The organism is Paenibacillus sp. MDV22-iso6 (genome assembly GCF_058408365.1).
Map to the genome: position 1 here is coordinate 1047067 of NZ_JBZVDZ010000001.1, position 43477 is coordinate 1090543.

36 protein-coding genes and 4 pseudogenes (1 of these 40 cut by a window edge) are annotated in these 43477 nt (G+C 41.9%); 14 read left to right on the forward strand and 26 right to left on the reverse strand.

Translation table 11 applies throughout. The features are described 5' to 3' along the window. Positions 1 to 1012 carry the beginning of a beta-glucosidase family protein gene (locus tag AC4PM4_RS04435; RefSeq protein WP_079697504.1) on the reverse strand. It extends 1271 nt beyond the left edge of the window, so the window shows 1012 of its 2283 coding nt (coding positions 1-1012); its start codon is at positions 1010 to 1012; its stop codon lies off the left edge, out of view. A gap of 287 nt (positions 1013 to 1299) precedes the next feature. On the opposite strand from AC4PM4_RS04435, the gene AC4PM4_RS04440 reads away from it, so the two are divergent. Then, complete coding sequence (locus AC4PM4_RS04440; RefSeq protein ID WP_079697505.1) at positions 1300 to 2901, forward strand: response regulator transcription factor; 1602 nt, start codon at positions 1300 to 1302, stop codon at positions 2899 to 2901. Between the two features lie 91 nt (positions 2902 to 2992). Here AC4PM4_RS04440 and AC4PM4_RS04445 read toward each other — a convergent pair whose 3' ends face one another. From AC4PM4_RS04445 to AC4PM4_RS04455, 3 genes are all read right to left on the reverse strand, one after another. Continuing rightward, entirely contained in the window at positions 2993 to 4501 is a 1509-nt protein-coding gene (locus tag AC4PM4_RS04445) for a family 43 glycosylhydrolase (RefSeq protein ID WP_491612851.1), read from the reverse strand. Positions 4502 to 4860: 359 nt separating this feature from the next. Next, on the reverse strand, positions 4861 to 5193 hold the full coding sequence (csaA, locus tag AC4PM4_RS04450; protein ID WP_079697507.1) for a chaperone CsaA: 333 nt from the start codon (positions 5191 to 5193) through the stop codon (positions 4861 to 4863). 56 nt (positions 5194 to 5249) lie between these two features. Next, a complete protein-coding gene (locus AC4PM4_RS04455) occupies positions 5250 to 6158 on the reverse strand; it encodes a DMT family transporter (protein ID WP_079697508.1) in 909 nt (302 codons plus the stop codon). A gap of 157 nt (positions 6159 to 6315) precedes the next feature. Here AC4PM4_RS04455 and AC4PM4_RS04460 point away from each other — a divergent pair, with 157 nt between their 5' ends. Next, positions 6316 to 7209: an AraC family transcriptional regulator gene (locus AC4PM4_RS04460; protein WP_079697509.1), complete on the forward strand. Its 894-nt coding sequence runs from the start codon at positions 6316 to 6318 to the stop codon at positions 7207 to 7209. Between the two features lie 210 nt (positions 7210 to 7419). Here the strand turns inward: AC4PM4_RS04460 and AC4PM4_RS04465 are convergent. Next, a pseudogene (locus AC4PM4_RS04465) lies at positions 7420 to 7569 on the reverse strand (SMODS domain-containing nucleotidyltransferase); the annotation flags it as partial. A 323-nt stretch (positions 7570 to 7892) separates the two neighbouring features. Between AC4PM4_RS04465 and AC4PM4_RS04470 the strand changes: the two are divergent. Further along, on the forward strand, positions 7893 to 8978 hold the full coding sequence (locus AC4PM4_RS04470; protein WP_491612852.1) for a hypothetical protein: 1086 nt from the start codon (positions 7893 to 7895) through the stop codon (positions 8976 to 8978). A 1045-nt stretch (positions 8979 to 10023) separates the two neighbouring features. Here the strand turns inward: AC4PM4_RS04470 and AC4PM4_RS04475 are convergent. After that, positions 10024 to 11169 carry an ATP-binding protein gene (locus AC4PM4_RS04475; protein WP_179132308.1) on the reverse strand — a complete coding sequence of 382 codons (1146 nt, stop codon included), beginning with the start codon at positions 11167 to 11169 and terminating at the stop codon, positions 10024 to 10026. Between the two features lie 533 nt (positions 11170 to 11702). Here AC4PM4_RS04475 and AC4PM4_RS04480 point away from each other — a divergent pair. Together AC4PM4_RS04480 and AC4PM4_RS04485 are read left to right on the forward strand one after the other, a co-directional pair. Then, the gene (locus AC4PM4_RS04480) at positions 11703 to 13109 is read left to right on the forward strand and encodes a PepSY-associated TM helix domain-containing protein (protein ID WP_491612853.1); all 1407 of its coding nucleotides are present in this window, start codon (positions 11703 to 11705) and stop codon (positions 13107 to 13109) included. An 18-nt stretch (positions 13110 to 13127) separates the two neighbouring features. Next, the gene (locus AC4PM4_RS04485; RefSeq protein WP_491612854.1) at positions 13128 to 13613 is read left to right on the forward strand and encodes a FixH family protein; all 486 of its coding nucleotides are present in this window, start codon (positions 13128 to 13130) and stop codon (positions 13611 to 13613) included. 168 nt (positions 13614 to 13781) lie between these two features. Here AC4PM4_RS04485 and AC4PM4_RS04490 read toward each other — a convergent pair whose 3' ends face one another. Continuing rightward, complete coding sequence (locus AC4PM4_RS04490) at positions 13782 to 16313, reverse strand: heavy metal translocating P-type ATPase (protein ID WP_491612855.1); 2532 nt, start codon at positions 16311 to 16313, stop codon at positions 13782 to 13784. Between the two features lie 278 nt (positions 16314 to 16591). Here AC4PM4_RS04490 and AC4PM4_RS04495 point away from each other — a divergent pair, with 278 nt between their 5' ends. From AC4PM4_RS04495 to ureC, 5 genes are all read left to right on the forward strand, one after another. Next, positions 16592 to 17284, forward strand: coding sequence for a metal ABC transporter ATP-binding protein (locus AC4PM4_RS04495; RefSeq protein ID WP_491612856.1), 693 nt, complete (start codon positions 16592 to 16594; stop codon positions 17282 to 17284). Continuing rightward, complete coding sequence (locus AC4PM4_RS04500; RefSeq protein ID WP_491612857.1) at positions 17281 to 18084, forward strand: metal ABC transporter permease; 804 nt, start codon at positions 17281 to 17283, stop codon at positions 18082 to 18084. The genes AC4PM4_RS04495 and AC4PM4_RS04500 overlap by 4 nt, the downstream gene beginning before the upstream one ends. Before the next feature lie 23 nt (positions 18085 to 18107). After that, positions 18108 to 18938, forward strand: coding sequence for a substrate-binding domain-containing protein (locus tag AC4PM4_RS04505; protein ID WP_491612858.1), 831 nt, complete (start codon positions 18108 to 18110; stop codon positions 18936 to 18938). Between the two features lie 296 nt (positions 18939 to 19234). Beyond that, positions 19235 to 19858: an urease subunit gamma gene (locus AC4PM4_RS04510; RefSeq protein WP_491612859.1), complete on the forward strand. Its 624-nt coding sequence runs from the start codon at positions 19235 to 19237 to the stop codon at positions 19856 to 19858. After that, positions 19858 to 21570, forward strand: coding sequence for an urease subunit alpha (ureC, locus tag AC4PM4_RS04515; protein ID WP_491612860.1), 1713 nt, complete (start codon positions 19858 to 19860; stop codon positions 21568 to 21570). The genes AC4PM4_RS04510 and ureC overlap by 1 nt, the downstream gene beginning before the upstream one ends. A gap of 46 nt (positions 21571 to 21616) precedes the next feature. Here the strand turns inward: ureC and AC4PM4_RS04520 are convergent, their stop codons facing one another. The 9 genes from AC4PM4_RS04520 to AC4PM4_RS04560 all read right to left on the reverse strand — a co-directional run bounded on the left by AC4PM4_RS04520 (position 21617) and on the right by AC4PM4_RS04560 (position 29665). Further along, positions 21617 to 22408: an ABC transporter ATP-binding protein gene (locus tag AC4PM4_RS04520; RefSeq protein WP_491612861.1), complete on the reverse strand. Its 792-nt coding sequence runs from the start codon at positions 22406 to 22408 to the stop codon at positions 21617 to 21619. Further along, positions 22405 to 23217 (reverse strand): ABC transporter ATP-binding protein, encoded by an 813-nt coding sequence (locus AC4PM4_RS04525; RefSeq protein WP_491612862.1) that lies wholly within the window; start codon positions 23215 to 23217, stop codon positions 22405 to 22407. Before AC4PM4_RS04525 ends, AC4PM4_RS04520 begins: the two co-directional genes overlap by 4 nt. A 7-nt stretch (positions 23218 to 23224) precedes the next feature. After that, positions 23225 to 24067: a nickel transporter permease gene (gene nikC, locus AC4PM4_RS04530; protein ID WP_079697521.1), complete on the reverse strand. Its 843-nt coding sequence runs from the start codon at positions 24065 to 24067 to the stop codon at positions 23225 to 23227. A 2-nt stretch (positions 24068 to 24069) separates the two neighbouring features. Then, the gene (gene nikB / locus AC4PM4_RS04535) at positions 24070 to 25005 is read right to left on the reverse strand and encodes a nickel ABC transporter permease (RefSeq protein ID WP_079697522.1); all 936 of its coding nucleotides are present in this window, start codon (positions 25003 to 25005) and stop codon (positions 24070 to 24072) included. A 2-nt stretch (positions 25006 to 25007) separates the two neighbouring features. After that, positions 25008 to 26525 (reverse strand): nickel ABC transporter substrate-binding protein, encoded by a 1518-nt coding sequence (nikA, locus tag AC4PM4_RS04540; protein ID WP_079697523.1) that lies wholly within the window; start codon positions 26523 to 26525, stop codon positions 25008 to 25010. A gap of 215 nt (positions 26526 to 26740) precedes the next feature. Further along, positions 26741 to 27406, reverse strand: a complete 666-nt coding sequence (locus AC4PM4_RS04545; RefSeq protein WP_491612863.1) for a response regulator — start codon at positions 27404 to 27406, stop codon at positions 26741 to 26743. Then, entirely contained in the window at positions 27403 to 28239 is an 837-nt protein-coding gene (locus tag AC4PM4_RS04550) for a sensor histidine kinase (protein WP_079697525.1), read from the reverse strand. Before AC4PM4_RS04550 ends, AC4PM4_RS04545 begins: the two co-directional genes overlap by 4 nt. 31 nt (positions 28240 to 28270) lie before the next feature. Next, positions 28271 to 28999: a response regulator transcription factor gene (locus tag AC4PM4_RS04555; protein ID WP_079697526.1), complete on the reverse strand. Its 729-nt coding sequence runs from the start codon at positions 28997 to 28999 to the stop codon at positions 28271 to 28273. Positions 29000 to 29473: 474 nt separating this feature from the next. Further along, positions 29474 to 29665 (reverse strand): hypothetical protein, encoded by a 192-nt coding sequence (locus AC4PM4_RS04560; RefSeq protein WP_491612864.1) that lies wholly within the window; start codon positions 29663 to 29665, stop codon positions 29474 to 29476. A 380-nt stretch (positions 29666 to 30045) separates the two neighbouring features. On the opposite strand from AC4PM4_RS04560, the gene AC4PM4_RS04565 reads away from it, so the two are divergent. After that, positions 30046 to 30207, forward strand: a complete 162-nt coding sequence (locus AC4PM4_RS04565; protein ID WP_179132309.1) for a hypothetical protein — start codon at positions 30046 to 30048, stop codon at positions 30205 to 30207. Positions 30208 to 30582: 375 nt separating this feature from the next. On the opposite strand, the gene AC4PM4_RS04570 is transcribed toward AC4PM4_RS04565, so the two are convergent. Beyond that, complete coding sequence (locus AC4PM4_RS04570) at positions 30583 to 31404, reverse strand: AraC family transcriptional regulator (RefSeq protein WP_491612865.1); 822 nt, start codon at positions 31402 to 31404, stop codon at positions 30583 to 30585. A gap of 173 nt (positions 31405 to 31577) precedes the next feature. Between AC4PM4_RS04570 and AC4PM4_RS04575 the strand changes: the two genes are divergently transcribed. Next, positions 31578 to 33275, forward strand: a complete 1698-nt coding sequence (locus tag AC4PM4_RS04575) for a glycoside hydrolase family 2 protein (protein WP_079697529.1) — start codon at positions 31578 to 31580, stop codon at positions 33273 to 33275. Positions 33276 to 33400: 125 nt separating this feature from the next. On the opposite strand, the gene AC4PM4_RS04580 is transcribed toward AC4PM4_RS04575, so the two are convergent. Both AC4PM4_RS04580 and AC4PM4_RS04585 read right to left on the reverse strand, forming a co-directional pair. Then, the gene (locus AC4PM4_RS04580; protein WP_491612866.1) at positions 33401 to 34738 is read right to left on the reverse strand and encodes an IS3 family transposase; all 1338 of its coding nucleotides are present in this window, start codon (positions 34736 to 34738) and stop codon (positions 33401 to 33403) included. 141 nt (positions 34739 to 34879) lie between these two features. Next, positions 34880 to 35401, reverse strand: a complete 522-nt coding sequence (locus AC4PM4_RS04585; RefSeq protein ID WP_079693609.1) for an oxidoreductase — start codon at positions 35399 to 35401, stop codon at positions 34880 to 34882. A 169-nt stretch (positions 35402 to 35570) separates the two neighbouring features. Here AC4PM4_RS04585 and AC4PM4_RS04590 point away from each other — a divergent pair. Next, a pseudogene (locus tag AC4PM4_RS04590) lies at positions 35571 to 35879 on the forward strand (transposase); the annotation flags it as partial. A gap of 641 nt (positions 35880 to 36520) precedes the next feature. Here the strand turns inward: AC4PM4_RS04590 and AC4PM4_RS04595 are convergent. The 6 genes and pseudogenes from AC4PM4_RS04595 to AC4PM4_RS04620 form a co-directional block, all read right to left on the reverse strand. Next, positions 36521 to 36874, reverse strand: a complete 354-nt coding sequence (locus AC4PM4_RS04595; protein ID WP_063563786.1) for a hypothetical protein — start codon at positions 36872 to 36874, stop codon at positions 36521 to 36523. Between the two features lie 557 nt (positions 36875 to 37431). Beyond that, a complete protein-coding gene (locus AC4PM4_RS04600; protein WP_079693610.1) occupies positions 37432 to 37680 on the reverse strand; it encodes a hypothetical protein in 249 nt (82 codons plus the stop codon). Between the two features lie 507 nt (positions 37681 to 38187). Next, on the reverse strand, positions 38188 to 38589 hold the full coding sequence (locus AC4PM4_RS04605) for a DUF3888 domain-containing protein (RefSeq protein WP_256863529.1): 402 nt from the start codon (positions 38587 to 38589) through the stop codon (positions 38188 to 38190). A 502-nt stretch (positions 38590 to 39091) separates the two neighbouring features. After that, a pseudogene (locus tag AC4PM4_RS04610) lies at positions 39092 to 39514 on the reverse strand (IS30 family transposase); the annotation flags it as partial. A 218-nt stretch (positions 39515 to 39732) separates the two neighbouring features. After that, on the reverse strand, positions 39733 to 40377 hold the full coding sequence (locus AC4PM4_RS04615; RefSeq protein WP_079693611.1) for an SDR family oxidoreductase: 645 nt from the start codon (positions 40375 to 40377) through the stop codon (positions 39733 to 39735). A gap of 149 nt (positions 40378 to 40526) precedes the next feature. Continuing rightward, positions 40527 to 41660, reverse strand: coding sequence for an NADH-dependent flavin oxidoreductase (locus AC4PM4_RS04620; protein WP_079693612.1), 1134 nt, complete (start codon positions 41658 to 41660; stop codon positions 40527 to 40529). A 224-nt stretch (positions 41661 to 41884) separates the two neighbouring features. On the opposite strand from AC4PM4_RS04620, the gene AC4PM4_RS04625 reads away from it, so the two are divergent. Beyond that, positions 41885 to 42367 carry a MerR family transcriptional regulator gene (locus AC4PM4_RS04625; RefSeq protein ID WP_072732985.1) on the forward strand — a complete coding sequence of 161 codons (483 nt, stop codon included), beginning with the start codon at positions 41885 to 41887 and terminating at the stop codon, positions 42365 to 42367. Positions 42368 to 42846: 479 nt separating this feature from the next. On the opposite strand, the pseudogene AC4PM4_RS04630 reads toward AC4PM4_RS04625, so the two are convergent. Beyond that, positions 42847 to 43477, reverse strand: a pseudogene (locus AC4PM4_RS04630) (collagen-like protein); the annotation flags it as partial.

Consider the following 43477-nt stretch of genomic DNA (forward strand, 5'->3'; position numbering starts at 1 on the left):
CGATGACAGCAATGTTGCCTTGTTTTTTTAGCGGGAGAATTTGATGTTCATTTTTTAATAGAACCATCGTTTCACTTGCTGCTTTTCTGGCAATCTGATGATGTTGTTCCTGGTCGTAAGTGGTATCGGGACGGCTGTTATCAACCGTTTTGAAAATGACAGCTAAAAGTCTCTCCACCGCACGGTCCAATTGCTCTTCAGTCAGCTCCCCGCGGTTTACCGCTTCTACAATCTGTTTTGGTCCTTCTCCGTTGGATGATGGCATCTCAAGCCCCAGACCTGCTGCAATACTTGGTGCAATTTCACTCACCGCAGACCAATCGGTGACAACAAAACCTTCATGACCCCATTCTTCCTTCAGGATAGTAGTGAGTAAGTACTCATGCTGGGAAGCATACGTTCCATTGACCTTATTATATGAAGACATAACCGTCCATGGCTGTGATTGTTTGACTGCTTTCTCGAATCCGGTCAAATAGATTTCTCTTAATGTCCGTTCATCCAAAATGGCATCTGTCGTCATGCGGCGATGCTCCTGGTTGTTTACTGCAAAGTGCTTCAGAGACGTTCCGACTCCCTGACTCTGAACACCTGTGATATGAGCAGCGGCCAGTTCTCCAGTCAGATAGGGGTCTTCGGAGAAATATTCGAAGTTGCGTCCGCAAAGTGGGGAACGCTTGATATTTGCCCCTGGGCCGAGCAGAATGGCTACATTTTCTGCCTGTGCTTCTTTTCCGATCGTCGCTCCTACAAGTTGAACAAGGTCACGGTTCCATGAACTGGCCAGGCCAACGGCTGAAGGAAAACAGGTTGAAGGAACACTATCGTTCAAACCCAGATGATCTGACTCGCCTGCTTGCTTACGCAATCCATGAGGACCATCTGTCATCATGATCGAAGGAATTCCTAACCTTTCTACAGCTTGTGTAGTCCAGAACGTACTTCCTGAGCATAGCTCGGCTTTTTCAGTCAAGGTTAATTGCTTTACCAGTTGTTTGATGTCACGATTCATCTTCTATACACTCCTTCATCTCCCGGCAGGGTCTCCTCATGAACAGCAGATCCTTGTATGTCCCACCGCGCGTTTAAGCTTTCATGTCTATACTACGGGAAAGAAAAAATGATTGAAATATCTCTTTCTTAATGTTGCATAACGCAATCTGAATGATAAGGATATCTAAAGATGAGTATCGTTATCTTAAGATCGGAGGTGATTGGAGTGCTCATCCATTGAAATGAGTCCACCTCCACTCTACAATAAGTGGTACAGTCAACTTTGTTGTGAGAGGGGGAAAAACTATGTACGATTTATTAATTGTGGATGACGAGAAATCAGTAGTTGATAGCCTGGCATTGACCATCCCCTGGGAAGAACACAGCATCCAGGAAGTACACAGAGCATATTCTGCCGCTGAAGCTTTGGACATTGCGTCCAAACACGCGATTGATATTATGATTACCGATATTCGTATGCCTGAGATGGATGGTCTTGAACTGATTTTGGAGATTAGAAAGTTTTCTCATAAAATACGTTGTATTATTTTATCGGGTCACGATGAATTTGAATATGCCCAAAAAGCAGTCCAGTATCAGGCAGCGAACTATCTTCTCAAGCCGATTGATACCGATGAATTGATTCATTCCGTAACGGCTGCGATACAAGATATCGAGCAAGAATGGGAAGAAATCAGCTCTTTTCAACAAATACAGCATGCCCTTCACGCCAATTTGCCATTGCTTCGGAACCAGCTTCTCAATGATCTTCTTCAGAACAAAGCCATGAGCGATCACATTCTTGCAGAGCGGCTGGGTATGCTGAATCTCCCGTTTAGATCGGCCGATCCATTCAAGATGATGGTCATTCGAATGGAGGAAGAATTCTCCGGCTATGATCTCCGATCTTTATCGCTGTTAGAGTACGCCGTCTCCAATATAACGGAAGAGGTATTTCAGAATCCTTTTAAATTATGGCACTGCATTACGGATCAGGGTTACCTTGTGTTCCTAATAAAAAATAATGACCGTAACGTACTCGACTCGGTAGATTCCTATGCGATCAGACTGCAAAATAATGTACAAAAGTTCCTGAAGGGCGCTGTATCGATATGTTTGAGTAAAGAGCATGCCTTTCCTGAATCCTTATCAGAGCTGTACATGGCTTCCGTGTCTGCCATCAACCGCAATGTTGGCGAAAACAAAAGTTATTTCATTACTTTAGACAAAAAAGACACCGAATCTCATGAACAACAAAATTTGATTAATCTGCACGAGCCCCCTTTGTTGCCCAATCTGCTGGAATCGGGGAACTTTGACGAGGCGGTCAGCAAAATTGCCAGAATATTATTTTTGAATGATGCCAGAAGAGAGCTTTCGCATGATCAATTATTTATGGTTCTGCTCTATCTGTCTTCTACGTTTTCCATATCCTTTAAGTCACAGGAAGCAACGGTTGAGGAGCTTCTTGGCGAAGAGTTTGATGTTCTAATCAGAAAGAAAAGCCAATTATCCAGCCAACGAATATATATATGGGCAGAGAAAATGATTGATCTGCGTAGGAAAAAGACCTCTCATCAATTGAAGAATGCCCATGAGCAAATTACTTCAAATGTCAGGACGTATATTCAGGAGTATCTTGCTGAGGGAATCTCACTGCAGATGATCGCAGAACATGTTGGCCTTCATCCAGTGTATCTTTCCAAGGTATATAAAACAGTTACCGGAGAAACCATAGGAGATTATTTGTATCATTTACGTATGAAGCGCGCTTCATATCTCCTGTTAAACACCGACTTGAAAATTGCAGATGTCAGCAAGGAGCTCGGATTTTTGGCTCCTCCGCATTTCATTAAAATCTTTAAAAAGCACTATGGTTGTACTCCACAGGAATTCCGCACCAGATAAACGTAATGACAGAGTACCCATCAGTATTGACGGTATCCTTAAATTACATAGAGAAGAGCCAGCTTATTGGCTGGCTCTAACAAGAGTCACATTACCCCTCTGACTTTTCAAACGAAAAACTTAGAAACTCAATGCTTTTATTCCCAGAATATGTTAAATACAAAGCATGCGTCCCCTTTAGTTCTATAAGCACACTACTTAATGTCCAAGTATCCGATGCATCGACTTTGATTGCAGCACGTTTTTTTCCCGGCTCATCCGAGATAATCAGTGTTCCACTTCCCTGGCCTCTTGTCTTTACAGTGAGTCTTGTTGTACCTTGAAAATTAAAATATTTATAACCGATAAGCGTTCTATTGCTAATATTAGTAATGAAGCGTTCATCAACCCGATGTGTAATGTGTGGTTTTATCTTTTTACTGCTTCCATTAGTCAAGTGAGGCATTCGTCCATCTGTCAAGTTACAGGCAATAACAGCTGGATACTCCCCTGATGCTTCCAATGGTCCTCCGTTCAGGGCACACGAAGTCATTTCAACCTGTGGAATGGAACCATCGTTCAGAATGTTGATTCGTTCTGCACATACCTGTCTGGAATTAGAACTCATATGTGTATGTCTGTGATAAAAAATATACCAGTTACCATCGATACATTCGATGCTTCCATGGTTATTTCCCGTGATTGCAAGTCGATCTCTAGGATTTCTGCCATTCATCCCAATGTCTCCATTGGAAATAATGACTCCACCATATTGAAAGTCCCTGTCGGGATAAATACTTGTAGCATAGCAGAGTTCATGATTTACAAAAGAAGAATAGATAAAGTAATATGTTGATCCAATCCTTCGTATAGAACTTGCCTCAAAAAAAGCATGTCCTTCAAAATCCGTATTTTTGGCTTCCATCTCACAAGGTATAATTCGTTTGGGCTCACTTTTAACAGTTAGCATATCTGCCTCAAGTTCTACCACATTGGCCCCCATGATGCCCTGCGCCTCTGATTTAATTTCATCCATGGTTCTATGGAGCATTCCTTGCATAACTTTATTATAAATGCCTTTTACCAGTTTGCTATTCGTCGGCTCTACTGGAAGCGCCCACCCGTAGTAAAGATAGATTTTTCCTTCGTCATTGATGACCGCCGGGTCAAATGGAATAAAGCGAAGCATGAGACTGCCATCCGGGTATTTAACATCTCCATAGTATTCATATTTTCCAGCAGGAGTATCGCAGACGGCGACAGAAATCGGCCCATTGAATCCTCCTTTACCCGAGTGCGCTGCTAAACAGTAGTACAAATAGTATCTTCCATCGTTTCCTTGCACCACATCTGGTGCGTATAAGTACTTTCGTTCTCCTCCACCCTTTACAACCTCTGTTGAATGCGGGTCCTGCGAGGCACTATAAATCGTTCCTTCGTATGTCCAATCCGTCAGGTCTTTCACATCGGCAGAATACACTACATAATCCAGTTCACAAAACGTAGTTCCTCCTTCTCTGTCATGGGAACCATACACATAGACCCTGTCATTAAAAACGTGGGGCTCTACATCCGGGATATATTCATTTAACGGTAAAAAAGGATTCATAACCCTCTCCATATGCTATCTCCTCCACAGGATCTCTATTTACAACGAAGCTTCTGATCCTTTTATTTAAACGTTGCTAAGAGCCTCTAACAATACTTGGCGAAAATTTTTCATATGTCGCCGATATCAGGCATCTTTTGTATGTATCTATTTTAAAGGAATAATCGTTATCCTTAAATAACTATAAAGAAAGACAAAATAACTATATCTAAACTTACTCTTGGATACCTTTAAGAAATGGCATGGCTGCGAACTAATTAATAAGTTAACGAAATTAGAATAAAACAGCGTCAGCCAGGAGGATATTTTATCTTCCATGGCTGACCTCTGAAGAAATATATATTTAAACTGACCAAACAGCAAACTATTTATTATCCGATTGATGTTCCATTAGGGACCTCAATATCTGGGGTTAATAGCACGACATCCCCCTTCTCAGGAATTCCACCTAGCACCAGTACCTCGGAGTTAAATCCGGCTATACGACGCGGAGGAAAGTTCACTACCCCGACGACTTGTTTCCCTACGATATCTTCGGCCACATATCTTTTAGTAATTTGTGCACTAGATTTTTTGATTCCGATCTCTGGTCCGAAATATATCTCAAGTTTAATTGCAGGTACTTTTGCCTCTGTAAAAAATGTAGCGTGTGTAATTGTTCCAACACGAATATCCAGTTTCAATAAATCATCAATAGTTGCCATGTAAACATTCTCCTCTTTTACTTTTAGATTTGACTGCCCAGTTCATTACTAACCAATTACTTTTGATCATTAGCAACGGTATAGCTCCATGATTTTGCCCGAAAATACCCCCCCATACCTAGTATAGTCATCATTCCACCTATGAACTGAAAGCCAGAAATGGATTCTCCCAAGAATGCATAGGCAAGAATTATAGCAAGAATAGGCTCTCCGATGATACCTACAGAGACCGTAGTCGCGCCCAAAGATTTCAACAGCAGATTAATAAGATATTGTCCAAAAATAGTAGGAATCAACGCAAGTAAAAAGAAGTAGATCCAATCTGAAGAGTTATATTCCATTAAAGAGGTATGGTTTAACAAATTGTAAACCAGCATCACGCAGCCCCCAAGGAAAAAAACAATAACACTGTAGATGTTTGCATCTATTTTATGACTCACCTTTTGTCCTGCCAGCATATATGCCGAAACCAGAAGCGTTCCTAATAAAGATAATCCATCTCCTATTAACGCTTCCCTTGATACTCCAATGTCTCCACACGCTATAATGATTGTTCCTGATAAAGCAGCGATCAAACAAAGAATTGTTACTACGGTAACCCTCTCTTTGAATAAGAAGTATGAACCAATCATGACAAATAAAGGCTGCAACGATAAAATGACCATGGAGCTTGCAACAGATGTATACACTAATGACTCCATCCAGGACAAGAAATATAACCCTAGAAACAAACCGGCCAAAAGAACGCTAGTCCAATCCTTCTTACCCATCTCCATGAGACGCAGTTTTTTCCAAGGAACAAAAGGAAGCATAAGGATCACCGATATAAACAATCTGTACATCCCGGCTACAGAAGTTGGCGTATCAGAGGACTTTATCATGATTGACGAGATCGATATGGACAATATACTGATGAAAAGTAAAATATACGGATGTGATAGTGATAGTGATTTATTTTTTTTCACATTGAATCCTCCAAGATGTTGTACCCCAGTCTGTGCACAGGATTGTGGTGATAAAACAAAGATTGGATATAATAATATCATCATTTTTATTTGTTTTGTGTAATAATATTGCTATATTATATATAAAAATCATCCATATCAGAAAGGACGACGTTGAATGTCAAAGCAGCTTCACGAGACCATCTTCTTCCCGGATGCTTCATTTCCATACATTATGTATACAGCTACTTCTTCAACAATGGTTCCTGAGGGACGAGGATTTAACGACTTACATTGGCACGAAGAACTTCAGATTACTCTGGTTACCCATGGAAAACTGATTATCAGAGTGAATGGTATGGACTATGAATTAGAAACAGGACAAGCGATTTTAATTAACAAAGGTGCCCTTCATGTTACGACACACCTGACACATAACGGTCAGTATGTGAGTTTTAATTTTCCAGAGAGGCTATTGGCGTTCTATGCAGACAGTGCGATGGAGAAAAATTATGTATTACCTTATACAAACTCTTCACTAGTATCGTTAACCTTCAAGGAAGATGTTGAATGGCAGAAGGATGTATTAGACATGCTTTGGGATTTAAAAAAAAGATTTGATGTGGAGAAAAAATGGGGTTGGGAGTATGAGGTTTCGATCCAAACGGTACAATTATGGCTAATCATCATATCACATATTTCACTGGCTTCTGAGGAAGCACCGAAATACGTAAAGCTGCAACAAGAACGGCTTCAATTAATGCTTAGTTTCATTCATCAGCATTACTCCGCTAATATAACGCTGCAAGAAATTGCAGATGTGGTCCACTTGAGTGTTTCGGAGTGCAATCGGAGCTTCAAGAAAACCATTCATTTGACACCTTATGACTACTTAATTAAATACCGGATCAAGAAAGGCATGGAGTTATTAATTTCTACAGATTATACAGTTACCGAGATAGCTGAGAGAGTCGGTTTTAACCATGTAAACAACTTCATCCAGTCTTTTAAAAAACTTTATAACCGGACACCTAAAGATTATCGTAAATTCAGAAATGAGACTACTTTATAAGGAAAACGGACCGCTAAATTAGCTGCTGTATTGGGACTACGCAAAGTTTTCGCCATAATTATTATAAGTTTTCGTCGTAATCACGATGAACAAATTATAGTATGTGTTTATTCGTGATAGGTGTTTACTCCATCGTAACCCAAAAAATTGTAACAAGCCCAATAAAGTTAGCATATGATTAGTAACCACGATAATATCTGCATCATAACGTTAAAAAACACCATTCACTTTTCTTAGGCGAATTGCAGTATTTCGTTTATAGGAACCTGATAGAAATGTATCTAAGTGATAATCTTTGAATGTACTGTGTTCGCAAAGATGTTTTCTAACTTTTGTATGCGCATCACTAGCATTAGTTTTGGTGGTGGAACTGGTTCAATTTCGCTTAAAAAAATCAACAAATTGCTTCTGAGTAATCATATTCTCATCGTCTCCTCAACAGTTTAATTATCTCTTCGGGAAAGCAATGGTTTGGTTACCAAACTAATACTATGTACGACCTTTTTCAACCTTATTGTTCCAACAACAACTATATCATACGTTAGGATGCACTAGGGGCAATTCCTTTGATATAATAAACTTACAAATTTAACGTGAGATAGAGCCTGAGAGAATATTATTTCATTTTCTTGAATATATTGTCGAAGTTATTTAACTCTGAGTTCTTAAAGAGAGGGTGCTTCATGAACCAGTGTATCTACTACAAGTACTATAGTGAGAAACTTAAGTATTCGAATCAAGAACATGTCATTCCAGCAGGTTTGGGAGGGATTAAGAAATTACCGTGTGGATTTGTTTCAAATGAAGCAAATAATCACTTTTCTTCATTTGAATTACGTGCACTCAGAAATTCTTTACTCTCAATAAATAGAAATAATTTCGGACCAGGAAAACGAGGATCATTAAATGTATTGAAAGTGAGAAATCCAGTTGTACATATTTTTACCGCTATCTCTCCTGAGAAAGAACTAGATACTCTTTTAGTTCCATATAGGTTAGGATTTATGTTCAGTGGAGTTGTTCGGATTTTACCACAAATATTTATAAAATTTGATGAAGCATGGAATATGAAGCGCCCTTTGTATATTTCTGATAACCTCTCAAAACAACCTGAAGGTACATTAAGAAAGTTCCATTCTTCTTTAAATACTTTTATAAGAAGCTCAGATCGAAAGTATATTTTTATAAATCCTCCATCTTCAACTTCATGTAATTTTGTAAGTATTGCTTATCACGAAAATAGATTTTATGTATGCTCCTCAATAAAGAATTTTAATATGGATAACTTTTGTAAGCTAATAACTCTGAGAGCTTTACCAAATATAAATCCATTTCTCCTTAGTTCAGTTTCAAAATATCAATACAACTATATGATTGATGACGTCAAAGACGTATCTTTTCCCTTGATTTATATAAAATCAGCGTTCAACGCCCTTAGCCTTTTTAAAGGCCAAGCTTTCATACTTGAAGACATTTTTGATCCGATTCGAAGCAGTATTTGCAACGCGGGAGATTTAGCTTCATATTGGGTTAATTGCAAAATGCCATTATGGCTTGTGAATTGGGTTAAAAGTAATGTTCCACCTAAAGCACATTTCATAGTCATTGACGGTTATGATGGAGTAATTGATGCATATGTCAGCTTCTTTAGAGAACCACTTAACTCAACTATTCGTATAACATCAAATTACTCAGGTGAGGCCTTTAGAATCGGACTAATATGTGATTGGGAGTCTAGAAAAGAAGAAATTATTATAAACATTGATTGAAAATTTTACTCAAATTACTTAGCCTATGCTGCGTTTATCTTGAGTTATAAGTAGTTCTAGGATGAAGAGGCTGCTGTACGACATGAACCTTAAGCCTACCTAGACTTGCCGGCGGTGTAACCATGTTCTTGTCCAATTCGGTTGTGTCGCTCCAAACCAGTACAATCTACTGATAACGCAGGTGAAATATAAAAACGTATGGTATTGTAGATTATGCTAACAAGAGTTATGCAAAATTAAAAAAGAATCGCCATGGTACTTAAACTGTACCTCTCACGGATCACGGTGTGCAGCAGCCAATCGCATACGATCTGCTGCTTTTTATGTTGGAATGAGCTAACGTTTACCGGTAGCTCATTCCCATTCCTTCCAAAAGACCCATGCTCCATTTTTAAGCGAAAAGAGTGATTTACACTGCTTACATCTCAGAATTGAACCAGAAGGATATTTTGGATTATCGATATACAGTTTGGGAACACATTTCTCGTACCCACATTTTGGGCATATCTGTCTCATACTTTTCTTTGTTTTCAATTTCTTACCTCAATTTATTATTATATTTTCTTTATTTTAACATCCTCCTTTAAACTAAAGTGCTCTTTTCAAGCAACATGATTCCTATCATAAACCTGTTTAGATAACATTCTAATCTGGAATGACCCGATGTTCTTGTCCCGCAACATTACACCAAGTTTTCTTTGTGCCAGTTGTTTCATACTAATTTTAATTTTATTACAATGGTTTTACGTGGCATATGCACAAAATTAGGACATCCATATAAATCGGTAATCGCACTATGTTCTTGTCTATCCCGGCAATCGATATAAGTTCATGTCCTTGGCTCGGAGTATAGATTGTTATAGATAAAATAAAAAGCCGTTAAATTAGCGGCTTCAATGGGAATATGTTCTTGCCCCTGGAATTTTTTTCTCTTGGCGGGTATTTGGAACTAAGTGGTGTTAAACAAGAAGACCTTAAGCGTTTCTTTCTCATAATGACCTTACTTCAATAGCTAGTACGATGCTCTACCAGAAGATACCACACATTATTTATTGCTCTTTAAAGTAATCTCCAATATGTTCCGATACTCTATAAGCATTTGATTAAGTGCTTTCCCCGTATTCAGATGTTTTACTACTTGATTTTTGAGATACTGAGAACTTAACTCAAGCGCTGGATAATCTTCGCTTAGAGAGCAAAGCTTATTTTTAAAGTCACTTTCATTCCGCTGCACATGAACAATAAACTGATCCCTTTCGTGCTCATTTTTAAATAAAAGAATGACTTTAAAAAAACTTTTACGTGAAATCCCTTCTTTATCGTTATTCTCAATGTAAAAAAAATCGCTCAGTTTATGAGTCGTACTACCTTCAATGAAATATCCAAAGTCATAATCCTCTAAAAACTGAGCCCTACTCTTTTCAGGAATAACCGTTGGGTATCGACCACTATCAAGAACAACGATTTGTCCCCTAAATTGTTGAATACCTTGATATTGAATATCAAACTCTCGATACAAGGTTTCTGGGTCGTTCATCGCATAGGCGTAAAAATCAGGGTATTGCTCAAGTCCAGCATTCTCGTCCTCATAAAGTACAATTTTAAATTCAGGCTTATAGATGTTGGAGTAAATATAACCCTCTGAACATTCATCTAATACCCATTCTTCTTTGTGTTCAAGCCGCTTAATAATTTGTTCTAAAGGAGAGTTCATCAACATAAACCTTTTCTTCCAAAGATACTCAATATAGTTTATGTCTGCGACTTTATCTATATCAGTATTTGTATCCCCTATCCTTGTATAAATGTGACCCGAACGAACCTTTCTTCCGTAGCTTGTAAAATCCTCAATCAGGAAGTAAGGGGTAGTTGTGCTATTTTTTATAATAATAACATCTATTTCTTCTTGCATAATCATTAAAGATTGCATTTTAATACTAGGACGAATTCCAGCGGAGAATTTTTTGTGTTTTAAGAAATCTATCATTTGTTGCTGATTTCTTCGATTTTCATCATCTTTAACTCCCACAATTTCGAACGTTTGGTCTCTAATTCCAAAGATAATATAAGAATCTCGGTCAACTAAGTTATTAGCCATACAAATTATATCGTGTAATAGGTTAGCTGCATTAATGTGATACTTCTCTTTGAAATCCCAATATTCTCCTTCACGTTTAGTTTGAATTAACATTAGAATTTCTTCCCTTAAGTCAAGACTATTCATTTGATTTTCCTTTCAACTTTTCTATATGAGTGCAATGTTAAAAATAATTCAGTATTTTAAATTCGAAATAACTTTTGAGCAAGACTAACAAATTGAAAGAAAAACATAGCATACAACTGCAATTGATTATTTTAAACATAAGCTTGAACATCTTAGTGCTCCAGTTTCCATAATAAATATTCACATTTCTCATTTAGTGGATTCGACATATCTTTCTTTCACCCTCTTTATTTTTATCGGTTATTAACCACTTTTCTAGTATGGACATGGTCCTGAACAACAATGTAGGTAATTTGAGGTTAAGTTTGGAGTTTTTCTATGGAATCCATTGCTACTAATGGATAATACCGAATTGAAAACTGTAAAGTGACAAAATGATGAACAAAAAAGATTTTATGTATCACGAGATAGCTCTGTTGAGCCATCTTCTAATTCGAACGGCTCCCGTATACTTAAAAAGTATTTTATTCAGTTAAGAATGGAGTTAGATGATGAGGACGATGCCAGCAGAACATTCAAGCTCTTCTACACCTGAAGTGAAAAGAAAAACATCATCAGGAGTTCGTCAGTCCGTGTATCAATCCGTATGGAGGTGGCATTTTTACGCTGGTATTATTTTTGCGCCTTTTTTAATAATTTTAGCTTTTAGCGGCGCGGTCTATTTATTCAAACCTCAGATTGAAGGCCAACTTTACAAAGATATGTTGACAGTGCGCGAAGTTGGGACAACCCCGATGGCACCAGAGAATATTGTTGGAAAAGTAATCAAGGGTTATCTAGGTACGGTGGTATCTTCAATCACACTGGAAAGCAATAGAGAGACAACCTATAAGCTTTCCGTCACTAGCACCGGGATTTCCAAGACGATGTATGTGGACCCTTACACGGGTCATGTGCGCGGAGCGATGGATAGCAGCAAGACGTTCTCTGCCTTTTTCAAAAAGATGCACAGTGAACTTGTAATCGGAGGGACTTTCGCGAACCGACTTGTAGAACTTGCTGCATGCTGGGCCATCATTCTGATTTTAACGGGACTATTCCTGTGGTGGCCAAGAAATAAAGCAGGCATTTGGGGAACGATTTTGCCACGGCTCAGCAAACCGGGAAGTCGGCTTTTTTGGCGTGATTTGCATGCTGTTCCTGCCTTCTGGTTATCTCTGTTGATTCTGGTCATTATCTTAAGTGGACTTCCCTGGTCAGGTGTCCTCGGGGGGCAGATTGACAAATTAGCCAATTCAACGAATACAAATACCCCTCCATTCGCCTACAGTTTTGGAGAAAAACCGGAATCCGTTACAGTAGCGAAAGATATTGCCGAGGATCTGCCTTGGGCAGCTGAAAATGTTGCCGTTCCTGTTTCAATGGCTGGAGGATATGTTCCACTCGGTCTTAACGACATAGCCCGTATCGCGGATGATCAGCAAGTTATCAAGCCCTATACAATTACCAATCCTTCCGGAGCAACGGGTGTGTTCACCGTATCTACTGCTCACTCCAAGCCAGGTCATAACGCTACACTGCATATTGACCAATACAGTGGCGCGGTCCTGACCGATGTTCGCTTTGCAGATTATGGAATTATGGCCAAGCTGATTTCGTATGGCATCGCCTTTCATGAAGGCAAATTATTCGGTCTTGCCAATCAACTACTGGGTCTGATCGCTTGTCTCGGCTTAATACTCATATCCATTAGCTCTTATGTCATGTGGCGAAAGCGAAAGCCCACGGGTAAGCTCGGAGCGCCGTCCAAACCCAAAAAAACCAAAATAACAATAGGTGTATTGATAATCATGCTGATATGCGGTGCTGTCATGCCCCTTGTAGGCTTGTCCATTCTAATCGTTCTTGTTCTTGATCTATTCATTCTCCGCAGAATCAAATCGCTCAAGCACTGGTTCTCGATTTAATAGCTAAAGGAGTTATATATGAACATAAAAATGCATCGAATGTACACATGGACATGGCCTATACTGCTTATTGTGTTGCTGTGTGGATGTACTGCCAAGGTTACAGAAACCGATGAGAGCGGCCTCCCGCCTCATATAAGTGTGAATCTTCAATTGCCGGAGACACTCGCAGTAGGAAGCTCTAACGTTTTTTCGGTAAAAGTGTCCAAAAGTAATGTGCCGCTGGAGCATGCGGAGACAGCTGAATTTGTAATATGGCCAGAGAACAATGAGGATTCTGCGGTAACGATCAAGGCTGATGAATCCTCCCCCGGCTCGTATTCCGTCTCTTATGTCATTGAAAAAGAAGGGTTATATGTTGTGCGATCAAGAATCCAATTCGCCGATGCTCAGGTTATGCCAACCAAACGTTTTGCTATTGGAGATCAGGCCATAGAGCGTCTTGCACAGCTTGAGAGCGATCAGCACACGAATGTGCCTGCTCCAGCAGCCGGACATCATTAAACAGACAATCCCTCCTATACACCCCTATTTCAACTTTTAAATAATCCTGGGCACCCTTACGACAAATCTATTCCATATAAAAAAAAGAAGTCGCTATATTAGCGACTTCTTAACCTGCTCAAGCTTCACTCTGCTCATCTAATCTCGTTATCTAAAAAAAGAATCTTGCTAAAGCTTCATCCTTTGTAGACGCAGAGAATTCAATACAACTGATACGGAGCTGAAGGCCATTGCTGCACCAGCAAGCCAAGGCGCCAAGAAACCCAGGGCTGCAATCGGAATGCCAATGACATTATACGCAAGCGCCCAGAAAAGGTTTTGCTTGATATTGCGCATCGTTCTTTGGCTAAGCTCAATGGCATCCGCGACACCGCTCAGATCACCACGCATTAGCGTGACATCTGCCGTTTCCACCGCCACATCCGTTCCGGTGCCAATGGCCATGCCGATATCGGCTACAGCCAGAGCCGGGGCATCATTAATCCCATCCCCCACCATCGCAACCTTCCGACCACCTTCCTGAAGACGCTGTATTTCCGTTGCTTTGCCCTCTGGAAGCACTTCAGCCAGTACGGTCACGATACCAGCCTGTGCAGCCACCGATCGTGCTGTACGCTCATTGTCTCCTGTTATCATGATGACATCGATACCCATGGCTTGAAGCTTTTGAATGGCTTGTTTTGACGTGTCTTTGATCGTATCTGCAACCGCAATCATGCCAGCACACTGTCCATCTACAGCTACGAGCATCGTGGTCTTGCCCTGTTTTTCCAGCTCAGACATTTGAGTGAGCGCTTCTGGCGGAACGGCCACATGTTGATCGGAGAGAAGACGTCGTGTACCAATGAGAACGTCCTGGCCCATTACAGTAGCTTGCACTCCGTAACCTGGCATGTTCTTAAAGTGCTCTGACTTCGGAAAGAGATTTATTCCCGCTGCTTTGATCCCTTCCATAATCGCTTCAGCCAGTGGATGTTCAGAGCTTTGCTCCACCGCACCTACCCGGTTCAGAAGCGCTGTTCTTGTCCAGTTCGCAGCAGTTTTAACGTCTGTCAGAATCGGCTTGCCGTTTGTCACCGTTCCTGTTTTGTCCAGTACGACCGTTTGAATGTGCTGTGCAGATTCCAAATATTCTCCGCCTTTGAACAAAATGCCGTACTCGGCTGCACGCCCGGAACCCGCCATAATGGAGGTTGGAGTGGCTAGCCCGAGAGCGCAAGGACAGGCGATGACCAACACCGCAATCGCCTTCTCCAGAGCACCACCGAAGTCATAAGGACTGATCAACAGGTACCAGAACAAAAACGTGATGGCTGCAAGGCTGACTACAATGGGGACAAAAATTCCTGAAATTACATCGGCAATCCGCTGTATGGGGGCCTTGGAGCCTTGCGCCTGTTCCACAATTTTAATAATTTGCGACAGTGCGCTGTCTGCGCCCACACGTGTTGCCCGCAAACGAAGCATACCGTTTTTGTTCAGTGTAGCTCCTGTGACGGAGTCACCCGGTTTCTTGTCCACGGGAAGGCTTTCGCCACTCAACATGGATTCATCAACGGATGAGAATCCTTCTTCCACTACACCGTCTACTGGTATGTTTTCGCCAGGCTTCACGATAACAAGATCGTTCATCAAGACGTATTCAGGCACGAGACTGATTTCCTGACCATCCCGAATCACTCTTGCACTACGCGGAGCCATCTCCATTAGGCTTTTGATTGACTGAGTGGAGCGTCCCTTGGCTAAAGCTTCCAACCATTTGCCGAGCAGAATCAGAGTGATCAGTACAGCACTGGTTTCAAAATAAAAATCAACCGGAGCTTGTGAAGCAGCATTCGCAGTATTCGTTACAATTGCACTACCTCCATGATTGTGACCGGATAATCCGCCCGTGCTGGTTAATGAAGTCAAGTAGAGACTATAGAAATAAGCCATACTCGTTCCCAGAGCAACCAGTACATCCATGTTGGCACTTCGGTTTTTCAATGCCTTATATGCACCGATGTAAAACTGGCGACCCAGGAAGAATTGCACAGGAGTAGCGAGTATCCATTGAAACAATGGATTCATAAATACATCAGGTACCCAGATCCAGGAAGTAAATGAAAAGTGACCTACCATCGCCCATAATAACGGGAGAGAAAGAATAGCCGACAGAATCCAGTTCCATTTTTTTTGCTGTAATTCCTGTTCTCGTAGGGAGACGGTCTCTTCTTCCGTTTCTTTTAACTGGGCAGTGAAACCCAATTGTCTGATCTTGTGGATGAGATCCGAGCCCTTCAACGTTCCTGAAATGTATTCGACATGACCCGTTTCCAGTGCCAGATTCACATTGGCACGAGACACACCAGGCAACTTGGAGAGGCCTTTCTCAATTCGCGCTGAACATGCTGCGCATGTCATACCTGTAATATTCAAGTCAACAGATTCCGTGACGGTCTGGAAGCCAAGAGCCTCCACTTTGTTCTTAAAATCATGTATACCGATATTGGCGGGATGATAGGATATTGTCGCCTTCTCCATTGCGAGATTGACGTTAGCCTGTTGTACGCCCTCCATACGAGATAATCCCTTTTCAATACGATCTGAACAGGCTGCACAGGTCATCCCTTTAATATGAAGGGTTGTTTGCCACAGTGCAGGATGATCATCTGTATTGGTTGATGGCTGTGTTGAATTTGAGGTGGATAGCTTGTCCATATTTCCGGTCTCCTTTTTTGAATATGTTTGCTCCATCCGTTCGTCTAGAACCATCATACTTGAATAAGAACACACACAGGATGACTCATAAGAGCTATCTCCAGGCAGTTATAGTTTACAAATGAAAATAATATATGAACTTTTTCACCAAACCATAGCAGTTTGGTTCCAAATTCATGTCTTTGTAACAATATCCATCCTAATATAGCTAGAACGAGCCATGTTCGCTTTCTCCTCCAATGTTCATACTGGATAGGAAAGAAGGTGAACGATGAATCATGCCTCCAACTCTGGAAATTCAGCATGGTACGGCCGGTTATGGCACTTCCCCCGTTCTTCACAAGCTAGACTTTCAAGGCTATCACGGGGAGATGGTTGCGATTACAGGTGCGAATGGCGCGGGAAAAACAACGCTGTTTAAAGTCATCCTCGGTCTGATCCCCATGAGGGAAGGCTCCATGAACATTGGCGGACGACGGATGGAACACAAAAAAGATTTTAAATGGGCGCAGAAAAAAATCGGATTTGTGCCTCAGGGCGTACAGAAAGGAAATCTGCCCATCACGGTTTTTGAGTATGTAATGCTTGGCAACTGGGGAACGTCATTTGCTTATTGGAAGCGTCCTTCCATAACAGATAAACAAAAAGCGACTGAATGGCTTGAGCATGTCGGATTAACGGAACTGGCCAATCAAGACTGCAAGGATTTATCTGGAGGACAGCAACAACGGATGAATATAGCACGTGCTTTAATACGCGAGCCTGACATCTTGCTTTTGGACGAGCCAAGCACTCATTTGGATACGTTCTCAAGAGATTTGCTGTATAGACTTATCGATGAATACAGGCAACGGGCACCTCAACTGCTCACACTCATGATCACTCATCAACTGGAAGAAACGGAACATTTGCATGACCGCATTTGTCTTATGAAGGACGGGACGCTAACGGATGTTGGTGGTACTGCATGACGTTAATCGACTACATACATATTCCATTGTTCCAGCGGGCATTGATCGCCTGTATGATCGGGGGTAGCTGTTTGTCCCTCGTGGGTATTGTCGTGATTCAGTTCCAACTGACGGTTGTCCGTTTTGCTCTGATGCATTTGGCTCTTCTCGGAGGCGCATTCGGATTGCTCATCGGCATGAAGCCTATGCCTGGAGCCATGCTGGCTATTCTTGCCGGCTCGTTGTTATTCGGTCCGTTATCTGCCAAGGTTAAGCTTGAACCCGCCATAACCGGAGCATTCCTCATGACAGGTTCGCTTGCTGCGGCTTTAATGCTGTTCCATATGGGGGGAATCCCTGCGATGGATGTATTTGGTCTGTTTGCAGGCAGTATTTTGACGCTCACTTCTTTGGATATCTGGTTGCTAGGTGGAATCAGCTTGATTATCGTGTCTCTGTTCGTGGTCTGCCACAGAGAAATTCAATTAGTGCTTCATCATGCAGAACATGCGGAATGGTTAGGTATTCCCGCCGCCAGAATCCGCAATGTGCTGCTGTTTCTGACTGGAATCTCGATTGGAATTGCGATGAAGCTTGTGGGAGCTTTGCTGATTGACGCACTATTGCTACTACCTGCCATGGCAGCTACAAGAGTAAGCAGAACGTATAAGCAATTACTCTTGTTGTCATCTCTTTTTGGCACATTGACTGCTGTTGGAGGTTATATCACTTCACTCATCTTTAACTTGCCAACGGGCGCTTCCATAACCATGGTGGGTGTCATCATCTTAAGTCTTTGTTATACGGTTACTCGAAAATAATGATATGTGGAGGTCTAATTCTGATGAAAAATAACAAAACCATACTAAAAAAATTCTCCCCCCTGCTGGTGCTTGTCATGGGTACCATTCTCTTCACCGGGTGTACAGGAAATGCATCCAGTACAGTAACCGAAAATGCTCAGGACACAGAACCAAAGCAAGCTGAAACGGTCACTCCAAAGATTGTTGCATCCACAAGCTGGACAGCATTACTGGCTAAAACAGCTGGTGCAGACAGCATCTCGACCCTTGCTCCCGTGGACATGAAACATCCCAATGAGTATGATTTTAAACCCACCGATATTGAAAAAATAAATGATGCGTCAACGGTTATTTACTCTGAATATGAACCGTTTATGAAACAAATATTGGAGGCAGCTGACGTGCCTGAGGAAGCTAGGCTTATCGTGATGACAGAGAATACACCGGACATGCTTCGCGAACAGATTACTACCATTGCGGAGAGTTTGGGAACAACGGATACTGCACAGCAGGCTTTGAAGGAAATTGACAGCACATTTGAAGCAGTCAATGCTGAAACGTCCAAGCTGGACACCGAATCCAAACGAGTGGTTGCTCAGGCTTACATGGTACCTGTAGCCAAAGCTCTCGGATACGAGGTCGTAGGCGAGTTCGGTCCGACTGAAGTGACACCGACACAAGCAGCAGAGCTTGCCGCTATGAAGCCTGCTCTGATTATCGATAATTTCCACTTTCCTCAAGGAGCGGAAATTGCAAATATCGCGGATCGTCCAGTTGTAGAGCTTCGCAACTATCCCGAAACCGCCGAACAAACACTAGTTCAGCTTATTCAGGATAATGCCAAAAAGCTGGGATTAACACTTGCTGATTAAAACTTAGAATATGATAAATATAAAGAGTCCGCCCTTGAATTTGAAAAGGTGCGGATTTTTTTTGTATCCATGTTCAATGTGTTATTTTTATTAACATGAATTTGCATTATAATGTCTAATATTTACATTATATAGATAATAAATGAATATAGAGTTATATAATATGACATAAAATGGTTGACTGACCCCGGATATCGTGCTACATTTTCACAAATACGTGTTACTAAATTACGTAACCAACATCATTTTCAATCTCATCCGAAGTTCATTACTAAGTTTAAAGGGAGTTGTCGACTATGCATTTGACTGTTCAGGAACGCGAAAAATTAATGATGTATCTTGCCGCAGACATGGCTGAAAAAAGATTATTACGCGGCGTTAAACTGAATTATCCCGAAGCTATTGCTTATATTACCGGGTTTGTCATTGAAGGCGCTCGTGATGGCAAAAGCGTTAGTGAACTTATGGAGGAAGCTCGTCATCTCCTGACCACTGAACAAGTAATGGAAGGTGTAGCTGAACTCCTTAGTGAAGTACAGGTGGAAGCCACGTTTACAGACGGTACAAAACTGGTCAGTGTACATGATCCTATTCCACGTCCTATAGGTGGGATGACTCCAGGCGAGTATGAATTTGCTGATGATCCCATTGTGCTGTTACCTGATCGCAAACGAATAAGCCGTTTAGTTACCAATACAGGCAGTCGACCTGTTCAAGTTGGATCTCATTTTCATTTCTGCGAAGCCAATCCTGCCCTTTCCTTCAATAGAGAAGGAACAAAAGGATATCGCCTGGATATCCCTTCTGGTCTATCCGTCCGAATTGAACCTGGAGAAACAACGGAAGTTGAATTAGTGGAGATTGGTGGTTTGAAAGAAATACATGGATTTGCTGGTTTGACCAACGGGAGGGTTGAATGATGAAGACAATCGATCGTGCAACTTACTCAAGCATGTATGGACCGACGACAGGCGACCGCATTCGTTTGGCAGATACTTCGCTCAAAATCGAAATTGAAAAAGATTTCACGGTTTATGGGGATGAATGCGTTTTTGGTGGAGGTAAAACCGTTAGAGATGGTATGGGTCAGCATCCACTCGCCACGCGAGAAGAAGGCGTTATGGATACTGTCATTACCAATGTTGTCATTATTGATAGTTGGGGTATCGTAAAGGCTGATATTGGTATTAAAGATGGTTTAATCAGCGGGATCGGAAAATCAGGAAATCCGTTGGTCATGGATGGTGTCACTCCGAATATGTACATAGGTGTAGGCACAGAGGTTATTTCTGGAGAAAATTTGATTGTTACTGCTGGTGGTGTGGACAGTCATGTTCATTTCATTTCCCCTCAACAAATCGAGATCGCGCTGCAAAGTGGCGTTACCACCATGATTGGAGGAGGCTCCGGCCCGGCTACAGGTACTCTTGCCACAAACTGCACATCAGGTGTCTGGCATATCGAACGAATGCTCCAAGCAACAGATTCTTTGCCTATGAACTTTGTGATGTTAGGACGTGGCAACAGTTCGAGGCCGGAGGCTTTGAACGAGCAAGTTCTGGCTGGTGTAGGCGGACTTAAAATACATGAGGACTGGGGAAGCACCCCTTATGTAATCGACAAGTGTTTAAATGTTGCAGAGCAATATGATATTCAGGTGAATATTCATACAGATACATTGAACGAAGCGGGCTACGTTGAGGACAGTCTCCGGGCTTTCAATGGTCGAGCTATTCACACCTACCATACGGAAGGTGCCGGCGGAGGTCATGCCCCAGATCTATTGCGTGTAGCATCCATGCCCAACGTTTTACCTTCTTCAACAAGTCCTACCATGCCATATACACGTAATACGATAGATGAACATATGGATATGCTGATGATCTGTCATCATCTTGATCCGCGGATTCCTGAAGATGTGGCCTTTGCTGCCTCCCGTATCAGAGAAACAACGATTGGTGCAGAGGATATCCTGCATGATATTGGTGCAATTAGTATGACAAGTTCGGATTCTCAAGCTATGGGTCGTGTAGGTGAGTTAGCGATCAGAACCTGGCAAACGGCTGATAAAATGAAAAAACAGCGTGGCCCCTTATCAGGTGATAACCAGGCAGATAATAATAGGGTTAAACGATATATTGCGAAGTACACGATTAACCCTGCGATCACACATGGGATATCTCAATATGTTGGATCAATCGAAGTTGGAAAAATGGCCGATCTCGTATTATGGAAGCCTGCATTCTTTGGTGCCAAACCTGAAATGGTCATCAAAGGCGGCATGATTATTCATAGTGCCATGGGTGATCCGAACTCTACCATTTCAACCCCGCAGCCTTACATGTATAGACCCATGTTTGGTAGTTATGGAAAAGCTCGTTCAGCCATCTGTGCCACATTTGTTTCTCAAGTAGCCATTGACAAGGGAACCTTGCCTTCACTTGGACTCACGAAGCAGCTGAAACCCGTTGTCGGTTGCCGCACGGTCGGCAAGAAAGATATGATCTTGAATGGAGAAACACCTGACATTATGGTTGATCCAGCAAATTATAGCGTATCGGTTAATGGTGAGACCCTCGTGTGTCGTCCCGTTGATGAACTTCCATTAGCACAGCGATACTTTCTTACCTGATACGGTCATAAATAAAATCCGGCTATCCTTAGCCGGATTTTATAATTTAACTTCTTCGCTTCGCGTATTTGTGAACTAAACTTTGTGTATACGCATGCCTTTCGGATGAAAACAACGCTTCCTTGGCAAAATGATCGATGACTCGCCCCTGCTGTATCACCATAATTTGATCGGACATACGCTGGATTGTAGCCAGATCATGTGAAATAAATAAACAGGCAAATCCGATATTTTTTTGCAACTTCATAAGCATTTCAATAATCTGAGCCTGTGTAATCATATCCAGACTGGATGTGGGTTCGTCCATAATGATCAGGGATGGCTCACTGCTTATTGCTCTCGCAATAGCAACGCGCTGCTTCTGCCCTCCACTGAGCTCATGAGGGTACTGGTTCAAGAGATCACTTGGTAGCTCCACCATATCCAGCAGCCGTTCGGCACATTTCAACCTGTTCTTCCTGCAATCCTGTACAATTACAGGTGTTCGATTTTTAAGGTTGTCTAGCGGTTCCATCACGGAATCGATAATCCGTAGTCTGGGATTGAGACTCGATGCAGGATTCTGAAATACCGCCTGAACTTGCCCCTGAAAGACACGACAGGCGGAACCGAATCGTGGTTGTACCAACTCTTTTCCTAGAAACCACATTTGCCCGGAATCCATCTTCTCCATTAATAAAATACAGCGTGCCAGTGTACTCTTTCCGCTCCCGCTTTCTCCGATCAGCCCCACACATTCTCCCGGGTGGAGACTGAAAGAAATTCCGTCGATCGCCCTTGTCTGTCCAGCATAGGTCTTGATCAGGTTCTGAACGGTAAACACAGCTTCTTCACTCATGATAATCGACCTCGTTTCGGAACGACGTCAGGTTGAGCATAAGACAGCATGGATTCGGCTGCCAAAAGCTTTTGCGTGTACGGATGTATGGCTTGTATCAGCACGTCCTCAGCATTGCCTGATTCCAAGATCCGACCTTCCCGCATAATGGCAATCTGATCCGCGTAGCGTCTAGCCAGCTTCAGGTCATGGGTGATGAACAAAATGGAGCAGCCTGTTTTCTCTTTAAGTCGAATGAGCAAATCAAGTATTTCTGTTCCGGTAACCCAGTCCAGTGCAGACGTTGGCTCGTCCGCAATTAGCAGTTTTGGCTCAAGCAGCATCGCCGTCGCGATGGATACCCGCTGCAATTGTCCGCCACTTAGCTGGAACGGATAGCTGTCAACAACCCGTTTGGCAGGCAAGGAAACGTCATTCAGAGCTTCCGCAATCCGTTCCTTTCGTTCCTGGCGTCCCCATGTATAATGAACCCTAAGCGTCTCATCCAGTTGTTTGCCTATTGGAAGAAACGGGCTAAACACGCCTGTATAGTCTTGAAATACATATGCAATTTCTTTGCCGCGCAGCCGATTCAACTGTTTCTCGGGCAGCTCCGACAAAGACTGGCCGTTAAACAGGATTTGTCCTGCCGTATGGCGCACCCCGTTTGGAAGCAAACGACCGATGGACAAGCTTGTAAGTGTTTTTCCGCTGCCGCTTTCCCCAATGACAGTCATCCACTCGCCATCGTTAATGGACAGATCCATATCGTGAATAAGAGTCTGCTCTCCGGCCACAAGCCGAAGTCCGTTTATTTGGAGTAAACTCATCCGCTTCTCACTCCCTGCTCCGTTTGATATCGAGCCCATCGCGAACACGGTCTCCCAGCATGTTGGACCATAGCACCACAAGCATGATCGCGAGTCCAGGGGCTATCATCAGATATGGTGAGCTATGAAAGTATGCCCGTCCCTCATTCAGCATCGCCCCCCATTCTGGTGCAGGAGGCTGTGCCCCCAATCCAATATAGGAGAGCGAGGCAATCATGAGAATGATTTTACCGATATCCAGCGAAGCGATCACAATCACATGAGACAACGCATGGGGTAGTAAATGCTTCCACAAAATCTGATGAGGGCGTAATCCGCTCAGACGAGCAATGGTAATATACTCCTGATTTTTCTCCGCGATCACGCTATTACGAACGATGCGAGAGTACGTAATCCATTTGACCGAAACGATGGCAATCATCAGATTGAAGATACCTGGTCCCATCAGTCCACTGAGCACAATGGCAATGATGAAATCTGGAAACGCAAGAAAAGCATCCGATATTCGTTTATAGATTCGATCCAGCCACCCGCCTGCATACCCGGCCATTAAGCCTGCGGGAATCCCGATCACGAGTGAACTCAGGAGAACCATCAGACTGGTTCCTACCGTATTCCTTCCTCCGAGCAGCAAACGGGAGAACAGATCTCGACCGAGGTCATCCGTTCCTAGCAGATGGTCCATACCTGGAGGCAGAAGCCGCATCGCCAAGTTTACCGCATAGGGATCATAAGGAACGACATAAGGCGCACAGATCAAGATCAAAACAACGAGCACCAATATGATGATGTGAACGCTCATTTTTGGTTTTTGCACCGGAGGGGTAAGTCTAAACTTGGTTTTAAACATAATTATCGTTCCCCCTTCAGCCGGATCTCGGGGTTCAGAACGTCATTCAGAAGGTCAACCAGCATGTGCATGATCGTAACGATCAGGCCCATCAGGACCATATAGCCCTGAATAACCGGATAATCACGACTCTGAATGGCGTCAACAATGAACTTGCCCATACCCGGATAGGAGAATAACACTTCAATGACGACTGTTCCCCCTAGCAAACTTCCGATACTTACACCAAACATCGTGACTACGGGTGTGAGTGCATGACGGAAGGCATGTCGAAGGAGTACACTGGGGCCGCCTATCCCTCTGGACCGTGCCCCCCGAACAAAATCCTGACCCAGGCTTTCCAGCAAGCTGGATCGAATGAGGCGCACGTATACAGCTGCCATGGTCAATCCCAGTGTTAGGGATGGAAGCACCAGATGCGCAATGCTCCCCGTCCCCATAGAGGGAAATAGATGTGTTCTCACAGAGAAGCCTTCTATTAAAAGAAGCCCCAGCCAGAAGCTAGGGACTGAGGTGCCCAGTACAGCCAGAAGACGACTGAACCGGTCGATGACACGATTGGGATATAAGGCGGACAGTGTGCCGAGCGGAATGGCGATGACGATCAGCACAAGCAGTGAAGTGCACGTCAACAGCAACGTTGCCGGCAATTTGTCCAGTAATTCCTCCGTTACCGGACGATTGGTCATATACGATGTGCCCAAATCGAGTCGAACAAGACGTCCGAGCCACTGCCCGTACTGCACGAGCACAGGGTCATTCAGCCCCAAAGCCTCACGCTGCTCTTCTATTTGGGAAGAGGTAATGGCTACATCATCGGAGCGCAGCATTTCCCTTACCGCATCACCGGGTGCCATTTTTACGAACACAAAGCTAATGAAGGACAGAAGCAAAATAAAGAGAATGAACTCTATACTTCGTTTCAGGAGCTTGTTCATGTCTATTCCACATCCAGTTGATTCGTCAGCATGTAATACTCACTTTTGCTGGTTACCCAATTTTTCACCCGATCTTTATACACAACGAGTGTATTGGGATGAACCAGGTAGGAGTAATAGGTTTCTTCATCAATATGCATCAGAATTTTTTTGATTAATTCATTTCGTTTATTGGTATCCACCATCTGATCTAACTCATCAATCCACTGATTCAGCTCTGAATCATTAATTTTTCCGAAATTCAGCGTCCCGTCGGGTTTGAAGGCGATATTGAGGAAGTAACTGGCATCCCCACGTGGTGCAATCAAGGGGCTGTATGTGCCTAGATCCCAGTCATCTTTGGTGAGCAAATAGTCTTCATAATTATCCACGAATTCAATCGTAATATCGATACCGATTTCTTTCGCTTTTGCTTGCAGTACCTGAGCAAACAAGGGGAATTCCGCCCGTGATGTATACGTTACAAGCTTCAAGCTGAGCGGCTTTCCATCTTTACTGACCTTACCCTGCTCCACCTGATAACCCGCCTTTTCAAACCATGCCAATGCTGCTTCGACACCTGTCGTTTTGGCTTCATAGGAAGGAATAAAGGAGAAGCCTGGCATGAATGGCCCCGTTGCAAGCGTAGCCTGTCCACCCATAATCACGTCCTTCAATTCCTCACGATTCACGAGGGCATCAAAGGCTTTTCTCATATATTTGTCCTTGAATTCGGGTTGGTTTGTATTAAAAATAAGCTCGTGTGTCCGCAAGCTTGTGACCGATTCCAAATGAAGAGTGGAATCACTTTTCATCGTTTCCAGACTTTCAGTTGGTGGGCGATATACAATATCCGCATCTCCCGACATCAGAGCCGAAAGGCGCGCACTCGCATCCTCATTAAAGTTGAATGAGACACGACTGAGCTTGGCAGCTCCGCCCCAATACTCATCGTAGCGCTCCACCTTGAGTGAGCTTCCCGCTGTGAAGGATGTAACTTTGAAAGGCCCAGTTCCAACAGGTGTTTTGTCCGGGTCAGCCGCATTGACATCCAGAATGGATACGTTCGGGTGAACGAGCTCGGATGGAAACTGCGGGAAGGGTTGTTCGGTCGTAATGTCCAGCGTTTGACCGGATGCACTCATCTCTTTAATCTTCAAAACCTGTTCTACACCCGGATTCACCTGGATTGCACGTTCAAGAGATTGTTTAACAGCTTCGGCATCCAGGGCCCGTCCATCCTGGAAGGTTACATTTTTCTTAATCTCAAATGTCCAGTGCTGTCCGTCCGTCGTGTCCCACTTCTCAGCCAGCCAAGGCTCGATCTGCAGATCCTCACCCAACTTAACCAAGGTTTCGGTAACTCCGGCTCTTAGCGGGGTATAATCCAGATGTGGATCAATCGTCTGGCTTGCAAAGTTAAATAAAAACGTAACTTCTTTGTCCTCAGTTCCTGTGGATGCTGCGGATTGTGTTGCTGTCTCCTCGGATGCACTTGAGCATGCCGAAATGAAAAAGAGTGTACACAAAACCCAAAGCATCGTTATTCTCTTTGTCTGCAACGTTGTCTAACCTCCGTTAATAAAGCTTTCGAATGAGTAAATAGTACGTGTTTTATGGTACTTTATGTTACGAATATTCGTAATAGCCCCTATGAGCTATTAAAGCTAAAATTTGTGACAAAAAAAGCTCAAGCTATTGAAATCAATTTCCATAATTCAAGCCAACAAAAACGTAAAATGGCAGAAGCATTTCTTCATCCCTGATGCCTGTTAGCATCCCAAACAAGTCCTTGCTCAAGAGCGTAACGGGTTAATTGAACCCGGTTTTGCAACTGTAACTTTTGCAGTATATTTTTTAAGTGATTCTTAACCGTGTATTCCGATATGTCATATTTACCTGCAATTTCTTTATTCGTCCATCCTTCAGCAACACCGTATAGAATATCGAGTTCTCGAGTCGTCAACCGTACTTCAGATTTCTTTTTTTCGATCACATTAACTTCTTTTAGAATCTGATAGGCAACGTCTCTAGACATGGGAACTTCATCGTTAATAATGGAATGCAGATATTCGAGCCATGTGGTTGGCTCCAGATTTTTGAGCAGGTATCCTTGCGCCCCTCTTTTGAGCGCCTCAAGCAAATGAAGCATGTCGTCTGAAACGGTGATCATAACAATTTTCACATAGGGGAAGGTCAGCTTGATTCTCCGAGTTGCTTCAAGTCCATCCATAATGGGCATTTGAATATCAATTAGAATGAGATCTGGAAGCCACTTCTCCATGAAGTCAATCGCCTCTTGACCATTGTTTACCATACCAATGATCTCAAAGTGATCGTCTATACTTAAAATTTCACGAATGGCTTCCCTTGCATGTGCGTGATCATCAACCACCATTACTCTTGTTATGATCTTTGTCATACTAGTCCCCCTTTTTGAATCTCAACGATGGTTTTTCCATCCTTACGATACATGTTCATAATCCATCCCATCTCATTGCAACGCTCCTTCATAATTCGTAAACCGAACTTGTTTTTCTTGGAAAACGGATCTCCTTCAAATCCTATACCATTATCCGATACAGTGATTTTCCAACTATGACTCATCCCTACTGCAGTGATTGATCCTTCTGTAGCTAACGCATATTTATCCATATTAATTAACGCCTCACGTATACAAGCTAACAGCTCTATTTTTTCTTTATCCCCTTGGTGATGCTCCTCCAAATCCCAGTGAATATCGATTGGCGTGCGTATGTCTTTGGACATCGCATGAACTTGCGTCACAAGTGATGGAGTGGTCTGGTGTACAGGATTTTCGTCCCGATCAAGTCGAAGATTGGTGATTGCTTGTCTGACATAACGGTTCACTTCATGAATCGTTTTACGAATGGATAGGACGTTTTGTTCTTGCTGTTCCCCGGCATTTCCCATTTCAAGCTTTTCAGCCTTAACGGATAGCAAGAACAGGGATTGGGCAATTCCGTCATGAAGTTCTCGTGCCAGTTCTTCACGTGCTTCAAGAGCAGCTTTGGCAGAACGTGCACGTTCCAATTCTTTCTGAATGTTCTCAAGGATACGAAATAGCTTGGTTAACAATGTAATCGTAACGAGATAAACCAACACCGGTGTTAACCAATTGCCCAAATCCATTGAGATATAGGGGAGTAAAAATTGATGTCTGACATATTCCCAAATAGCGACTGTAATGGTTGGAATGAAAAGAATCATCCATTTAATTTGTTTATAGGACATGATGCTCCTCCTGTGTTTTAATAGAAAAATATTAATGAGGCAAACGAAGGATATAACCAAACCCCCACAGGGTTTGAATGAGATCTTCACGATTCGATACATACTCCGATAATTTGTCACGTAATCGTTTAACATGGGTATCTACGGTTCGATAGTCCAGTTCTTCATTTTTCTCCAACTTCCAGACGATTCTAAGCAAATCCTGTCTGGAGAAAGCGATCTCCGGATGAGTTGCCAAATGGTAAAACAAATCGAATTCTTTGGGTGTCATATGAATCTCTTCATCTTTTACCAGCACTTTCCTTGAAACTGGATTGATCAAAATGGATGAAACCATCACCTCGCTGGCGGAATGATCGGGTATAACGTGACCGTAGAACCCGGTAAAACGAGCCATTATCGATTTGATCCGAAGCACAACCTCTCTGGGGCTGAATGGTTTCATCACAAAGTCATCTGCTCCTGCCTTAAACGCCTCAATCCGATCCGCTTCTTCAGACCTGGCTGTCAAGAACATCACAGGAATGCTTGTGCTCATTCGCAGATAATTGCATATTTCAATACCTTTAATATCGGGAAGCATCCAATCCAGGATGACTAATCCATAGGAACCGTTATGAAGTTTACTCAAAGCTTGTATGCCGAGCGAGGCCTCTTCAATAATAAATTGTTCTTTCTCCAGGTACATTTTTAGCAGTCTCCGGACCCGATCATCATCATCCACGATCAGTATTTTATTTTTTTGCAGGGTCCCTTTCATATGTCATACCTCCATCTAATCTACCTGAAATAGTAGTTCGTTTACGTCTTTCTCTAGTGAGACATGAGTAAAATGAGTTTATCGTAAATAGCATACTGTTAAATAACTAAAAAAAGCATGACTCTATAGAGCCATACTTTTAGAGGATTCACATTCAATTGCAAACAATGTATGAACGATGGATGGATAGGGTCTCCAGAGGAGGATTACAGCATTCTTCTGACAGAATTCCGTGTATTGAACAGCTACATCCTTATTCAGGATAGCTCCGGTTTAAGTAAGTTCACTTTATATGTTCGCAAAATTCGCACGCTAAATGGAGAAATAAGAACTTCATATCGTAGGATACAGGAAATTAAAAAATCATGCACCGGTTCTCTAAATATAGTACTAATATAACTCACGGAATCTTCCCTTAAATCGTTTTACCTACTGCTAGCTTTTCATATATGAACATCTACGTTTCTGTCGATATTAATTCTCTAAAATTTTAAAGCGCTTAATTGTCCAAACTTGCAATCTTACATCACCGTGATCAGTCTTAATTAGAACAACATTGGGATTAGTCGTTTTTTCACATGGCCCCACATAATTTTCTCCGCTTACTAAATGTACGGAAATTTCTATATTGTGGTTATTTAAAGATGATAAAAGTGTATTAAGCAATTTTACTTTACCTCCTAAATAAGATGAAAAAGTACCCTGTCGGAAGGCTACACCCTAAACCTTTTATGCAATCAGGAAGAAAAATAATTATTTTTTCATGAATTTTAGGCTCTATAGTTCTTGCTTAGATGTTTTGCTATATACTCTGCTTACCCAGAATTCATCAATTTAACCCCTGTATAATAATTTCATATTGCATAGTGTTCTATCACCGTTCCAGTCCGTGATATCGTCTTTTTTTATTGTTTTCTGATACCTAGTTGCTTGCTGTCGTAAAGCATTCGAATAATGTATAGGTTCACATCTTTTTTGCACAGTACAATCTTTCGGTCAAATATACCTATAGGAAGTTGGCATTTTTATCAATGAGGAAGGATGAGATGGCCTTTAAAGGTAATACGCTCGGACTCAGCCGATCTGAAACGCCAGGCATTCCCAGAACAGTCGATAATCTCGGGGCTTACGTCACAACGGATACAACGCAACAATTCGGCAGTTATCCACCTGGAACAACAAGTTTGTTCGTCAACAACAGTTCGTAGGCTGTTCTTCAGCTTCCTGCGGTCAGTACGGTTTTGTATGCAGAGCTGTCTTGGGCGGAACGTATATTGACGGTGCAACGAACAACTCAGCGTTTATTAACAATCCTGTTTTATTCACTACGCCGCTTGGTCAGACAAGTGTTCTGCCCGATGCAACTCAAGTTACGTCTTTAATGTTCTGTGTGATGCTATTCTGTTATAACCAAAATTTAACTATAAAATATATTATGGTAAATATAGAATGTTTAACCCAATGGCTTTATATCGCCTATGACTCGAATAACCCGACTGCGGTACCCACATTATGTGGCGATGATATCCGCAGATGCTCTTTGCTAATAGCGATGGCCTCCCCTGCCTTCGCCCATCTGTCCTTTATTCATCGTAACTCCTGCGAAATACGGAGGGTGAAATCCCTTTCCATTTTCGAAAGGCTTTACTGAAATGATATTCATCATTGTATCCGCACTCACTGGCAATTCGCTTAAACGTGTAATTCGTATAGGTTAAATAACGTTCTGACCGACGCAGTCTCACTTCTGTTAAGAATTCCTTAGGTGACTGTCCCAGATGATTCATAAATATTTTACGAAGATAAGATTCAGAAATGGCATGTTTTCTTGCGATGTCTCGGATGTAGAGTTGTTCCGCATATCGCGTCTCTAGTTCTTCCTTAATTCGATAAAAAATCGAACTTGTGTTTTTCGTCTCAGTCAAATGATCAGGTCGGTGTAATAAAGCAATCAGCTTCATAAGTAACGCACCACTTTCCATCTCACGAGAGTTATTTCCCAGTAACCACGATTCCGTGATTTCATTAAAGGCCTGATCAAGCCACAGAGCTCTCTCTGATTGTTGTCTACTGAAAAAGGGAATCTCTAACCGATGAATGGGCTGAGGTAGCTGCCACTGAGAAGATTTATACGGAACTCTGCAGCAATCAAACAAGATCATGCTAATGGTCAAGGGTGACTCTTGAGAACTTTCCATCCTCATCTCTGCACCAGGCTCCATATAAAATAACATTCCCTGCTGCACGTCATAAGTGTGATCTTCTGTATGGAATATCCCTTTACCTTCATGAATCCAATAAAAGGTGTGTACCGACGTATTGTTGCGGATATCCGACCAATCTATCGGTGTTTGCTTTTGTGAGCTCCATACGATTCGAACCACCAAATCTATGGGATTATACATTATGTTCAACCTCCTACATAGACTATCCTACCTTGTTTGTCGATGTAAATAAACTCAAACATGGAGCGATTTTGACATGCCTTGGATCGAATTGACCATGGATAAGCTCTTTACAATTCGTTAACTTAAATGTATTACCGTAAATCGCATTGGACATGGGAGGATTTTAAAAGATGATTAGACTTTTCGATACGCATCATACTCGGATCAGTAGTGAACTTGAAGGTCTGTGGGAGTTTTCTCCCGTAGATCTTCTAGGCGAACGGCCTGAAGAATTTCCTTTTAAGATACCTGTTCCAGGGTGCTGGGAGACTCATCCTCATTTTGGCGCCTACAGAGGGAAAGCTGTATATCGAAGAATAATTTCGGTATCAAGCCAGACTCATATCCGATTGGAATTCAAAGGGGTAAGCCATACGGCTGATGTGTATTTTGATGGAGCGTTAGTTACATCTCACTACAATGCTTACACATCGTTCGATGCTGTAATCCCCAATGTGCTTGCTGGAGAGCATGAAATTTTAGTGTACGTGGATAACGCCTTCAGCGATGCATCTGCACTACATTTCCCGAATGATTATTACACCTACGGTGGTCTGATTCGCCCCGTTGTACTGGAGGAAATAAGCGATGTTTACATTGAGAATGTGATGTTTACTCCCCTGCTGCAAGCGAATCAGTGGAATGGGCAATGGAAAGTAAAGATCCGTAATATCAGTCAATCTGCTCAACAAGTCCAGCTTGTTGGAGAGCTTGCCGGAACAGAATCCATGCTGGGTCAAGGTGAGTTAGCACCTGGTGAGCAAGTAGAATTCATACAAACGGTATCTTATCCGGAGGTTCTGGAGTGGTCGCTGGAAAAGCCAAATCTCTATAAACTACAAGCTAAACTCATCGTTAATGAATTACAAATAGATGATCTGATTGACCGGATTGGATTCAGACACATTACTACTTCTAACGGAAAAATACGTTTGAATGGACAGAACATCAACCTGAAAGGCGTTAATAGGCACGAAGATCACCCGCTGGTAGGTTGCTCCTTCCCTCTTCCACTGATGGTTAGGGATATCGATCTCATACAACAAATGGGATGTAATGCTGTTCGGACAAGCCATTATCCGTATGATGAACGTTTCCTGGATATATGTGACGAGCGAGGCATTGTGATCTGGGAAGAAAATCATGCTAGAGGGTTAAGCCTGGAACAGATGCGTAATCCTAATTTTGCCTGGCAGAGCGAGCAAGTCACGCGGGAAATGGTGGAACAGCACTTTAACCACCCTTCTATTATCATCTGGGCGATATTAAATGAATGTGCCAGTAACACGGAGGAAGGCAGAGTCCATTATGCCAAACAACTTGGGATTATTGGCGAGTTAGATCCTAGTCGTCCGCGTTCCTTCGCATCTCATCATCGTGATCAGGAGCTTTGCTTTGATCTTGCAGAAATTGTATCTTTTAATCTTTATCCTGGGTGGTACACGGATGAAAACCCATTTGATTTAGCCAAAGCAGCAGTCCAATGGGCTAATCAAATGGGTGGAGCAGGCAAGCCGATAATTATGAGTGAATTTGGCGCAGATGGGTTCTACGGCTTTCGAAGCGCCAATCGGGAAAAGGGATCGGAAGAACGGCAAGCCGACATTCTAAGGCATTGTTTGAATGCCTATCTGGATTCACCGGATGTTTGCGGTATGTTTATATGGCAATTTAGTGATTGCAGAGTCACCGAAGGAGAAGGCTGGTTACTGACACGGTCCTGTACTCGGAATAGTAAAGGAATTGTGGATGAGTATCGCAGACCGAAGCTTGCTTATGAAGTTGTGCGTTCTATGTATAGAGAAGAAAATGTCGATGGACACAGTTGATATCTAATATAGCACCTCGAGTAGTTCATAGCACAAGGTGCCAAAACTCTTTGAAAAAACGACCGCTTCCCAGTATCTTGAACTGTGACCCTGTTTGTGGCCACTTTTAAAAAGGACCTTCGTTCTCAAGCGGCAATCAGATGGCTTCTGTATTCATCAGGAGTCATCTTTTTTAATGTCCATTGGTACCGTTCGGTGTTGTAGTAGGTGATGTATTCATTGACGCGAACTCTCAGCTCATACAGAGATGTGCACTCTTTGTATTCTAGTTCATCTTTCATATGTCCAAAAAACGTCTCCATTGAGGCATTATCCCAACAGTTTCCTTTCCGTGACATGGATTGTTTGAACCCGGATTCAGCAATCATGGAGCGCACCTGTAAGTGTGTGTAGTGAAAACCTTGATCTGAATGGATTACAGCCTCAGGATGAACACTCCCCTCCAGACGATCCAGCAAACGTTGTAGTGTTCGTTTAACAAGTGACACTTCCAAGGTTGAAGATAGGTAGTGGGCTAAGATTTCTCTTGTTGCTCCGTCCTTTACGCAGGACAAATAAGCCCATTGACCGTTTCCATAACGCAAATAAGTGATATCGGTAAGCAAGACCTTTTCAGGTTCTCCGCAGTCAAACTGGCGCTTCAGGAGATTCGGGCATGTTCGGTGCTCTTGAGTAGCTTTAGCCATTTTACGGTATGGATTGGCTTGACGAATAACAGCAATCAGCCTGAACTTACGCATGAGGCGTCGAATTTTTTTGTGATTCATGATGATTCCGTTTAGACGTTCTAGCCGCATTTTTATAACGAGAGCGCCTACTTTTCCTTGGAGTGCATCATAGTGCGCCTTAATAAGTACGCCATCTCTTTCATCAGAAAACTCACGAAGCTGACGTTTTTCCTCCGCAGTGCACCACCGGTAATAACCGCATGTACTCACCTCAGCAAGCTTGCAAAGATATCGGGTTACGCGTCTCAATCCGTGTTTACGAACGACCTGATTAATCAGTTGAAAGCGCTCGGAAGACGGTAGTCTATTATCGTTGAGATGTTGCCTTTCGAGCGCTTCTAGCTTTTTTAAGAGTTCATTCTCGGCCTCAAGGAGCTTGATACGGGCTTCGGCGAGTCGCAGCCTCTCTTCAGCGGATCGCTCGCTACTGTTAGGTCTTCCTGAACTTCCTTTCCCTCTGCGTTCTTCCAGTAATCCAGTTTCACCTAACGAAGCGTGTATTTTACGCCAGCGTTGCAAACATTTCTTTGGTGTCTCCTGCCCAATCAGTCCCATGTCGAATCCCGCTAAAGAGAAAATCTCAATGGGTGTCGACCCAGCTTGATTCGCTCGTACAGCATCCATTTTAAAGGCAGGTGAATAGGTAATATTTTTCTCCGAGACACGAAGTACGGATGGATTCGACTCTAAAACTTGAATCTCTTGTTCTGTAAAAGACCTTCTAATTTTCCCCATGATCTGCACCCTCGCAAACTTTTTCTAATCTGATTAAAACACAAAAGACCCGTAAGAGGGCACTTTTTTCAAAGTGTCTATCTTACGGGTCACAGTTCATCTTACCAGGAAGCGGTCGTAATTTAAACGGATCTTTTCAGCTTACTCTTCAATCGGAATCCAGCCGGGAAACGACTCGAACCCCTCCCACATCGGCTCGGGGATTTCTAATTCTTCTATATCACAGGAAGATATCTTTTGCCGAATAGTCTCTTCTTGCCCATTTTGTATTTTTGTCACCCAATCCGGGTCAAGAATCAGTGCACGCCCAACTGCTACAAGCGGAATTCCTTTGTCTATCGCCTCAACAACCTGATCTGCCTTCTTGATGGAACCGACACCGATCAAAGGCATCTTATGGCCAATTCGCTCTTGAAGACGTTCAAGAACCGGTTGGGTCTCATTCTCATTGCGAATGGATTCTCGCCAAATTTCATTCAGAGAGAGATGGATATAGTCCAAATTTTTTCCACCCAATTGATCAACCAACTGGAACGTATCCTCTAGCGTAATCCCCGGCTCTTCTAGTTCTTCTGGAGAAATGCGATAACCGACAACAAATGGTTTACTGGAATGTTGCTTAACATTATCAAGGACAGACTCGACAACTGCCTTTACTTTAATGAACTGACGGGCAGGATATCATAACAATTGGCTAGCTGAATGAATTAATTTATTTGACGGATTGTAATATGAAGTGCGACACCTACTGGAAATAAATAAAAAAGGGCCCATGGCCGGATTCGTGTAGAATGAAGGTTCCTACACCACATTCACACAAGGATAATCCACCATGAGCTACACACATCTTAGCATAATCGAGCGCAGCAAGCTAGAAATCCTCCACCAGCAGGGGAAAAGTGCCAGGGTCATTGCCAGTGAATTGGGCAGGCATCATGCCACCATTTGCCGAGAACTCCGTCGAAACGAAACGCAGAAGCCCTATCGTGCCGAGCGATCTCAGGAGAATTATGTCCAGCGACGTAAGTCCTCCATCTCTGCCGGGAAATGGACACCGCAGCAGTTGCTCCTTATTGAAGAAAAGCTTCAAGCCACGTGGTCTCCCGAACAGATCGTAGAACGGCTCCGTCAAGATAATCAATCACAGACCACGAAAATGCTTGGGGTGGAGAACCGCTCACGAATCCTTTACAGAGGAATTGTCGCACTTGGTTTGACAATCCATCAATTATAATATTATAGATCTATTCACTGACCTAGATAAAATGGAATTTATTAACCTGACCTACCCGTTAGCTAAATGACTTAGAGAACAAAAGAATTTAGCTAAATGATTTTATAATCGGAAATTGGTACAAGTTCTTGTCCTTGGCTCGGGACACGAACTTGTACCGATAAAATAAAAAAGCCGCTAAAATAGCGACTTTAATGGGACTATGTTCTTATCCCTCGACAACACATGTTAACTCTTCTTCATAACTGTACATTCACTGTCTCCCCTTCCATAATCTCCAAGAAATTCTAGGTTTCTGTTTATTCCAATCGCAATTCTTGAAATTAAGTACTTTATCTCTAGCGTGACATTTTTATTATGTATTTTGATACTAAGAAAGTCTAATCTACATTTGTTTAATAGTTAGATATGCATCTAATCGGTTATCGGAATATGTTCTTGTCCATTCCGGTAATCGGTACAAGTTCTTGTCCTTCGACAAATTTGCATTTGAATTGTTCCATTTTTTTAGTGAAAAAACGCTGGGTATGACCAGCGTCAACAAATTATCACTTCACTCTTTCGGAAATATTTTCACTTATTTCTTCAGGATTATCAACACCAATGATCAACTTTGATATTTCGAACTTACCAACTTTAAAGTTATTCAAATCTAAATGAAGAGTTTTAAGCTCATTTTCAAAAAAGTGTAGTTGATAACCACCATTTGATCTAAATAACCCATTTCTCATTTCTCCTAATAAAGCACCATATAGTTTAAAAGCATTTGGTATCGGTCTACCTGTTGTTATTCCTTTGATTGAAGAGTATGGAATTTGCAACCCTTTATCTAATTTTAAAAAGGGTGAGTTTCCAAAGTCGATATTTACGTAGGTTTCCATTAGTTGAATTTTACGTTCCATATTTTGATTCCCCCATTTTCTTTTCAAATAATCCATTTATTTCGCAACCCATAATTACATATAATACCACAAAAACCTATTTTGTTCATGAAAGACTAAGCACTGCCCTCCGCCCCTTCGCGGGTTACGTCCTCCTTTTTATATTTCATTTCCAATCACCTAATAAAGAACCTACGCGTGTAGCATGTAGTGCTTAGACAGGGTAGCTTGCATTGTTTTTTCCTCTATATCAGTTCCAGATACCTCAAACTTACCTTGTTCCAGAGAATTAACCCAATATCCGCCAATTTTTGGATTCCACACTAGAAATAAAATATTTCATTACCTTCTTGCATTGGTGTGTAATCTTCATAATTCATTCTAATGCTACCCTCTTTATCTTCGATCACATAGGAAGGTTCAAATGTTACAAGCTCTGAATCGATCTCCTGTTTTGTAGAATCCTTATATACTTGGGTTACTTTCACCTTAGTTTCGGTTCTGCCTGAAGGCCCCCACTCGAAATTTTCAATGACATTTTTGCTTTCACCAGTTGCAATAACTCTAACTACAGTGTCTTATTGAGATTCTGCATCATCTGCGTTTGTGAAAATTGCATGGTTGGCTTCGATTTTATCTGTACGCACTACATTACCTGATTTCATCCAATGGTCGCCAGAGTGTGCCGGTGCATTCTCAAAATGATTTAAGCCGAGTATATGACCGATTTCATGTCCAGCATTCATGTATCTTCCGACTGCCCCCAGCCACTTGTCCAACCGGCATTTATTTGTTTGTAAAGGTAATACAAAAAGGATCGTCAGCATTTCTGCAACGATCTCTAATGTCAGCCCGCTAGTTGAAATCAGCAGCTGATCAATTTTGATGCCTTCTTAACTTTTATTAAGCTAACGTCACATGCTTAAAAAATATTTATCGAAGTATCCACTATGGTTTACAGTTATATGGTGTTTGACTGCCTTAACTGTATTTTTAACTTTGCTGTTTTGGAAAAACGGTTTAATAATTCTCCTTTCAGTGATTGTTTTATATGTGGCTAACGGATTTCGGGCGTGGAATAGTGATCGGAAATTATCTCTTGTATCGTTTGTATTGGCATTCGTTTTCTCTTATATCTTTTATCGGTTTTTGACTTTGTAGACGCTGTAGAAAAGGAATATGGCTTCCCGCCAAAAATTGCCGGAAACTGTGATGGTCGGTAGAAAGGCTTCTGTTTTCTGGATATTTGAATATCCTGCCTGTTAGCTAAAAAAGCTGCTGATACTTTTATCAACTGTTTTCTTTGTATCATTGAGTTATCGTTTCCCGTTGGTTTAACGAGTTTTAATAATTTCTTGCCAGTTAGGAGGCAAGTCATAATCCCTAATGTGCTTATACTCAAGAACCACTATTAATCCGGAGTTATCTATACTAAACCTCATCGAGTCGAGTCCAACATCCAAATGAGGTCCAACGTACGGGATTGTTTTAACCTGAACTTCAATATGTGAAGGATGATATTTAACGTCTACATCAGTTCCATCCAAAAAAGGCGTAAACGAAGGTGATACAGTTAATTTATTTTTGTAATAGTGGTTAATCTGTTCCTGTATTTTTGGAGCTAACAAAGTAAGTACAAGCAGTTTCAATTGTTCATCGTTTGGCTTTGCACAAACGGGCTGGATTGCCATCAAGAAAATGATGACTGTTAGCAATGATCCGATAAAACTTTTCATTTCTAAAACCCTCATCTTCAGCATTTTTAAGGGTAGTTTCCACTAAATAAAGTGAATTTATAATGCTACCCTGCCCGTTAGTTGAACAAAGGCAGCCGATCACGTTGATCATCTGCTTTGTTGGTTTTATTGAGCTATCGTTTCCCGTTATTTTAATGAAAAAATAGCCTCTCACTTGAACGAATTCATTACGTCACATTATGTTTTTATCATTCAAATATTCAATTAAGGCACTTAAATCATACTTAGGCAGCTCTAATATGAATGATAGTCCGATAAAACAAAAAAAGCCGCTAAAAAAATAGCGACTTTCAACGGAATATGTTATTTCCCCTAGAGAATTATCAAAATACACTAGTCACGATAATATGGTCATAACTCCTTTATTGTTTTGCTCTCAATTTTGGATTTTGATATTAACTGTTCTACAGAGTCATATCTAAGTTGAACTTCTTCATTTTGTTTAACGCAATACCATCCATCTTCATTATAACTGATTAAGAACAGCGGTATATAGACGCGTTTTGCGTTCAATCAACGTCGCTACGCAGCCCTTACTTTTCCCACGACCCGATAATACGACGGTATCCAGTTCCCAGTGCCCAAACGTTTCACGGGAACGGACTTCTTTCGGACGATCTGAAATGGTTCTGCCAATGGCGAATTTACTGTGAGTTTCTGCGGGTTTCTGACGCTTCCCTTTGTGACGGAGAACCTGTAATGTGCCTTGAACCAGGCGTCCTGCGTAGATCCAGCGATAGATGGTTTTAAAGGAGACCGCAGGTAGGCGATCGGCGAGGAAACGTTCTGTGATTTGTTCTGGAGACCACGTTACTGCCAGTTTTTCCTCTAGTAGAGCAGCCAAGGCGTCTGACCATTTACCGGGAGATACCGAAGCCTTACGACGTTCCTGATAAGCATTCTGGTGGATTCTCCTTGTGTGAATGTGGTGTAGGAACCTTCATTCTACACGAATCCGGCCATGGGCCCTTTTTTATTTATTTCCAGTAGGTGTCGCACTTCATATTACAATCCGTTCTGCATATAAAAACCCATCGTTTTGAATAAAATTGTTCAAAACGATGGGTTTCTTTTGTTTTTTAAAAATTGTTTTTATTAAAAAGTTTGTTCTGGAGTCACCATTTAAATTTCTGGTTCAAAGGCCAGTCTATCGCCCTCCGTATTTGGTTTGTTCACCCCCAAATTGCGACGAACTTCCAATTCAGGTGATTCCGCTAACTTAACAACTAACGCCGCAACACTCTTACGTGAAACTTCTGTCCCTTTAAATGGCTCATTCTTTTGAGTAATCTCATAGTCAATTTCATCATAATCCGTGAGCCAGGCAGCCCTTAACACTGTATAGTCAAGGTCTGGAGCCTCAATAATATCAACTGACTTTCGGTATGGGCCTAAATATTGACCGATTGTCCGCTTATTCCATTCACCAAACTCCCCTGGGATTTCCTCATAAATTCCAAGCGAAGTGATAAAAATTAAGCGTTTCACTCCAGTCGCACCCATTGCTTCAACAATATTTTTGGCTTGTTCTTCTAAGTCTCCATTTAGATTAGCATACACGACATCCTGTCCAACCATTGCTTTTTTTAATGCCTCAAAATCTAGAACATCACCTTCAATTACTCGTACACGATCGGAATCAAGGTGGTTTAATCTGCTAGAGTTACGCAAATAAAGTGAAAGTTGGACATCAGTTTCGTTTAGAAATAATTCAATTGCATAACGTGCAATTTGACCGCTTGCTCCTAAAATCAATACATTACTCAAATTCAAAACTTCCTTTCATATCTTTTATAAAAATTATAAATAAGGTAGTAATTCTACAGCCACATTATTAGTTACAGACTTAATGAATCACTTCAATTGAGTCATTGACTCAAAAAACATCTTGCTTTAAAAATAAACTTCAGCTAATTTTATTCTTCGATCATAAACCATGGTCCAGAAGCTTGGATGACACCCCAAAGTTTTTCCGGAAGCTCAAGCTCACTAACCTTGGAAGCCTTTATAGTAGTTTGAATTTCGGACTCTTGTCCACTTTGAACTTTTTCAACCCAGTCTGGTTCTGTAATTAACGCGTGTCCGATCACTGCTAGGTTAAGCCCTTTATCTAATCCTTTTGCAACATCATCCGGCGTTACCATAGAACCCGCAGCCAGTACGGGAACCCGGCTATTTACATGTTCAACGATCAACTCTAGATACGTTTTTTTATCTTGGCTATCGACTGGCTTTGAAGAAAGAGCATCAGCTAGTGAAGCATGTACATAATCAACACCCGCTTCAATCAGTCGGTCAATCAATACATAAGAGTCCTTCATTCTTAAACCGCCTTCTTGATGTTCGTCAGGAGAGATTCGGTAGCCCAAAATAAATGGTTCTGTAGCATGGTTTTCGATGACGTTTTTCATTTCCTTAATCACGGCTAGTGGGAAACGTAGGCGGTTTTCAAGTGATCCTCCCCATTGATCCTCACGTCTGTTGAAGAAAGGAGAGAAAAAGTTTTGAAGCAAAAATCCGTGCGCACCATGGATTTCAACGCCATCAAACCCTGCTTCAATGGCTCTTCTTGTTGTTTCTCCAAACGCATGAATCACTTCCAATATTTCATCGTGCGAAAGTTCTCTTGGCATAACGGAAGGAGCAAATCCAGTTGCTTCCGTCTCTACTGCGCTGGAACTAACCAGATCCCCATTTGGTGTAAGATCCGGCAGTGCTTTGTTGCCTGCGTGGAAAATTTGAAGTACCACAGGGGCTCCACCGCTTTTCGCTGCATCCGCCAATTTACGTAAACTTGGGATGAATCTATCGTCATATGCTGCAAATTCATTTGTAAAACCTATTCCATTAGGTTGGACATGCGTACATCCTGTTATGACTAGACCCACGCCTTTTACTCTTCTTTTGTAATATTTCACTTCATCATCTGAGATGGTGTAATCATCATTACTTGCCCAAGTAGTCATAGGCGCCATTACAACTCGATTTCTAAGGGTAATTCCATTTTTGAATGTGAAGGATGCAAACAAATTTTTATAATTTGTATTCATTTTCAAACCTCTTTCTAATTTTTTATAAGCTTTATTAATAGTTGTCTGAACTTAAAGCGTTTATTCTTATTCCAAATTTATCACCAAAAAAACATCTATGTTTCTTATTTGATAACTGCGAAACGAAGAAGTTAATTTCCAGTTGATGGGCGTTCACAACATTGGTAGAATAAAATCATAAAGTATTCGAGTAACTCGAAGTCAATAGCATGGAGGTGCGAAATTTGAGTCAGACATTACATGAACCAAAATATACGGTAAAAGATGTATCTGAAATAACTGGACTTACAAAACATACGATCCGTTATTATGATGACCAACAATTGATACCTTTCGTTTCAAGAGACGGCAGAAATAATCGTTTATTTTCTGACCATGATCTGGATTGGTTACGAATGGTGCACTCCTTTCGTATTTCAGGATTGCCAATTTCAGAAGTCAAACATTACATTGCTATGTGTTTGCAAGGTGATAAGACGATTCCTGAAAGGGCTGAGCTTGTTGCAAAACAAGAAAAACAACTAGAATCGAAGATCTATGAGTACAACCTTCAATTAAAACACATCAAAGAGAAGAAGGCTTACTACAACAGTGTCTTATCTGGTCAATTGAACGATACCTGGAATCCTGTTAACAGTAACCCAGAATGCGGAGAAAAATATGATATTCCAGAACATATCAAATCAGCATCAAAAGTTCATGTTTGACCTTAAATGTGAGTCTAAGGCTTCGTGTGCACACGAAGTCAATTTTTTTTATTTGATTGATGGGTATTGTACTAACCTGCCCGTTAGTTTAATGAATTGAAGGGCAAGATGCCGATTAGATACACGCCTAATCGGCAATAGGAACATGTTCTTGTCCATTCCGGCAATCGGTACAAGTTCTTGTCCTCAGTAAGGGACAAGAACTTAGTTCCTTAAAACAAAAAAGCCGCTAAATAAGCGACTTTGAATGGAACAATGTTCTTGTCCCGCGACATCTTTTCAGATTAACGGCTTTCAAAAATTCAATTTTTTCACAAATCGATAAGGTCAGTTGCTCTTTCTCAATTTATTAACATTTGGCGCATCCCATCCAACTAGCAAATGGCCATTGTAACACCTTATAAGTTTATTGATCTCTCTATACCTGTTAGAGGTATTCCTATTACCAAAGGTTCAACTGCACCTCATGTAACCTTGTATTAGGATAGCCGATGAATCGACCATACTATATCCGTACTGAATCCAATGGGTAGACCATCAGCTTCGTAATATAACTCGACTTGATCACCTGCCTGCAGCTCTACATCACCGGTTAACGTCACCGTCGCACTACCTAGTACAGTTCTCATTGTTAAAATTAACGCTATATTAACGTCAAGGAAAGGCATATAACCTTTTATTAAATCAATATTGCCATTCTTCTTTACAGTAAAAACCGGATCAATGCCTCTTCCTATGCTTACACTGATTGGCGCGTCAATCTTATAATTAACAGTTGCATGTATGGAATATCTACCAGTGTCCGGTGCCGTAAATATCCCTGTAGCAGGATTAAATGTAGGGCTTCCATAATATGGAGACGCCTCGTTCCAATTCGAAAATAGCGTGCTACTATTGATTGAGTATGTCGTACCGGTAACAGAAAATCCTTCCGAGGTAAAAGAAGTCCCCGCTGGGCCTGGATCTCCCTGCGGTCCCGCCAGACCTGCTGGACCTTGTGCTCCTGCTGACCCTGGATCTCCTTGCGGCCCTACCGGACCTTGTGCTCCTACTGGCCCTGGATCTCCTTGCGGCCCTACCGGACCTTGTGCTCCTACTGGCCCTGGATCT

Coding starts and splice junctions, on each gene's coding strand:
- AC4PM4_RS04505 (WP_491612858.1), top strand. CDS start 18,108: ATGAAAAATAACAAAACCATACTAAAAAAATTCTCCCCCCTGCTGGTG.
- AC4PM4_RS04600 (WP_079693610.1), bottom strand. CDS start 37,680: ATGCTGACGATCCTTTTTGTATTACCTTTACAAACAAATAAATGCCGG.
- AC4PM4_RS04595 (WP_063563786.1), bottom strand. CDS start 36,874: ATGGAACGTAAAATTCAACTAATGGAAACCTACGTAAATATCGACTTT.
- AC4PM4_RS04470 (WP_491612852.1), top strand. CDS start 7,893: ATGAACCAGTGTATCTACTACAAGTACTATAGTGAGAAACTTAAGTAT.
- AC4PM4_RS04445 (WP_491612851.1), bottom strand. CDS start 4,501: ATGGAGAGGGTTATGAATCCTTTTTTACCGTTAAATGAATATATCCCG.
- csaA (WP_079697507.1), bottom strand. CDS start 5,193: ATGGCAACTATTGATGATTTATTGAAACTGGATATTCGTGTTGGAACA.
- AC4PM4_RS04550 (WP_079697525.1), bottom strand. CDS start 28,239: ATGTCCTATAAACAAATTAAATGGATGATTCTTTTCATTCCAACCATT.
- ureC (WP_491612860.1), top strand. CDS start 19,858: ATGAAGACAATCGATCGTGCAACTTACTCAAGCATGTATGGACCGACG.
- nikB (WP_079697522.1), bottom strand. CDS start 25,005: ATGAACAAGCTCCTGAAACGAAGTATAGAGTTCATTCTCTTTATTTTG.
- AC4PM4_RS04490 (WP_491612855.1), bottom strand. CDS start 16,313: ATGGACAAGCTATCCACCTCAAATTCAACACAGCCATCAACCAATACA.
- AC4PM4_RS04545 (WP_491612863.1), bottom strand. CDS start 27,406: ATGACAAAGATCATAACAAGAGTAATGGTGGTTGATGATCACGCACAT.
- AC4PM4_RS04475 (WP_179132308.1), bottom strand. CDS start 11,169: ATGTTAATTCAAACTAAACGTGAAGGAGAATATTGGGATTTCAAAGAG.
- AC4PM4_RS04580 (WP_491612866.1), bottom strand. CDS start 34,738: ATGGGGAAAATTAGAAGGTCTTTTACAGAACAAGAGATTCAAGTTTTA.
- AC4PM4_RS04440 (WP_079697505.1), top strand. CDS start 1,300: ATGTACGATTTATTAATTGTGGATGACGAGAAATCAGTAGTTGATAGC.
- AC4PM4_RS04520 (WP_491612861.1), bottom strand. CDS start 22,408: ATGAGTGAAGAAGCTGTGTTTACCGTTCAGAACCTGATCAAGACCTAT.
- AC4PM4_RS04485 (WP_491612854.1), top strand. CDS start 13,128: ATGAACATAAAAATGCATCGAATGTACACATGGACATGGCCTATACTG.
- AC4PM4_RS04620 (WP_079693612.1), bottom strand. CDS start 41,660: ATGAATACAAATTATAAAAATTTGTTTGCATCCTTCACATTCAAAAAT.
- AC4PM4_RS04495 (WP_491612856.1), top strand. CDS start 16,592: ATGCCTCCAACTCTGGAAATTCAGCATGGTACGGCCGGTTATGGCACT.
- AC4PM4_RS04510 (WP_491612859.1), top strand. CDS start 19,235: ATGCATTTGACTGTTCAGGAACGCGAAAAATTAATGATGTATCTTGCC.
- nikA (WP_079697523.1), bottom strand. CDS start 26,525: ATGCTTTGGGTTTTGTGTACACTCTTTTTCATTTCGGCATGCTCAAGT.
- nikC (WP_079697521.1), bottom strand. CDS start 24,067: ATGTTTAAAACCAAGTTTAGACTTACCCCTCCGGTGCAAAAACCAAAA.
- AC4PM4_RS04480 (WP_491612853.1), top strand. CDS start 11,703: ATGCCAGCAGAACATTCAAGCTCTTCTACACCTGAAGTGAAAAGAAAA.
- AC4PM4_RS04570 (WP_491612865.1), bottom strand. CDS start 31,404: ATGTATAATCCCATAGATTTGGTGGTTCGAATCGTATGGAGCTCACAA.
- AC4PM4_RS04525 (WP_491612862.1), bottom strand. CDS start 23,217: ATGAGTTTACTCCAAATAAACGGACTTCGGCTTGTGGCCGGAGAGCAG.
- AC4PM4_RS04605 (WP_256863529.1), bottom strand. CDS start 38,589: ATGAAAAGTTTTATCGGATCATTGCTAACAGTCATCATTTTCTTGATG.
- AC4PM4_RS04575 (WP_079697529.1), top strand. CDS start 31,578: ATGATTAGACTTTTCGATACGCATCATACTCGGATCAGTAGTGAACTT.
- AC4PM4_RS04565 (WP_179132309.1), top strand. CDS start 30,046: ATGGCCTTTAAAGGTAATACGCTCGGACTCAGCCGATCTGAAACGCCA.
- AC4PM4_RS04555 (WP_079697526.1), bottom strand. CDS start 28,999: ATGAAAGGGACCCTGCAAAAAAATAAAATACTGATCGTGGATGATGAT.
- AC4PM4_RS04500 (WP_491612857.1), top strand. CDS start 17,281: ATGACGTTAATCGACTACATACATATTCCATTGTTCCAGCGGGCATTG.
- AC4PM4_RS04460 (WP_079697509.1), top strand. CDS start 6,316: ATGTCAAAGCAGCTTCACGAGACCATCTTCTTCCCGGATGCTTCATTT.